Here is a 44,929-nt window from a genome sequence, read left to right as displayed (position 1 = left end):
CCGAAGCTCTTTTAGCTTTGTATAGAGTCCAAAACAGCGGCCCATGGCGGCGTTGCGTCGCCATGCAAGTTCTGTACTATGCGTACTGTCTTCGGACGGCGCGCCTTGCCTTGGGTCGTAGTCCGAAACTCTCACATCTGAATAAATAATCCCATGGAAAACCTGATCAAGGGGCAGCGCCTGGCGCTGTCCGGCCTCGTCACGGGCAACGTCGTGCAACTGGGTCTCGCCAGCGCCGGCGTGCCGCTCGATTTCGCGTGTTTCGGCCTCGATGCCGCCGGTAAATTGTCCGACGACCGCTACATGACCTTTTTTAATCAGCCGCGCACGCCGTGCGGCGGCGTGGAAGCGGCGGCGCCGTCCGGCGATGCGGCCGGCTTCAGCTATCAGCTGGACCGTTTGCCTGCCGACATACAACGCCTCGTCGTCACGGCCGCCATCGATGGGGCAGCGACCATGGCGCAGCTGGGCAGCGGCTACCTGCGGCTGCTCGACCGAGGGAAAGAACTGGCCCGTTTTGCGTATGCCGGATCGGATTTTGCGCAAGAAAAAGCCGTGATGCTGGGCGAGTTCTACCGCAAGGATGGCAGCTGGCGCTTCATGGCCGTGGGCCAGGGCTTCAATGGCGGCCTCGATGCGCTGGTCGCCCACTTCGGCGGCGAAGTGGCGCAGCCGGCCGCCGAGCCGGCGCCGGCACCCAGGATTTCCCTGTCGAAGATCTCGCTGACCAAGGCGGGCCAGACGCACAGGGTGTCGCTGGACAAGGGCGCGGGCGCGCCGAAAAAACTCACCGTCAAGGCCACCTGGGTCGATAACGGCGATGGCGACGACGATAACGACGACCTCGATTTGCGGGTCGGCATCCTCTTGCCGAATGGCCAGATGCGCTTCATCCAGGCGCCCGATACGCCCGGCAACTTCGACAGCATCCCCTTCGTGCGCCACCTGGGCGATGTGGCGGGCGCGTCCGGCAAGGAGCCGGCCACGGAAACGGTGGAAGTCAATCCGGCGCTGGCGCAACATTACGGCGGCACGGTGGGCCTGGTCTTCAGCGTGTATTCGGCGGTGGCCAACGGCGCCGTGTCGGTGGCGTCCATGCGGCCGGCCATGGTCATGCAGTATGGCGAACAGATCGTCGAGTGCGCGTTCGATTTCCGCCTGTCCAAGGCGGCCGGGGACGATACCGTCTACACCTATGTGATCGGCATGGCGCGCATCACGCCGGACAGCATTATTCTGGAACCGTCCGGCAAGACCTCCGACCCGGGCAGCGAGGCGACGCCCTGGCTCAGCTGGCAGGGCGAGGGCTTGCAGCTGGCCTTCAACGGTCCCGTCGTCTTCAAGGGCGAGGACAAGGAAGATGAAGATGATTGCAATGCGGACAACCCGCGCCGTTACATTGTCTAGGAGATATTGATGGAAACCTTGACCAAGGGACAGCGCCTGCCGCTGGCCAATCTCGTTCCCGATGGCGTGCTGGACATCGGCGTGGGCGCGCAGGGGCTGGCGCTCGACGTGGCCTGTTTCGGCCTCGATGCCGGCGGCAAGCTGTCCGACGAACGCTACATGACTTTCTTCAACCAGCCGCGCACGCCGTGCGGCGGCGTGGAGGCGCGCAGCGGCAACGGCGGCGACGTCGCCGCCTTTGCCCTGCAGCTGGCGCGGCTGCCGGCCACGGTGGACCGGCTCGTCGTGACGGCCTCCATCGATGGCGGCGGCGTGATGTCGCAGCTGCAGGCGGGTCACGTGCGCCTGCAGGCGGGCGGCCGCGAACTGGCGCGCTTTGCCTTTGCGGGGGCGGACTTCGCGCAAGAAAAGGCCGTCATGCTGCTTGAGCTCTACCGCAAGGACGGCGGCTGGCGCTGCATGGCCGTGGGCCAGGGTTTCAATGGCGGCCTCGACGCGCTGGTGCGGCACTTCGGCGGCGAAGTCGACCAGGCCACTCCGGTCACTCCGGCCACCGCCGCCCCGGCAACGTCTGCCGTCGTGCAAGCCAAGCTGAACCTGGAAAAACGGGTCGAGCGCGAGGCGCCGCAACTGGTCAGCCTGGTCAAGCAGGCGGGCGTGTCCCTGCAAAAAGTGGGCTTGCTTGAGCACCGCGCCAAGGTTTGTTTGTGCCTCGACATTTCCGGCTCCATGGGCAGGCTGTACAAGGAAGGGCTGGTGCAGCGCTTTGCCGAGCGCATCCTGGCGCTGGGCTGCAAGTTCGATGACGATGGCGAGATCGATGTCTTCCTGTTCGGCAAGAACGTCCACCATCCGGCGCCCATGGCCTTGAGCAACTGCAATACCTATGTGGCCCAGGCCATCGCGCGCCATCCGCTGGAAGGCGACACGCGCTATGGCGCCGCCATGCAGGCGATCCGCGCGTTTTACTTCCCCGATGCCCGCGGCGGCGAGCGCACGCGGCCCATCGCGGCCGAGCTGCCGGTCTACGTGATGTTCGTCACGGATGGCGGCACCAGCGACCAGGCGACAACGGAGAAACAGTTGCGCTGGGCCAGCCATGAACCGATCTTCTGGCAATTCATGGGCATCGGCAAGGGGCGCAAATCGAAAAGCAAGTTCCTCGCCGCCTTCGCCGATTCCGACTTCCCCTTCCTGGAAAAACTCGATGAACTGGGCGGGCGGCTGGTCGACAATGCGAATTACTTTTCCGTCAGCTCGCCCGACGAGCACAGCGACGCGGAACTGTATGATTTGTTGATGACGGAATATCCGGGCTGGCTGAAGCTGGCGCGCGGCAATGGCTTGCTGAAGTAGCCTTGTCTGCAATCTTTCTCCAGCCTCAAGCACATCGGATGAGGCTGGAATGCGACAAGCGCAAGAGATTTGTAAATTGAAGTAAATAACAATGGTTCGCATTTGCTTGCACCCTTGTACTCGTGGCATGCTTTCAATGTGCCCTCACGCCGCGGCGTAGCGCCTCATCCGTAGCGTCTCGATTATTTTCTTAGCCCAATGCATAAAATCCTTTTCCATTGTCTGGCGGGCGGTAGCCTGCTGGTGAGCAGCGCCGCCGTCCAGGCGCAAACTGTCAGCGGCGACAGTGTCGCCAAGCCGGCACCGGCACCGGCACCGGCCAAGGCGCCCGCCGTCGATGCGCCCGCGACCGTCAGCATCACGGCCGAGCGGCCCACGGGCCGCATCGACCGGCAAGTCTATGACGTCAAGTCCGACGTCGGCAGCACCAACGGCACGGCGGCCGATGCGCTGAACAATGTTCCCTCGGTGGCCGTCGATCCCGATGGCAGCGTATCCTTGCGCGGCAGCAGCAATGTGCAGATATTGATCGACGGAAAGCCCTCGGCCATGCTGCAGGGCGATTCGCGCGGCGCCACCCTGAACGCCATGGCCGCCGACGATATCGAATCGGTGGAAGTGATCAACAACCCCGGCGCCCAGTTCGGCAACGAGGCCGGTGGCGGACCGATCCTGAACCTGGTCATGAAGCGCAACCGCAAGCCAGGCGGCTTCGGCAGCGTGAATGCGAACGCGGGCATTGCCGGGCGCTACAACACGTCCGCGTCCGGTTCGTACAACGAAGGCCCATGGGGCTACCAGGGCGGCATCAATTTCCGCCACGACGGGCGCAACTCCGTGGGCGAAGTGCGCCGCGAGCGCCTGGAGCGGGACACGGGCGCCTTCGCCCCCAGCAGCCAGAGCTCCGTCAGCAACGGCTTGAACGATACGCTGGGCTTGAACGGCACCGTCAATTACAACCTGAACGCCAACGACACCCTGGCCGCCAGCGTGTCGTATAACGGCCGCAGCAATGACCAGCGCTCGCAGGACCGCTATATCAATGGCGACAGCCTGGGCAACACGATCGGCGACTATACGCGCCGCACCGTGCGCAATGGCGACAGCCGCAACTACAGCTGGGGCGGCCGTTACGACCACAAGGGGGAAGCGCCGGGCGAAAGCCTGAAGATCGACCTGCGCGTGTCCTCGTCGACCAACGAGAGCGACAGCGACTACGCCAACGCCTACGCGGTCGCGCCCGTCAACGCCTTCGACAGCCGCGCGCGCCAGCATAGCGAAACGGGCAACCGCATCGTCGACTTCAGCGGCGACTACGAGCGTCCGCTGGCGGGCGGCACGGCCAAGCTGGGCTACAAGGTGGCCGACAACAAGAGCAGCTTCGACACTTTATATACGGACATCAACCCGGCCAGCCTGGCGGAGACCGTCAACCCGATGCGCAGCAACCGCTTCGAGATGGACGAGCGCACCATCGCCCTGTACGGTTCCTACCAGATGCGCCTGAGCGAGCGCTGGGGCGCGCTGGCCGGCTTGCGCGCCGAATACACGGACTTGAACGTGCGCCAGATCACGAGCAGCGTCGAGGCCAGCAATAATTACCTCAATTACATTCCCAGCCTGTTCGCCACGTATAAGGTCAGCGACGAGAGCAACCTGCGCTTCAGCTATGCGCACCGCATCCGCCGCCCGAACGCGGGCGACCTGAACCCGTACGTGGTGTACCGCGACGAATTCAATGTGTCGGCCGGCAATCCCAAGCTGAAACCCACGCAGACGGATTCGTTCGAGATCGGCTATGAAACGAAGATCGCGGGCCTGGAAAGCAGCTTGCGCGCCTACCACCGGCGCGATACGGATGCCATCGTCGACTACCGCTACTTTATTGGCGAGAATGTCCTGCTGACCACGCGCCAGAACGGCGAAGGCAGCCATTCGAGCGGCCTGGAATTCAGTGTCAGCGGCAAGCTGACGCCCTCGCTGACCCTGAACACGAGCGGCAACCTGGCGCGCAGCCAGCAGACCAGCTCGGATGACCTGGGCAATCTCAGCACGCGCACGGCGAATGCCCTGAGTGGCCGCGCACGCCTGAACTACCAGCTCAATCCGGCCAACCAGGTGCAACTGGCCCTGCAAATGCAAGGCAAGATGCTGTCGGGCCAAGGCTACCGTTCGCCCAACAACACCTTGAACCTGAGCTGGCGCCACACGGTGACGCCGCAGCTGAGCCTGGTCATGAACGTGACCGATGTATTCAGCAGCAACAAGATGGAAACCGTCATCAACAGCGCCTCGCTGCGCGAGACGAGCACGCGCCGCTTCGATGGCCGCATGCTGTATGTGGGGCTGTCGTACCGTCTGGGTGGCGCCACGTCGGCGGCGAAAGAGGGCGAGCGCGAGCCGCGCTTCGGCCCGCCGGGCGGACGCGGGCCTGGCGGCCCGGGCGGACCCGGCCCCGGCGGCGAGGGACCAGGCTAAGGCCGGCGAGGCAGCCTAGGCAGCGGCGGCGATTTCCTGCAGGAAGTCGACGAAGCTGTCCGCGTGGCGTTCGAATTGCCAGGCGCCGGCGCCATGCGCTGCCGTATAGACGGGCGCGTCGCCATCGGTGACGGCATCGAGGTCAAGGCAATACGGATCGGCGCCCGCATCGGCGATCACCAGATAGTGTCGCGGCCAGCCGCTGATGCTTTCCTGCGTGACAGGGTTCCAGGCATAGCCATGCTGCGCCTTGAGCAGCTCGGCCGCACCGTACAGGTTCAAGCCCTGGAAATAGTCCGCATGCTCGATGCTCACGCGCAGCGGCGAGTAGCAGGCGAGAAAGCGCTGATAGTGCTCCGGCAAGCGCCAGCGGGCATTGATCTGCCGCAGGTCGTCGGGCTGGGCGATGGCCAGCCAGTTCGACGGCTGCGCCAGGTCCTGCTCGCGCCGGCGCCTGGCCGCCAGTTTCTTTTCCAGCCGCGCGGCCGCCTTTTCCAGCGGCGATTGCGGTGCCGCCAGCGAGGCATGCGTGGCCGGGGCCGCAAAGCCGTGGCCATCCGGGTAGCCGTCCGCTTGCCAGGCCAGCACCTCGGCCACGCGCAGCTGCTCCGCCTTCCAATGGCCGGGATCGAGCATCAGGCCCCGGTCGAACGGCTGGCTGCTGAAGACGGCCAGGCTCTTGATGGCCTTGGCGCGCGCGCCCGGCCTGGCGTGGTCCGCGGCGGCGAGCGCCACCAGCGGGCCATACGCGGCCTTGCCCATGCTCTTGAGCATGCCATCGACGGCCCAGTAGCTGAGGTCGGGCACGTCCAGGCAGTCCGTAAAGAAGTCGCCGCACTCGCCTGGCTCGGCCAGCGCGATGATGTCCGTCATGACGAAGTTGCGCCAGTGCAGCAGCTGGCCGTCCCTGGCGTAGCCGACAAGGATGTCGAGCACGGCGCGCCGCTCGTCCACCCCATGCTTTGTCAGCAGGCGGTCTTTCAGGCGGGCGAACTTGTTGCCGTCGGTTTCGTCAAACAGCTTGCGGTGCAGGGCGGCAAGGGGAGTTGCCGCCATCAGACCGCCATCGCCGCCTTGATCGGCGCATGGTGTTCATAGCCTTCCAGCGAGAAATCGGACGGTTCGATCTTTTCCAGCCACTCGGGCTCGTACTTGCCCGTCTTGGCATACTCGGGCACGCGGTCGGAAATGACGAACCGGGGGGCGGGGAAGGGCGTGCGCTTCAATTGCTCCTGCACCATGTCCAGGTGGTTTTCATAGATGTGGGCGTCGCCGATGAAGTAGGTGAACCAGCGCGGCGTGTAGCCCGTCAGGCGCGCCACCAGGTGCAGCAGGGCCGCGCCTTCGGCGATGTTGAACGGCGTGCCCAGGCCGATATCGTTGCTGCGTACATACAAGCACAGCGAGATTTCACGCGTGCTGGCGTTCGGGATGAATTGGTACAGCAAGTGGCAGGCGGGCAGGGCGACGGCGTCCAGCACGGCCGGGTTCCAGCCGTGGAACAGGATGCGCCGGCTGCCCGGGTTCGTCATGATGGTGTCCAGGCACTCGCGCAGCTGGTCGACGGCCTTGTACAGCAGGACTTTCTGCACGCCGTCTTCGACGACGGGGGCGATCAAGGTAAAGCCGTTCGCTTGCGCGTCGGCGATTTGTGCGGGCTGGTCGGCGTCGAGCAGTTTATACGCGGGCCATTGGCGCCATTGCACGCCGTACACGGGACCGAGGTCATCCTCGCCCTCGCGGTAGGGGTTGGCCAGCCATTGCGCGTTTTCATTGGCGTTCTGGTCCCACACCTTGCAGCCCAGCGCGCGGAATTCGGCCGCGTTGCGCGAGGCGCGCAGGAAGGCGCACAATTCGCCGATCACGGATTTGAACGCCAGCTTCTTGGTGGTCACGGCAGGGAAATTGCCATTGGCCAAGTCGAAACGCATCATGGCGCCCGGCACGCTCAGGGTGCGGATGCCCGTGCGGTTGTCTTGCCAGCTGCCAGTGTCGAGGACGGTCTTGATCAAATCTTGATATTGCTGCATGGGTAACACTCTCCAACGGTAGGGACGCTGATTGTAACGCAGGCGCGACAGGCGGTCAGCGCGGCGCATACATAATTACGCCGCTGGCTCACATGCAATCATGACTCTGTGGTAATTTGTGTGTCCCTAAAGAAATACAGAAATGGCAGATACGGGCACCATGTTCTTGCGACAATTTGTAAATAATAATAACGCCGCCGTGGTGGAGATGAGCAGGGCCGATTTTCTCAGGGCGAACCTGCGCCTGATCCTCGCCTGGCCTCTGCTGTGCCTGGCCCTGTGCGGCGTGTTGTGGACGGCCACCCTGCTGCAGCTGGAGGCGGAAAAGAAGGTCGCCCGGCAGCAGGCGCTCGACAGCGTGGCGTCGCAGTCGAAGGCCTATGGCCAGTACCTGCTGCGCACGCTGGAGCAGATGGACCAGCTGACCCTGCAGCTCAAGTACGAATGGGAAAATTCGCGCGGCCACCTGCGCCTCGACCAATTGAAGACGCAGGGCATGTATGCCTTGCCGCAATTTGCCATCGTCGCCATCCTCGACCGCAAGGGCCATGCCGTGACGGCGACGGCGCCGCTGACGCGCTTGCGCACCAACGAGCGCAGCGATTTCCTGCTGCGTCACTGGCGCAGCAATTCCAGCGCCCTGCGCATCGCGCTGGGACGGGCGAATGGAGACGCGGCGGCCACGGCGCCCGGTGCCGGCGGCAGCCTCGTGCATTTCACGCGCCGGCTGGAAGACGAGGACGGCAATTTCGATGGCGTGCTGCTCATCTCCATCCACTCCAGCTATTTTTCCGAGTTTTACGACAGCGTCAACTTTGGCAAGCTGGGCATGTCGGCCATGGTGGGCGAGGAGGGCGAATTGTTCAGCACGCGCCTCGGTGCGCGCGTGCTGCCCGCCGATGGCGAGCATGGCAACAGCGCCACGCCGTTCCTCGACACGAGTTTCCTGGAGACGGACAGCGGCGCCATGGAGTCGGGCGGCCGGGTGGCGTTTTCCGACAAGCAGAACCGTTACGTGGGCTGGCAGGCGCTGAAAGCCTATCCGTTCACGGCCGTGGTGGGCCTGGCCGACAGCGAAATGCTGCACCCCTACGAGGAAACGCGCACCATCTACATCGGCATCGCCCTGGGCGTGACCTTGCTGCTGCTGGCGTTTACGGTGATTGCCACCGTGCTGTCGCTGCGCCTGGCCTGGCGCCACCACCAGTCCGAAGGCGTGCGCAACGCCTACCGCATGGCCACCGAAGGCACGAGCGACGGCTTTTACATCATTTCCGCCCTGCGCGGGGAGGACGGCGCCATCGTCGATTTCGAGATCGTCGACTGCAACGAGCCGGGTGCCGGCTATTTCGGCGTGCGGCGCGAACAGCTGCTGGGCATGCGCCTGCAGTCGCGCGCGCACGAAGCGTATTTCCGCGACCTCATCCACAATTACCGCGCCGCCATGCAGTCCGGTTTTTCCGAGGAAGAGATCGAGCTGCCGGACGGCAATCCGTTCAAGCTGCGCTGGATACGCCGGCGCCTGGTGCGCAGCGGCGACCGCCTGGCCGTGACATTGCAAGACATCAGCACGGCCAAGGAGCACGAGCGCGACCTGCGCCGCCTGGCCAATGAAGATGGCTTGACGGGCTTGCCCAACCGCTACTGGCTGCAGCAATTCCTGCCCGGGGCGCTGGCGCGCGCGGCCATCGCGCAGCACATGCTGGCGCTGCTGTTCATCGACCTCGACGGCTTCAAGGATATCAACGACACGCAGGGCCACGCGGAAGGCGACAAGGTGCTGCGCGCCGCCTCGCTGCGCCTGAAAGCCGTGCTGCGGCCGGGCGACCATGTGGTGCGCCTGGGCGGCGATGAATTCGTCGTCGTGCTCGACCCGGTGGAAGACGACAGCCGCGCCGAGCAGGTGGCGCAGCGCATCGCCATCGCCTTCGACGAGCCGTTTTATCTGGGCAGCGAACGCCACAAGATGGGCGCCTCGATCGGCATCAGCCTGTATCCGCGCGACGGCGCCGAAACGGACGTGCTGCTGAAAAATGCCGATATCGCCATGTATGCCGTGAAGGTGGCGGGCAAGGGCCACCACCGTTTCTTCCAGCCTGAATTGTTCGAAACCATCCGCAACCGCCGCGAACTGGAGCAAAGCCTGGTGGCCGCGCTGGAGCAGGACCAGTTCCTCGTCGTCTACCAGCCGCGCGTCGATGCCCTGAGCGGCCAGCTGTGCAGCATGGAAGCGCTGGTGCGCTGGCGCCATCCGCAGCACGGCATGGTGCCGCCGCTGGAATTCATCCCCGTGGCCGAGAGCAGCGGCCTGATTTCGCAGCTGGGCGAAGTCGTCATCGAAAAAGTGTGTTTGCAGATGGCGCACTGGCAGGCGGCGGGCCAGGAGCTGGTGCCAGTCTCCATCAACGTGTCGGCGCGCCAGTTCGGCCGTGGCGACGTGCACCAGGTGCTGGCGTCCGCGCTGGCGCGCCACCGCATCGACGCGCGCATGATCGAGGTCGAAATCACGGAATCGGCCATGATGGATGAGCAGAACCGCGCCGTGGAGCAGCTGTCGGCCATCCGCGCGCTGGGCGTGCGCCTGCTGGTCGACGATTTCGGCACCGGCTACTCCTCGCTGTCGCAGCTGCAGAAGTTCGCCATGGATGGCTTGAAGATCGACCGCGCCTTCACCATGGAGCTGGGCCGCTCGGAGCAGGGCGAAGTGTTCGTGCGCGCCATCCTGTCGATGGCGCATGCGCTGGGCATGAGCGTGGTAGCCGAAGGGGTGGAGACGCGCGAGCAGCTCGACATCCTGCGCGCCTTGCAATGCAACGAAGTGCAGGGCTATTTTATCTCGCGCCCCGTGCCCGCCGAACACATGCTGGCGCTGATGCGCAAGCGTTTTCTCATCCCACTTCCCGCCCCCGTGCTGCCGCCCTACAGCCCCGTGCATGGCGCGGAAAACAACGCCGTTTCATAAAAAGAGCGATCGTTCGCTTTTTTTTCAAAAATATTATATGCTTCGCTCATGCCGTCGGTGAATTGGAGTTCACGGCGGCAAGAAATGTGCAGGACGGGCCAGGTTGAAACGCCCGAGACAATATGCCGAAGTACAAACCATATAATATAAAGTGAGACGAACTTGAAACCGAACTTGAAACGTAGCTATCTGCCCCTCCTGATCATCGCCGCATTCGCCGGCATTTCTTCCACCGCACACGCCTCGGGCTACCGTTTTGGCTCGCAATCCGTTTCCGGCCAGGGTTCGGCCGACGCCAACGCCGCCGAAGCGGCCGATGCATCGACCATTTTCTACAACCCGGCCGGCATGTCGCGCCTGGAAGGCACGCAGTTCGTCGGTGGCGGCACCATCGTGGTACCGCATTCGACCTACGAAGACACGGGTTCGAAGACGTTCACGGGCCGCAATCCGGGCGGCACGACCAAGGACTATGCGCCAGACGCCGTCTTCGCGCCAGCCCTGTACGCGAGCAAGAAGATCAATGACCAGTGGACCGTCGGCGCAGGCCTGTTCGTGCCATACGGCGCCAAGCTCGATTACGGCAATGCGTGGAGCGGCCGCTATGCGATCACCAACATCAAGCTCGAAGCCATCGCCCTGAATCCTTCCGTTTCGTTCAAGCTGGACCAGCACCACTCGTTCGGTTTCGGCATCACCGCCGAATACATGAAGGCGGAACTGGGCCAGGCCGTCGACGTGCCGGGCACCGTTGCCTTCCTGGGCCAGCATGCGCCAGCCGCGTCGCAAGCCTTCCTGGCGAATATCGCCAAGACGCAGGGCCTGGCTGCGGCGCAAGCCGCCGGCGCCGCGCTGCAGGGCGCCAAGGATGGCCATGCCTCGATGGATGGCGATGACTGGGGCTTCGGCTTCAACCTGGGCTATCTGTACCAGCTCAATGAAGGCACGCGTATCGGTATCGCCTACCGTTCGTCGATTTCGCACAAGCTGAAAGGCGACACGATCTGGGACTTCTCGCAAGTGTCGAACAACGCCGCCGTGAATGGCTTCATTTCCGCCGCTTCGGGCAAGGTCAACTCGAAGGCGCTGGTGGAAGTGCGCACGCCGGAAACCCTGTCGATCAACGCTTTCCATCAGATGGATGACCGCTGGGCCTTGATGGGCGACGTCACCTGGACCCGCACCTCGCGCCTGGAAAACCTGGACATCCAGTTCCCGCCGACGGCCGAAGGCGCCGAGCGCATCCGCCAGAACTGGAAGGATACCTACCGCGTCTCGCTGGGCACCAACTACAAGTACAGCGAAAACCTGCTGCTGCGCGCCGGTATCGCCCACGACCAGGCGCCAGTGCGCGGCGCGGAACTGCGCCACCCGGCCTTGCCGGACAGCGACCGCATGCAGTATTCGATCGGCGCCAACTGGAAGCTGAACGCCAACTCCTCGATCGACCTGGCGTACAGCTATATCGACTTCAAGGATGCTGACGTCAACTACACGAATAACTGCTCGCCAGTGACCCCGGGCTGCACCGGCAACGGCGAAACCACCAAGGGCCTGTTCAAGACCCGCATGCAGTTGATCGGTCTCGCTTACAACTACAAGTTCTAAGCAGGTAGTGGCGGCCGACCCGGCCGCCATGAAATGAAAAAAGCGCCTTCGGGCGCTTTTTTTGGGGGGAGCACGACGCTGGTGGCGGCGGCTTACGCGCCGTGCGCTACCCCGGCCTACGCCGACCTGCGCCGAGCCGCGTTGCTCATGGCCGGGCGCGCATGGCCTGGTCCAGCAGGGTCAATGCCAGCCGCACGGCGTCGTCCGGCAGTTCCAGCAAGTTGTCTCCCACATACCATTCCACCACGCTGTGGCCGGGCAGGGCGGCGTGGCTGGCGCGGCCGAACAGCCAGATGCCGTGGTCCCCTGCCACCTGGTCGCGGATGGCGATGGCCCGCTCGCGCGAGACGGGCAGGTGCAGATGCAGCATGTTGGCCTGCGGCTGGGCGGGATTGACGGCAATGGCCGGAAAATCACGCAACTGCGCGTACAGCCACTGCGTGCGGGCGAAATAGCGTGGCATGGCCGCCAGGCGCGCGTCGAATTGCATGGCGGCGGCCACCACGTAGGGCGTGCGGTGGATGATATTGCCGCCCTGGCGGCGGAACCATTCGCGCGCACGCTCGACAAACGGGCGGCTGCCGGCCAGCATGGCGCCACCGAGGCCGCCGATGCCCTTGTACAGCGAGACGTACACGGAGTCAAAGCCGTCGCAGATGGCGGGCAGGGGCCGATTGAAACCCGCTTGCGCCTCCCACAGGCGTGCGCCATCCATGTGCAGGTGGATGTTGCGTTCGCGGCAGTGCCGCTTGATGTCGTTCAATGCGTCCCACGATGGGCACTGGCCGCCGATCTCGCGCATCGGCAGCTCGACCTGCGCGGCGCCCAGCGCATCAGGCACGGCGCGCAAGTCGTCCACCGTCCACGGGCGGTGCTGGTCGCCGATCATCAAGCCCTTGAAGTGATCGAGCAGCTCATGGTTGCCCCGCTCGTGGCGCAGGATGTGCGAAGTGGGGTGCAGCGCCACCAGGCGCGAACCGCGGTCCTGGCAGGCCAGGCGCAGGGCGGTGACTTGCGTCATGGTGCCCGTGATGCAGAACACGGCCGCCTCGAAGCCGAGCAGGCTGGCCACCTTGTTCTCGAACTGTTCGATCAGCGCGCCGTCGCCATAGGTATCGTGCGCAATGTCGTTGGCCTCGCACCAGGCGGCCATGGCGGCGAAGGTGGCCGCCGGCGTGGGCTGGCGGTGGCCGGGAAGGATGGTGTGGCAGCGCTGGCGCAGTTCGAGGTCAGTCAAGGTGGCTTTTCCTTATAGTGTGGCGGTGGCCAGTTTGGCGCCGAAGGCGATGAACATGGCGCCCACGCCGCCGCCCATGCCGGCCGACAGGCGGCGACGGCGGCGGAAGGTTTCGGCCAGGCGGGCGCCCACGAAAATGATGGCCGTCAGATAACTGAAGCTGATCACCTGGCAGATCAGGCCCAGGCCGATGAAGGACAGCACGGGGTTCGGGAACGCCGGGTCGACGAACTGGATGAAAAACGAGATGAAGAACAAAATGGCTTTCGGGTTCATCAGGCTGATGATCAGCGCCTTGCGGAACGGATCGCTTTCCTTGACGGCGGTCGGCACGGCCGCCGTTTCACCTTCGGCGTGGCCAGGCGCGCGCAGCTTGCGCCAGCAGCCTATCAGCATCTGCAGGCCGATCCAGCCCAGGTAGGCCGCGCCGATGTACTTCACCACATAAAACAGGGCGGGGCTGGCTTTCAGCAGCGAGGCCACGCCGCAGGCCGACAGCACCATCAGAATCAGGTCGCCGGCGAAGATGCCGAAGGCGCCCTGGTAGGCAATGCGCACGCCGCGCTGGGCCGCCACCGACAGCACGTACATGGAATTGGGGCCGGGCAGGATGACGATGAAGATCGTCCCCAGCAAAAAAGTCCAGAAATCGGTGATGCCCAGGTTGGCGTGGAAAAGTGCGTTCATGATGGTCCTGCTTAATTGAGTTGTACGTGATGGAATTGCAGCGCCGCCAAATTGGCGTAAATGCCTTTCATCGCCACCAGGGACGCGTGCGTGCCCGTCTCGACGATCTTGCCGTCTTCCATGACGATGATGCGGTCGGCCCGCTGCACGGTCGCCAGGCGGTGCGCGATGATGACGGTGGTGCGGCCCAGCATGGCCGCTTCCAGTGCCTTTTGCACCAGGCGTTCCGATTCCGCGTCCAGCGCGCTGGTCGCTTCATCGAGCAGCAGCAGCGGCGGGTTTTTCAGCAGGGCGCGGGCGATGGCGATGCGCTGGCGCTGGCCGCCGGACAGGCGCACGCCCCGTTCGCCGAGGAAGGATTTGTAGCCGTTCGGCAGGCGCTCGATGAATTCGTGGGCGGCCGCCATCTTGGCTGCCGCGATGACTTCCTCGTCGCTGGCGCCGGCGCGGCCATAGCGGATGTTTTCCATGGCGTCGGCCGAGAAGATCACCGTATCCTGCGGCACGATGCCGATGGCGTCGCGCAGCGTGTGCAGGTCGAGCTGCTTGATGTCGACGCCGTCGAGGCGGATGCTGCCGCTTTGCGGGTCATAGAAGCGCAGGAACAGCTGGAACAGCGTGGTCTTGCCGGCGCCGGAAGGCCCGACGACGGCCACCGTTTCGCCGGCGCGGATGTCCAGGCTGACGTGGTCCAGCGCGTAGGTGTCCGGCCGCGACGGGTATGAAAACACCACGTCGTTCAAGGACAGCGCGGCGCCATTCGCGGCGCGTGCCGGCAGCGCCAGCGGCGTGGCAGGCGATGTGATTTCCGACTTGACGGCCATCAGTTCCAGCAGGCGCTCGGTGGCGCCGGCGGCGCGCTGCGCCTCGCCCATGACTTCGGACAGGGCGCCGATGGCGCCGGCCACGATGGAGGCGTACAGGATGAACTGGCCCAGATCTCCGCCCGTCATCGCGCCTTCCAGCACGGCGCGCGCGCCCAGCCACAGCACGAAGACGATGGTGCCGAACACCAGCAAAATCGCGATCATGGTCAGCAGGGCGCGGGCGCGGATGCGGCGCATGGCCGTCATGAAGGCGCCTTCGACGGAGTCGCCGAAGCGCTTCGACTCGATCTTCTCGTGCGTGAACGCCTGCACGGTGGGCATGGCGTTGAGGATTTCGCCGGCCATGGCCGAGGCGTCGGCGATGCGGTCCTGCGAATCGCGCGACAGCTTGCGCACACGCCGGCCAAAGACGATGATGGGCACGACGACCAAGATCAGCAAGCCGATGATGATGCCGGCCAGCTTGGCGCTGGTGACGAACAGCATCACCAGGCCGCCCAGGAACAGCAGCACGTTGCGCAGCGCCATCGAGATGCTGGTGCCGACCACGGCCTGGATCAAGGTCGTGTCGGTGGTGATGCGCGACAGGACTTCGCCCGTCTGCGTGGTTTCAAAGAATTCCGGGCTTTGCGTGACGACGTGGCGGTACACGGCGCTGCGGATATCGGCCGTGACGCGCTCGCCCAGCCACGACACCGTGTAGAAGCGCGCGGCCGTCGCCAGCGCCAGGATGGACGCCACGCCGAACAGGGCGAGGAACACCAGGTCGACGTGCTGGATGCTCTTCGAGCCGGCCGCGCCGCCGAAACCGAGGTCGATCATCTGCTTGAAGGCGGCGGGAATGGCCAGGGTCGAGGCGGCGGCCACCACCAGCGCGATACCGGCCAGGAAGAACTGCTTGCGGTACGGCGTCAGGAAAGGCAGCAAGCCCTTGAAGGCGGCCAGGCTGCCTTTTTTCAGTTCGCGGCTGCTGCCGGTGTCGGGCGCTGGTGCGGTGCTTGCGGCGGTTGCGGTGCTGGTGTTGCCTGTTTCTGTGCTGGTTGTCATTGTTTTTCGCTTAGGATTTACTTTTTTGCTTGTCCGGGGGCGGACCCGATGGGTCTGACTCCGGCATTGTATGCATTGCTTATAACTTCATCGGCTGCACGTAGCCCGTCATTTCCAGGTAGGCGCGGCCCACGGGCTGGCCGCCGCGCTCCACCGTCACGGCGCCTTCCCAGTATACGGCGCCGGTGGACCTGCGCGAATCGAGTTCCTGGTCCGGCTGCAGCGGCTTGATCTGCCAGCGTATGGCGCCCGTGCGGATCTCGGTGGCGACCGGGTATTCGGCCTGCGTGCGGGGCGAGCGCCACAGCTGCGTGGGCGTGAAATCGACGTCGCCGGGCGCGAACTGCGTCATCTTGCCGGACGCGTCGCGCCAGGTCGCGTGCGCCCATAGTTTAGCACCTGTCTTGCTGCGGATCTGGAAGGCCATCAGGGCGCCGCCGTCGTCGAGGTTGGCGCCGATCCAGTTCCAGCCGCTGGCATCCGCATCGAGCACCTGGCTGGACCACTCGTGATCGAGCCAGGTGGTGCCCGTCACGGCTTCCGGCTGGCCGCCCGCGCGGGTGATCGTGCCACGGGTGGCAAGCTGCGGCTCGCTGTAGTAGTAGCTCGCTTGCGCGGGTTGCGCGCCCTTGCGCGAGTAGCCGCCCACGCCTTGCAGCAGCACGGGCTGGGTGGGCGCGAGGGTCAGCTGCAAATTGAAGTCGCGCGCGGCCAGGCTCACCTGGTAAGTGCCATCGGCCTGGCGCCGCAGGCGCCAGTCGTCCAGCTTCACATCCGTGTCGCCCACCTTGGCATGGGCCAGTCCGAAGCCCTCGCGCGCGCTTTTCTCGTCGTGCAGCAGCTTGCCCAGCTTCGGGTCGGACAGGGCCGCGTGGCCGATGATCAGCTGCTTCGGCGCAAACGCGCTGGGATTGTCCGCGTCCGTGGCCGTCGCGCTGCGAAAAAAGGTCACCTGGTAGCCCAGCTGCTCGCCGGCGGCGGTCTTGACCCAGCCGGTCGCGTACCACCATTCCGTTTTATACGCGGGATGGGCGCCGAAGTCGTGCGGCAGGCGCAGGGTCTGGCCGGCCGCCAGCGGCGTGACGGGGGCGAAGGCGGGCGGCGCGGCGATGGCGGCGGCGCTGCAGAATAAGAATAAACAAGTCAAACGGCGCATTACCAGTCCTCCCTGACGGCGCGGATGGGGCCAGCGGACAGCGCCTGGCGGCCCGCGACGAGGGCCGTGAGGGCTGCAGCCGTCAGCAGGGCGCCCGCCACCGTGGCGATCAGGGGCCAGGGCAGGTGCAGCTGCATGGTCCAGTGGAACGATTGCGGATTGACGATGAAGACCAGCACAAAGCTGATCAACAGGCCCAACACAAAACCGGTGGCGATGCCCAGCGCCGTCAGCGCGCCGCCTTCCAGTGCCAGGATGGACAGGATCTGTCCCTTGGTCACGCCCACGTGGCGCAGCATGCCGAATTCGCGCGCGCGCGCCAGGGTCTGCGCCGAGAACGTGGCGGCCACGCCGAACAGGCCGATGACGATGGCGATGGCTTCCAATAAATACGTGACGGCGAAGCTGCGGTCGAAGATCTGCAGGCTCAGGGCGCGGATGGCGGAAGGATTCGACACTTCCAGGCTGGCGCCGAAGGGCAGGGCTTTCAGGCGCTGCTGCAGCGCGTCGCCCGTCGCATCCTTGGCCAGCCACAGGGCCGCGTCGCTGACATCGAGGTCGCCCGTCAGGGCGCGGTAGTCGGCCAGCGGCATCTGGATGGCGCCGGAAGAACGCGCATAGTCGCGCCAGATGCCGGCGACGAAGAATGGGTGCAGCGCGCCCGCCAGCGGCAGGGTGATCTGCTGGCCAGGCTTGACGTTGTACAGGTCGGCCGCCGCCTCGGACAGCCACACGGGTTTGGCGCCGGCTGGCACGGCCAGCGAGTCGCCCACCAGCACCATGCTCTTGCCCGCGTCCTGCAAGTTGATGGGGCGCGCCAGCAGCATGACATTCGGGCGGTCCGGCGCCAGCGACAGCGAGCGCACGCGCTGGAAATCCACCCTGGCCGCGCCGGGCAGGGCAAGGATGGCTTCCTGTTCGCGCGGGTTCAGGCCCCCGGTTCCCGCGCCGGACACCGTGCGCGCATACAGGTCGGCCGGCAAAATCTGCAGCAGCCAGTCGTCGACGGAGACGCGGAAACTCGACACCATGATGGCCATCGCCACCATCAGGCTAAAGCTCGACAGCACGCCGCCGAGGGCGATGCCGGCCTGGCCCGAGGCGTTCGCCAGGCGCGCCAGGGTCAGGCTGCGCACGGGCGCATGCAGGCTGGTGTCCGTGCGCAGCCAGGCGCGCTGGAGAAAACGGAAGACGACGGCGGCCAGCTGCGGCATCAGGGCGATGGCGCCGATCAGCAGCAGGGCAATGGACAGGTAGCCGAACAGGGGCAGTTCGAAGACGGGCGGCAGCAGGGTCAATGCGCCGGCCAGCAGCAGACAGGCCAGCGCCGGCCAGGTCTTGGCCAGGCGCGTCGTCACGACTTCCTCGCTGCCCGATTTCAGAGCGATGGCGGGCGCCGCGCGCGCCGCTTCCAGCGCGGGCGCGGCGCAACCCAGCAAGGCCACGCCCAGGCCCAGGGCAAAGTAGACGAAGGCGGCGACGGGCGTGAATTGCACCTGCGGCTGCACGCCCGCGAAATAGCCGGCGCCCAGGTCGCCGCCGAAAAAGCGCAGGGCGACGGCCGCCATGGCATAGCCGCCGGCGATGCCCAGGCCAGCGCCGACGACGCCCAGGCTGGCGCCTTCCAGCAGCACCTGGCGCAGCAGCGCGCCCCGCTCCATGCCCAGCACGCGCAGCAGCGCGAACTGGCCGCGGCGGCGGATGACGGACAGCGCCTGCGTGGAAAACACCAGGAACGCTCCCGTGAACAGGGCGACGAGTGCCAGCACGGTCAGGTTGACCCGGTAGGCGCGGCTCAGGTTATTGTTGCGGCTGTTCTGATTGTCGTCGTTGGGCTGGCCCACGTTGAAGCGCCCCGGATACTGCGCTTCCAGCGCCCGCGCCAGGTCTGCCTGGAAGGCGTCTCGGTTGACGCCCTGGCGCAGTTTCAGGTCGATGCGCGACAGTTTGCCCAGCTTGTTGAAGCGCCATTGCGCCGCGCCGATATCCATCACGGCGATGCGCTGGCCCGCGCGTGCCCGCTGCAGCGACCCTGCCACGCGCAGCTTGACCGTGCCGGTGCCCGATTGCAGGGCGATGCTGTCGCCTTGCGCCACCTTGAGCCAGCGCAGGGCGGCGGGCGACAGAAAGATGGCGTCGTCGGCCAGGGTGTCGAAAGGCTGGCCTTCGGCGGGCGCGCCGATCAGGTCGGGAGAAATGAAGCCGGCGCGGAAGACGTCGAGCGCCAGGATGTGCAGCGGTGCGCCATCCTTGCCGCCGGCGCCGGCCACGCCGGCCTGCAGGTCCAGCACGGGCGAGGCGACGGCCACGCCATCGCGCTGCGCCAGCCACGGATAGATGCTTTCGTCGAACAGCGCTTCGCGCCCGGCCACCTGCACGTCGGCCTGGCCGGACAGGCTTTTCACGGCCGTGGAAAATTCATTGAAGGCGGCCGCGTTGATCAGGTGGATGGCAAAGCCCAGCGACACGCCGATGGCGATGGCCAGGACGGCGACGAGCGCGCGCACGGGATGCGCGCGCCATTCGCCCAGCAGCAGCCAGCGCGACAGCAATCGCGTGCCCGCCAGGCTGGCTGCCGGCGCGCTCAATGCAGGCATTCGACGGCCAGGCGTTCGCCGGCGCGCCGTACCTTGAGCTGGGCCGCATCGCGGGTTTTATCGCCGGCGCCGACGGCGTCCTGCGCCGCCCATTTCTGGTCGAGTCGCAGCTGGGCGCAATGCTTCTCGTGCGCCTCGCGCTGCCTAGCGCCCCGTTCGCGCGCCTGGTCTTCCAGTTGTTCCTGCTTCTTGCGCGCCGCTTCCAGCTGGCTGGCCACGCGCTCCTGGCGCGTGGCCGCGCCCTTGTCGATGGCGGGCGGCGCCGCCGGCACCTCGAGAATCTGCAGCTGGCCGCCCGCGCATGGCGTGGCGCTATAGCTGGTCTGGCCATCCTTCACGCACTTGTAGATATCCTGCGCGCCGGCATGGCCGGCCAGGCCCGCGCAGATGGCGAACAGGAAGCAAGGTGTTCTCACAGGATCTTCCCCGGATTCATGATGTTTTGCGGGTCCAGCGCCTGTTTCACGGCGCGCATCAGCTGCAATTCCAGCGGCGACTTGTAGTGGGCGAGATCCGCTTTTTTCAAGGCGCCGATGCCGTGTTCGGCCGAGATCGAGCCGCCAAAGGCGTGGACCTGGTCGTGCACGATGCGGTTGATGGCGTCCTGGTTGCCCAGGAAGTCGCTGTCCGTCATGCCGGGCGGCGGCGCCACGTTGTAGTGCAGGTTGCCGTCGCCCAGATGGCCGAAGCACACCAACTGGCAGGCGGGGAAGGCGCTTTCCAGCGCGGCATCCGTGACGGCGATGAAGTCGGCGATACGGGAAATCGGCAGCGAGATATCGTGCTTGATGTTCTTGCCCGCCTGCGCCTGCGCCAGCGGGATATGCTCGCGCAACTGCCACAGGCCTTCCGACTGCGCCACGGAACTGGCGACGACGGCGTCTTCGATCAACGCGTCTTCCAGGGCCGCGCCGATGCTCGCTTCCAGCAATTCCACGGCATGCGCCTCGGACTGGCTGCTGGACAGCTCCAGCAACACGTACTGCCCGTGCGCGTCGGCGAACGGGCGCGGCAGTTGCGGGAACTGCTCGGCCACCAGTTGCAGACAATACTGCGACATCAGCTCAAAACCCGTCAGGCTGGCACCGCAATGGTCCTGCATCAGCGAGAGCAGGCGCAGGGCGTGGGCAGGCGAGGGCATGGCGGCCAGCGCCGTGATGCAGGCTTTCGGCTGCGGATACAGTTTCATGACGGCGCCCGTGATGACGCCCAGTGTGCCTTCGGCGCCGATGTACAGGTCGCGCAAATCATAGCCCGTATTATCCTTGCGCAGGCCGCGCAAGCCGCTCCAGATCTCGCCCTGCGGCGTGACCACTTCCAGGCCCAGGCACAGCTCGCGGGTATTGCCGTAGCGCAGCACCGCCGTGCCGCCCGCGTTGGTGGCCAGATTCCCGCCGATGGTGCAACTGCCCTCGGCCGCCAGCGACAGGGGGAACAGGCAACCGGCGGCGGCCGCCGCTTCCTGGATGGTTTGCAGGATGCAGCCCGCGTCCACCGTGATGGTGCGGTTGACGGGATCGAGCGCGCGGATGCTGTTCAGGCGCGCCAGCGACAGCACGACGGCGTTGCCGGCGGCGTCGGGGATGCTGCCCAGGACCAGGCCCGTATTGCCGCCCTGCGGCACGACGGGAACCTGCCACTGCGCGCAGGCGCGCAGGATGGCGGCCACCTGTTCCACCGTGGCGGGACGCAGCACGGCCAGCGCCTTGCCGGTAAACCTGTCGCGCCAGTCGGTGAGGAAGGGCGCCATGTCGGCGTCCAGCGTCAGCACGTAGGTATCGCCCAGCAGGTTGCGGCAGGCGGCGAGGAAATCGGCTTGGTCGGTCACAGGCTTGTGGTTCATTTCTTGATGCTCACTTTATTCACTTTGTCCAGCAGCTCTTTGGCCATGCGCCTGGCGGCCTTTTTATATGGGCGCAGATACAGCACGGCGCAGATGAAATACAGGCAGACGAGGGCCGCTTCGCCCCAGGCCATCAGGGCCGAGACGCGATTCGTGTCGCTGTAGCCGCGCACCACGCCTTCCGTGAAGTACAGCAGGATCACCATCGACGACCATTGCAGGGTGTAGACGTCGCGCTTGACGACGCCGTACAGGGGAATGAGCAAGGGCACGGCCTTCAGGGCGAGCCAGGAGCCGCCCGGGTGCAGCGGGGCGACGATGGTTTCCCACGCCAGGCACCAGGCGATCAGCGCGGCCAGGCTGGCGATGGCGCCCCAGTGCAGGTATTTGTGCAAGGTACCGTGCATCATGCGCCTGCCAGTTTCAGGGCGTTTTCCGCCAGGCGCCGGCCCAGGGCGATGGCCAGGCGTTTTTCATCTTCGCTGATGGCCTTGTCGCCGGCGATGCCCGACCAGTGCGTGGCGCCATACGGCGAGCCGCCCGTGGACGTCGTCATCAGTTCCGCATGCGTGTAGGGCAGGCCCATGACCAGCATGCCGTGATGGAAGAGCGGGATCATCATCGACAGCAGGGTCGACTCCTGGCCGCCGTGCAGGCTGCCCGTGGAGGTAAACACGCAGGCGGGCTTGCCGGACAGGCTGCCGGCCAGCCACTCGCTGGCCGTGCCATCCCAGAAGTATTTCATGGCGGCGGCCATGTTGCCGAAGCGCGTGGGCGAGCCCAGGGCCAGGCCCGCGCATTCCTGCAAGTCGTCCAGTTCCACGTAGGGCGCGCCGTCGAGCGGCACTTCGGGCGCCGTCGCTTCGGCCACCGTGGAGACGGCGGGCACGGTGCGCAGGCGCGCATCGCAGCCAGGCACGCTTTCCACTCCCTGGGCTATCAGTTCGGCCAGCTGGCGCGTGGCGCCATGGCGTGAATAAAACAATACGAGAATAATCAGATTGGTTGGCTTCATCATTGGTATTATAGGGCGCTTTACAGCCTGATACGACTGCTGTCATGGCGCCGTCCTGATTTCGAACATGTTTTCAAAATATATACTGCCGTTCCTGCTCTACCTGTGGCGCATCCTGGGCATGGCCCTCGACGCCGTGCGCGGCCTGACCTGGTCGGAAACGCGCGACCTGCTGCAATTTGCGCGCCGCCGCGTGCGCGAGGAAAGCCTGCCGCAAGTGGCGGGCAGCCTGACGTTCGCCACCGTGTTCGCGCTGGTGCCGCTGCTTACCCTGGCCCTGGCGATCTTCACCACCTTCCCCCTGTTCAATACCTTCCGCCACGCGCTGGAAGACTATTTCGTGCAAAGCGTGATGCCCAAGGGGATCTCGAACACCATCCTCGATTATCTGACGACGTTTGCCTCGAAAGCCACGCGCCTGTCGGCCATCGGCGCGGGCGCCCTGATCGTCACGTCGGTAGGCATGATGGGCCTGATCGAGCGCGTCTTCAACCGCATCTGGCGCGTGCGCCAGGAGCGCCGCTGGACCAAGCGCCTGCTGGTTTACTGGGCCATCGTCACCCTGGGGCCGCTGCTGGTGGGCGTGTCGCTGACGGTGACGTCGCGCGTCTTCATCGCCACCAGCGGCGTGGTGGGCGCCGTGCCCTTCCTCGGCACCGTGTTCTATACCTTGGTGTCGGTCGGCCTGACCATGCTGGCGTTTACGCTGTTGTACATCACGGTGCCGAACCGCGACGTGGACTGGCGCGACGCTGCCTGGGGTGGCCTGCTGGCGGCCTTGGCCTTCGAAGTGGCCAAGCGCGGCTTCGGCGAATTCATCCAGGAATTCCCCACGTATTCGCGCATCTACGGCGCGCTGGCCGCGCTGCCGCTGTTTCTCGTCTGGATTTACCTGAGCTGGATGATCACCCTGGTGGGGGCCTTGCTGGTGGCCGCCTTGCCCGTCGTGAAATACGAACGCTGGTGGTACGAGGCGGCGCCGGGCAGCGAATTCGTCGACGCCGTCGCCATCCTGAAAGTGCTGCACCACGCCTGCCACTGCGCCGATTCGGCCCTGGTGGGCGCGGCCGAGATCCGCCGCAGCACGCGCCTCGGTTTCGAAGAGATGGAAAACCTGCTCGACAAGATGGTGCAGCAGGGCTGGGTGGGCAGAGTCAACGTGGAAGGCGCCGTGCGGGTGCAGTGGGGCAAGCGCGTGGCCGACAGTTCCGACCACTGGGTCTTGCTGGGCAACGTCAACCGCATCACCCTGGCCGACGTCTACCGCCTGTTCGTCTTCGGCGGCATGCGCGTCAATTCCGGCTACCCGGCCGGCTCCACCAACGAGCGCGACATCAAGGCGGCGGAGGAAGCGGCGGCGCTGGCGGCGCAGGTGGAAAATGCCGTGGAAGAGGGCCTGGGCATGAGCCTGGCCCAGCATTTCGGCGAAGTGCGCTGCGGCTGACGGCAATCAGGGCTTGAGCCGTTCGTACAGCAGGCTGTCGAGCGCGCCCGTCAGCGTTTTGCCATCCTCGTCGAGCAGCGTGTATTCCTGCTGGCTGTCGCCGAGCGCTGCGCTGCCCTCGATGCCGCACACCAGCTGGTAGGTGGCGTCGTCGATCGCCAGCGCGATCAAGGCCAGGACTTGTTCGCGCTGGTCCTCCGCCAGTGCCAGTCCGTTGAGCAGGGCGCCGAGCCGCGTCTGTCCCTGCCGTCCCTGCGCATACAGCGCCAAGAGCGAGGCATTGGCGGCGACGACATCATCGATGAATTTTTTCGCGTGCATGGCTTCCTTGTCTCCAAAAATCACAGCAGCACGGGCCGCAAGGCCGCCTGCAGCGCCACCGCGCTGAACGCGGCCGCATCCTGTTCCCGCACCACGCCCAGGTAATACGTATCCTCGCCGCCATGCATGTTCACCAGGCGCAGCCGATGCGGCGCCAAATGGGCGGCGATGGCGGCCAGGCCGTCGGCCATGGCGTCGCCGTCCTGCCGGTCCGCCCAGGCAAAGTCCTGCAGCGCGGGCAGGTGGATATGCTGGGCGATGCGCGGCACTTCATCGACCGACTTCCAGTCCAGCGTGGTGCCATGGCCCAGCGCATCGGCGGCCGTCGACCAGAGCAGGAAGAAACAGGCCGCCTCGGGCGTGTCGCCGTCGTATTCCTCTTGCGGGTCGTCCTCTGCCAGTGCCGCCAGCGTGATGTCCACGCAGCGCTGCGCCAGTGCCGCGTCGCCCCGCAAGAGCAGGGCGGCCATGGCTTGCAATTGGCCCCGGTCGGCCTGCGCCAGCATTTGCGCGGGCGTAAAGCTGCGCCGCGGCGGCGCTGTCTTCTTCGTCAGGCCGAGCGATGCGCTCAGCTGGGCCGTGATGGCCGCCTTGAAGTTGTCCACGCTGTCGACTTGTTCCAGCAGCCGGCCCGTGAAATCCATGCTCCAGGCCATGCCATCCTTGACCACATATAAAAAGTCGCTTTGCACGGCCACGCCGCGCAAATGGTGGGCGGGCGGATACAAGGGCGTGAAGGCCTGTTTGCCATCGAGGGTCAGCATGCAGGCAAGTCCTTGCGCATCGATGGCGAAGATCAGGTTCTTGCGCAGTTTCGGCGGCGACGAGATGGTGGCGCAATCGATGGCCTCGTACTGGCACGGCGCCAGCAGCTCGCCCCGGTTGTTCGCCAGGCCAAACAGGAAGCGGCCGCCGATGCGCTGGCTGACGATGGCGATCTTCTTTTTCGTGCCGAAATCCTGTACGCCGCTGTAGGCCAGCGGCACCACCACCTTGCCCGTGGCATCGAGCACGCCGCAGACATTGCGCTCGTCCGCGTTCGTCTGGCGTTCGACGTCGATATAACCGTCGTCGCGCTGGCAGAGGTTGTCCACGCCTTCCAGGACCAGCGCGCCATCGGGCAGGCGCAGCACGCGGCTGGCGCCGTCCGGCGCAACCTGCTGCGCCAGCTGGGGGCTGATCACGTACAGGGCGCCGGGGACGGGCGCCAGCACCACCGTGCCATTCAGGTCCATGACGCCGTGCGCATCGGCTTGAGCGGCCGCGGCAAACGTGATCCAGCCATCGCGCGCGTCGCTGGCATCCAGTTCAAGCAGGCCCAGCGACAGCGGCGCGATCCAGCGGCCGTACGGCGTGACGAGGCCCAGGGTGGCGGGCTGTCCGGGTCTGCTCACTTCGTAGCACAGGGCGTCTTCCACCCACTCGCGCACTTCCAGGCCGTGCAGGAAAGGCAGTTCCTCCGCATCGAGCTCCTCGACGTCGGCCAGCTGCGCGCTGGCGGACGCCGACCAGTAGCCGGTCGCCGGCGATGCTACGCCGGCGGCCAGCAGGGGCGCCAGCGCTTCGCGCTCGCCGCGCAGCAGGGCGGCGTGCAAGCCGGCGGCCTCCTCGCGCAGCGCCTGCAGCGCGGCCGCATAGTCCGGCGTGTCGATATCGTGCGGGATCAGCTGCACGCAGTCGAGCACCAGCCATGGCTGGCCGCCGGCCAGCAGGGTGCTGATGGCGCCGCGCGCGACGATGGCGGCCGCGTCGCGCGGCCTGTCCATCAGCGCGCATAACGCTTGCCAGCTGGCCTGCGCCTGCGCCATCGGCGCGGCCAGCACGCAGGGCCCGTCTTCGCCATCGCCGTAGACGGGCCAGGCGACGGCTTGCGTGCCGGCGCCGATGAGCAGTTTGAACAGCGCAGGGACGTCCAGGCGCCATTCGGCCAGACCGGTGATGGTCTCGGTGTCGAAGCCGGCCTGGCCGGGTAAGAATGCGGTGCTGACCAGGGCTGCGGTATTGATCATGTCTTCGTCGTTAAAATTTTGGGGCGCTCACGGGGATGGCGGCATGAGCCAGTGCGCCAGTGCGCCGCGATCGAGTCCCAGGCGTCTTGCCACGGCGGCCGCCTCGAAGGCCCACAGGCCGTAGTAGCCGCCCAGGCCCTGTGCGCGCAAATGGCCGTTGAACCAGTCTTCCTGCACCAGCGCCGCGTGCCAGCTGGCCAGGTAGTGGCGCAAGTGCGCCAGCTGCTGCGTGGCGTCGTCCGCGTGCAGGCAGTCGTACAGGGCCGTGTAGGGCGCGGCGAAGTACCACTCGTCGACGGCGGGACGCTGCGGATCGATGGCCGACAGCAGCGCTTCAACCACGCCGTCTTCGCCATCGAAGGCCGTTTGCAGGGCGGCCAGGCGGGCGGCCAGGTCGTGGCGGCCGAACAGCAGGCTAGCCCCCAGCAGTTGCAGGGTGCGCGCGTAATCGGTCAATTGTTCGAAATCGAAGGCGGGCAATTGCTCGTCATCGTAGGCGGCGGCCAGGGCCGCGCGCGCCGTCTCGCAGGCGGCGACGGCCGCTTCCAGCGCCGTTTCCACATCCAGCAAGGGCAGGCCGGCCGTGTAGCGCAGCGAAAATGCCTGGTAGGCCACGCTGGCGGCCGCGCAGGCCCAGTAGGCGGCGTCGTCGCCGTCGTCTTGCGCCTGCATCTGCGCGCGTCCGTAGGCGGCCAGCAGGGCGTCAAGATAGGCCAGGTTGCGCGCAAAATCAAACGGGGCGCCGAACGGTGCGGGCGGCTGCTGGCGCGGCGTGCAGGGCCACGGCGCCGGCGAAGACGGGCAAGCGTCGGCACAGCTGCGCTGGATGGCCCAGTCGGCGAAGATTTGCTGCAAATATGCCGCCGTCTCGTCGTCGTGGGCGATGGCGCCGGCGCCCACCAGGGTCGTGCCCAGCAGGGTGTAGCCGGGAAAGCGGCTGCTTTCGTAGGCGATGGTGGTAACGCTCTGGATGGCCTTGCCGTCGCTGAGGTCGCGCACGCGGAAATACACGTCGTCCCAGCCCGCCAGCGGCGGCGCTGGCGAACCAGCCGGCAAGGTGCTCCAGCTGCCGTCGTCCTGTTCTTCATACGCGGCCAGCAGCGCGTCGAGGCCACCGGGGCGGTCGATGCGGTTGTTGGCATCGTATTGCAGGCCCAGTTCGGCCGCGAACGCCGGCGCATGGCGGCCGGCAAACACCAGGTACTGGGCGTTCAGGGTGCCGACCAGCAGGTCCGTCCGCTGGCCCGCCACCGTCAGCGCCTGCGGCAGCCGGTACCAGTGGTGGCCGGGGATGCCCGCCATGGGGCCGTTTTCGTCCGCGAGGGGATTGGCGCAGCGCAGCTGCTCCAGCCATTCGTAGCGTGCGTGCCGCGCCGCTTCCGTGCCGCTGCCGCGGCCAGTCAATTCATCAAACAGGGTATTCAACAACATGGTGCATCTATCCTAAAAAAGCGCGCGTGATGTCACGCCGCTGTCTGCGCAAACGCAAACAGCGCGTCGAGCACGGCGTCCGGCTGCTCGGCCATCAATTCGTGCCCGCTGTCGACCTGCACCACGGTGCCATGCGCGATGCTTGACGTCAGCAGCCGGGTCGACTTGGGCGGCGTCATCATGTCGCGCGCGCCGAAAATGAATAAAGTGGGGCAGTGTACCGAAGCGGCGGCGATGTCGCCGTTCGCATAGGCGTTGCAGGCGAAAAAATCCGTGTGGAACACGTGAGCGGGATTGCGGGCGGCGATGCGCTGTTTCAGGCGCCGCGCGCCGCCCATGGCATAGAAGCCGGGGCCGGGGAACGACGGCTTTTGCGCGATCGACGAGTGCGACCAGATATTGACCATGTCGATGGCCGCCTGTTCATCGTTCAATGACGTTTCCAGCAGGGCGGGCGAGACTTTCATCGGGTAGGTGGACCCCAGCATGGCCAGGTGGCTGACCCGTTCGGGCGCCAGGAATGCTGCTTCCAGCGCGATCAGGGAGCCCATGCTGTGGCCGATCAACATGGCCTTGGCCGCGCCGGCAGAGTCCAGCACGGCGAGTATCCAGCGCGCCAGGTCCTCGACGCTGGTTTTCGCCGCGCCGCCGCTGCGGCCGTGGCCCGGCAAGTCGACGGCCAGCACGTTCCAGCCGTGGTGCGCGAAGTAGCGCGTCTGCAGCGCCCACACGCTGTGGTCGTTCTGCGCGCCGTGGATGAAGACGGCCGTCGGCTGCTGTGGGTTGAAAGCCTTGCCGCCCGTGTAGCAGTAAGCCGTGGTGTTGTCGATGGTGAGCAGCATCTCAGGCGCCTTTCTGCGACAGTTTCAGGCCACGGGCCAGGTCTTCGATCAAATCGTCCGCGTCTTCCAGGCCCACCGACAGGCGCATGGTGCCTTGCGTGATGCCTGCCTGTACCAGCTGATCGTCGGGCACGCGGAAATGCGTGGTGGAGGCGGGGTGGATGACGAGCGACTTGGCGTCGCCCACGTTGGCCAGGTGCGAGAAGACCTTCAGGCTGTCGACAAAGCGCCGGCCGGCCGCGCGGTCGCCGCGCAGGCGGAAAGTGAACACGCCGCCCGCGCCTTTTGGCAGCAGGGTTTTCGCCAGCGCGTAATCGGGATGCGACGGCAGTTCGGGATACGACACGGATTCGACGGCGGGATTGGCCAGCAGGAAGTCGATGATCTTGCGCGTGTTGGCCACGTGGCGGTCCATGCGCAAGCCCAGCGTTTCGATGCCTTGCAGGACGGCGAAGGCATTGTGCGGGCTCATGACGGCGCCGAAATCGCGCAAGCCTTCACGCCGCGCGCGCAGGGCGAACGGCGCCACCGTCGATTCCTCGGCGAAGACCATGCCGTGAAAGCCCTCGTACGGTTCGCACAGTTCGGCAAAACGGCCCGTCTTGTCGTAGGCCGCCTGCCAGTCGAACGTGCCGCCGTCGACGAGCAAGCCGCCGATGGCCGTGCCATGGCCGCACAGGAACTTGGTGGCCGAGTGGAATACCAGGTCGGCGCCATGCTCGAAGGGACGCAGCAGATAGGGCGTGGTGAAGGTCGAGTCGAGCATCAGCGGCAGCTGGTGCTCGTGCGCCAGGGCGGCAATCCGGGGGATGTCCAGCACGTCGAGGCCCGGATTGCCCAGGGTTTCGCCGAACAGCACTTTCGTATTCGGGCGTATCGCGCCGCGCCACGCGTCCACATCGCGCGGGTCGACAAAGGTCGTCTCGATGCCGAAGCGTTTCAAGGTGTACGCCAGCAGGTTGTGCGAGCCGCCGTACAGGGCGCGCGAGGCGACGATGTGCGAACCGGCGCCGGCGATGGTGGACAGTCCCAGGTGCATGGCCGCCTGGCCACTGGCCGTGGCGATGCCGGCCACGCCCCCTTCGAGCGCGGCGATGCGCTCTTCCAGCACGGCGTTGGTGGGATTCGAGATGCGCGAATACACGTGGCCGGCCCGTTCCATGTTGAACAGCGAGGCCGCGTGGTCCGAACTCTTGAAGGCAAACGAGGACGTGAAGTGGATGGGCGTGGCGCGCGCGCCCGTCACCGGGTCGGGCGTGGCGCCCGCATGCAGGGATAAGGTGTCAAAACCGGGGTATTTCGGGCCGCTCATGGTGTCTCCGCCAAGTTTTTATAGTGGCAAGATCGTAACCTGATTTGCAGCTGAGCAAAAGGGCCGGCGTGCAGGGCGCATGGCGCCGTGGCGGCGGGCATGGCGTGTAACCTGAAGTGTAAAAAAAGTGACCGGCGCGCAGCGGCGGTGGTAGGATATCGGGTCAGCGATATTCGGGCTGTTTTACCTGTGCGCGTGCGCCGCGCCGCAGGGCGTTCAGCTACGTGCCAGCGAATTCCTGGACTTCAGGCGAACTCTCATCGCAAGTCCACCAGGAAAGATTTTATGCCCGCAATATCGTTCGACGGCGCCCTCGCCGTATCCGGACCTCGTATCGTCGACGGCCTCTGCCACGCAGGCTGGGTCATGCAAGAGCATTTCATTTCCCCTGAACTGAGCCGCCAGCTGGCCGCCGAATGCGTGCAATCCATGCTCAGCGGCAACATGAAGGGCGCCGGCGTAGGCAGCGGCCATGCGCCGCTGCTGCAGCCGGCAATCCGCGGCGACCATATCGAATGGCTGGAAGCGGGCCGATCAGCCGCCTGCGACAGCTACCTGGCGCACATGGAGGAGCTGCGGCGGACCCTGAACCGCGAACTGTTCCTGGGGCTGGACGAGTACGAAAGCCATTTCGCCGTGTATGCGCCGGGCGCCTTTTACCGGGCCCATCTGGACCGCTTCCGCGACGACGACAAGCGCACCGTCTCCGTCGTGCTGTACCTGAACGAGGACTGGCTGCCCGGGCATGGCGGCGCCTTGCGCCTGCACCCGCAGGGCGCGCCCGTGGTGGATGTCGCGCCGGTGGCGGGGCGCATGGCCATGTTTTTGTCGGGCGAGATGCTGCACGAAGTGCTGCCGACGGCGCGCGAACGCCTGTCGATAGCCGGCTGGTTCCGCCGCCGGGCGTGAAAAACTACTGCGCGTCGCGGGGCACGGCCGGCGATGCTCGCTGTACTGGTGTACAGCTGCGCTTCTCGGCCGCGCAGCGCATCCGTTCGCTACGTTTTTCTTGCCCGGCAATCCCCCTTGATTTGATTGCGCGCAAGGCTGGATTTTTCCGCAGGCATAGGCTACAGTCGCTGTAAGGGCTAGAATAACTAAAAAACCAATCACGCGGACAGGACGGCCAATATGAAAGTATCTGAAATTCTCCAAGTCAAGGGCAACATCCTCTACACGGTCACGCCAGACCAGCCCCTGCTTGACGCGGCCAATACCATGGCTGAAAAAGACATCGGTTCGCTGGTGGTCATGGAATTTGGCGACCTGGTCGGCATGCTGACCTTCCGCGAAGTGCTGAACGCCTTGCATGAAAACGCGGGCCAGATCGGCGGCGGCACCGTGCGCAAGCACATGGATGACCACCCGATCACCGTCACCCCCGATACGGAAGTCAATGAGGTGCGCCGCATCATGCTGGAAAAGCACGCGCGCTACCTGCCCGTCATGAACGCCAAGACCTTGCTGGGCGTCATCTCCTTCTATGACGTGGCGCGCGCCGTGCTGGAAGCGCAAAGCTTCGAGAACCAGATGCTGAAGGCGTACATCCGCGACTGGCCGGCCGAAACCACCGATTAAGCTTCACTCATGCAGTAAAAACAACGCCGGCAATCGCCGGCGTTTTGCATTCCAGGCAATCCACTGGACGGCCTAGGCGGCGCCCTGCAGCGCCTCGTTGTTCAGCCAGCTTCCCAGCGCGCTGGCCGTCATGGGGCGGGCGAACAAAAAGCCCTGCGCCATGGGGCAGCCCAGCGCCTGCAAAATCTGCGCTTGCCGCTCGTCTTCCACGCCTTCGGCGATGACGGCCAGGCCCAGGTTGCGGCCCAGCTGGATGACCATTTCCGCGATGCTGCTGCCGCGCGCCGAGCCCGTGATTTCCGTCACAAACGCGCGGTCGATCTTCAGGCGGTCGACCTGCAGGCGCTGCAGGTAGGACAGCGAGGAGAAGCCCGTGCCGAAGTCGTCGATGGCGATGCTGACACCCGTCTGCTTGATCTGCCACAGCATCTTGATCAGCATGTCCGGCTCTTCCATGGCCATCGATTCCGTGATTTCCAGTTCGATGAATTCGGGCGGCGCCTGGGTGTCCTCCAGCGCCGCGCGCAGCATTTCCAGGAATAGCGGGTGGCGGAACTGCACTTGCGAGACGTTGACGGACATGACGAAGTTGCGGTGGCCCTGTTCGCGCAGCTGCACCAGTTCGCGGCACGCCGTGCGCAGCACCCATTCACCGAGGTCGATGATGATGCCCGAATACTCGGCGATGGGGATGAAGCGGTCGGGCGAGATGAACTTGCCGTCCGGCGTCTGCCAGCGCAGCAGCGCTTCGGCGCCGACGGGGCGGCGCGTGGTCAGGTCGATCTGCGGCTGGTACACGACGAACAGCTGGCCCTGGCTAAAAGCCGTGCGCAGCGCGTGCATCATGCGCACGCGTTCGCGGATTTCGATGCCCATGCTGCGCGAAAAATAGAAGTGGCCGGCGCGCTGCTGGCTTTTCGCCCGCTTCAGGGCGATGTCGGCATCCTTGAGCGCATCGGCGCCCGTGCCCGCGTGTTCGCCCAGGCGCACCAGGCCCAGGGTGGCGGACAGTTGCACGTCCTGCCCGTCGATGCTGAACGGCGCCTGGAACAGGGCCAGGATGTTGGCCGGATTGACTTGCGAGGAATCGCCCAGCACGCAGAAGATGTCGCCGCCCAGGCGCGCCACGGTCAGTTGCGATCCCAGCTGGGTTTGCAGCCGGCCCGCCACGGCGACCAGCAGCAGGTCGCCGAACTGGTGGCCCAGGGCGTCGTTGGTCTCGGCAAAATGGTCCAGGTCCACCAGCGACAGGGTGGCGTCGTCGCGCGCGGGGCCGGCCAGCGTGGCGTCGAGGATTTCCACCAGGCGCGTGCGGTTGGGCAGTTTCGACAGGTTGTCATAGAAGGCGGCGTTATGCAGGTGCGACACCAGCTCGACGTTGTCCAGGCCCACGGCGACGTTGCTGCAGAACACTTCCAGCAGGCTTTCATCGATGGCGGTGAGGGGCCGTGGCAGCAGCAAATAGGCGGCCGCGTCGCGGCTGGCCTTGCCGGCGAAGTACAGGGTGGCGTAATCGTGCGCATACACATTGCGCCGCTGCGCCAGCGTGTGTTCGATGGCGGCCATCACGCGCGGGTTTTGCAGGCCGCACAGGGCGCTGTGCGGCAAGCCGGAAAAGCTGCCCGTGCAAGCGGAGACAAGCAGCTCCTTGCCGCCATTGTCCAGCATCTCCTGCACGCACAGCACGCCGTCGGCGCGGATGCCCAGCAGGTCGGCGATCTGCGCCAGCACGCCGGCCGAGAAATTCTGTACGCCATGCAGCGCCATCAGCTGCGTGCTGGCGTGGACGATCTGGTCCAGGCCGCGCCGGCTGCTGCTGATCGAGCGGATCTGTTCGTACGAGCGGATGGCCGCCGTGACGGTGGTAAACAGCTTGATGCGCGTCAGTTCCGACTTGGTCTTGTAATCGTTGATGTCGAAATCGCGGATGGCGTCGATTTCCGGCGCATAGCCGGGCTGGCCCGTGCGCAGGATGATGCGCACGTCCGTCATCTTCAGCGTTTCGCGGATGTAGCGCACCAGGTGCAGGCCCGCGTCGTCCTGTTCCATCACCACGTCGAGCAGGATGACGGCGATGTCGCTTTCATGCTTGAGCAGCTCGCGCGCCTGGCCCGCCGAATAGGCGTGCACGAATTCCAGCGGACGGTGCTGCATTTCCAGGTTGCCCAGCGCGAAAGTGGTGGTGGAGTGGACGTCTTCATCGTCGTCGATGATCATCACCCGCCACACGCTGCGCGGCGCGACCGTCAGCGGCGCAGCCGGTTGCTCATCGAGGAATACCAGGTCGTCGTGATCGTCCTTGTTGGCATCAAGGGGGATGATCGGTGCGGGCATGTATAGCTTCTCCAGGATGACTCAATACGGAACGTGAGCACATCAGAAATGTCCATGGCGTTGTTGTACTGCCTCGCCGTACTCGCGTACTGTCTTCGGCAGTACGCCTAGCCCTGGGCATTTCTGATGCACTCTGGAACAACGAAAAACAGCACTCAACTATCGTTGCGTTGCCTCGCCGTACTTGCGTACTGTCTGCGGCAACGACGCCTGGCCCTGGGCATGTCGTGACGTGCTCTCGGCGCAGCCTCAATCCGGGTTGGCGTTCAGTATTGTGTGCCGCGCTCTGATCCAAGTATATAGCTATTTAATAAGCAAAATGTTTTTTTAAGTCTATTCTGTAGGGCAATATTTCTTGCATTGCATGATTGCGACGCTTATTTGGTATTTTTTATACGAAAAAATAACGCGGGATTTTAAAATGGCGGTTTGGGGCGCGGCGAAAGGCGCGGCGGCAGGGCCGGTGGCGGGTAAATATCGGGCGGTGGCCTGGCATTAGCGGCATGGCCTGCCCCGCAGGCTGGTAGAATGGGGTTTTCCAGTCCTTCACACTTCCTACTATGTCCGGCAATTCTTTTGGCAAGCTGTTTACTGTTACCACTTTCGGCGAATCGCATGGCCCGGCCATCGGCTGCGTGATCGACGGCTGTCCTCCGGGACTGGTCCTGTCGGAGGCCGATATCCAGCCCGAGCTGGACCGCCGCAAGCCTGGCACTTCGCGCCACGTGACGCAGCGCCAGGAGTCGGATACGGTCGAGATCCTGTCGGGCGTGTACCAGGGCGTGACGACGGGCACGCCCATCGCGCTGCTGATCCGCAATGAAGACCAGCGCAGCAAGGATTACGGCAATATCGCGGAAAGCTTCCGCCCCGGCCACGCCGACTACACCTACTGGCATAAATACGGCGTGCGCGATCCGCGCGGCGGCGGCCGCTCGTCGGCGCGCCTGACGGCGCCCGTGGTGGGCGCGGCGGCGATCGCCAAGAAATGGCTGCTGCAGCAGTACGGCACCACGTTCAAGGGCTGCATGAGCCAGCTGGGCGACATCCCCGTGCCGTTCCAGTCCTGGGACCACGTGCATGCGAACCCGTTCTTTGCCGCCAGCGGCGACGCGGACCTGATCGCGCGCATGGAAGCGGCCATGGACCAATTGCGCCGCGACGGCGATTCCATCGGCGCGCGCATCGACGTGATCGCGCAGAACGTGCCCGTCGGCCTGGGCCAGCCCATCTACGACAAGCTGGACGCCGACATCGCCTACGCCATGATGGGCATCAATGCCGTCAAGGGCGTGGAAATCGGCGCCGGCTTCGATTCGGTGGCGCAAAAGGGTTCCGAGCACGGCGACGAACTGACGCCCGAAGGTTTTATTGGCAATCACGCCGGCGGCGTACTGGGCGGCATTTCGACGGGGCAGGATATCAGCGTCTCGATCGCCATCAAGCCGACCTCGTCGATCCGCACGCCGCGCCGCTCGATCGATAAAGAGGGCAATCCCGTGATGGTCGAAACGTTCGGCCGCCACGATCCGTGCGTGGGCATCCGCGCCACGCCGATCGCCGAAGCCATGCTGGCGCTGGTGCTGATCGACCACGCCCTGATGCACCGCGCGCAGTGCGGCGATGTGTCGGTGAATACGCCGAAGCTGAAGTAATTGACCCGAGAGGCAAGATCTGGGGTCGGACCTTCAAGGTCCGACCCCGGCAGTTCTGCCGTTGGGGGCGGGTTTTATGCTACTTTATTCGCCACCAGCTCAAGCTGGTGGCGCATCTCCACCGACTGCACCAATAACGCCCGGATATCGTTGATCAGGTTGAATTCCGTCTGATTCAATTGGATCGGCGGGAAGCTGTCGTCCCAGTCGCCGTATAAAAATCCCGTGGGGTGGCCGTTGGCCGACAGCGGCAGCACGACGAAGCTGCGCGCTTCCGACAGGGTGGCTTTCCACCATTGCGGCAGCTTGGCGGCGAATTTCGGGTCGCGCGCATTGTCGATGAAGATCACGCGGTCGCTATTGAGGGCCGCGTGGAAGACGTTCGGTTCATATGCGTCGCCAAACACCATCAGGTCCTGCAGGTCGGCCATGCCGTCGCCCAGGCTGATGCGCGCCGAATACAGATGGTCCTTGTGGTTGCGCACGAAGGCCACCGAGCGCGAAAAATCAAAACCCTGGTGCAGCGTTTCCAATGCCATCGAGACCATCTGGCCGGGACTGGCGCTGCCGATGGCGCCGCGCAGGTCGGCCAGGCCGCTGATCAGCACGCGGTTGCCTTCGGCGCGCATGCGCGTCGACGCCAGCTGGCGCGCGCGCCGTTCGGCCGGCTTCGACAGGGGCGCGATCGACAGGTCGGCCGCCGCCATGGCCTTGGCCTTGTCCACGGCCACCACCAGGTCGGTGGCGGTGATGCCCAGGGTGCCCGCATAGTCGTCGATCAGCGCGTGCACCTGCGCCGCGCCGGCCGCGTCGTCATGCCACAGCGAGTCGGCGCAGCGCGCCGCCATGGTCGACAGGCCCGCCATCCAGTCGGCGCCGGTGACGGGCGCGTTGTCGGGCGACGGGTCCATCGGACGCATGCCATTGATCAGGTGCTGCGGCAGGCCCCAGTGGGCGGCCGTGGCATAGCCCACTTCCGGCAGCGACAGGCCGAGGATTTCGCGCGCGGCGGCCGCCTCGTTGCCGGGGCCAGCGTGCGCCTGCATGCGGGCCCAGAAATCCGTCATGTAGAACGTCACCATCATGCGGCCCAGCGTGTGCAGCATGGAGCAGACCACGGCCTGTTCCGCCTGCAGGCTGCCGGCGCTGGTGGCCACCTGCTGTGCCACCATCCCGGCCAGCACGGCTTTTTCCATTTCCACGTGGGCGCTGACGGAATCGGGAGACGCCTGCGACAGTTCCTCGATCAGCTTCAGGCCCAGCGCCAGGTGGCCGATGGCGTCGATGCCCAGCACCAGCACCGCCTTCGACACCGTGTTGACCCGCTGGCCAAACGCGGAATACATGCCGCTGTTGGCCAGCCTGAGGACCTTGTGCGTGAGGACGGGATCCGACAGCACCGTTTGCGTGATGTCGAATTCGTGGTCATCCTCGCCGCGCATGGCGCCCAGGATGGCGCTGATGGCCTTGGCGAAGCCGGGCATGTCGCCCTGCTGGCGCGTGCGCGCCCACAGCAGGTCCAGGGTGTTTTTGCCGAGCTGTGTCGGCGCCGTGAAATGACCTGGATTCATTGCACACCTCCGCGCAGCTCATGGGCAGACGGCGTGGGCACCAGCGCCGCATAGGTTTTTTCACTCAAGGCCGATAGCGCGGCGTGCGCCGGCATCGGTTTTCCCGTCAGATAGCCTTGTACGTAATGACAGCCGCGCGACTCCATGAAATGCATCTGCTCTTCCGTTTCCACGCCTTCGGCCACCACCGACAGATTCAAGTGCTTGGCCAGGTCGAGAATGGTATTGCAGATGGCCGCATCCTTGCTCGATGCAGGCAAGTCCTTGATGAAGGTGCGGTCGATCTTCAGCACGGAAATAGGGAAGCGCTTCAGGTACGCCAGCGAGGAATAGCCGGTGCCGAAATCGTCGATGGCGATGCGCGCGCGGCGTTCCGTCATCTTGCCGAGGATGGTCTCCGCATGCACGGGATCGATCATCAGGGTGCCTTCCGTGATTTCCAGCACCAGGTGGTCGCCGGAGAGTCCCGAAAAGGCGATGGCGTCATCGAGCACGTCGAGGAATTTATCGTTGCGGAACTGGCGCGGGCTGATGTTGACGGAGATGTACAGGGGGCGTTTGGCCACGTCCTGAAACTGCTTGAGCTGCACGCAGGCCGCCTTCAGCGCCCAGGCGCCCAGCAGGTTGATCAGGCCATTCGCTTCGGCGATGGGGATGAAGCGCACGGGCGGCACCAGGCCCAGTGTCGGATGCTTCCAGCGCATCAGGGTTTCAAAACCCTGGATCTGCCGCGTATGCGCATCGACGATGGGCTGGTAAAAGAGCAGGAATTCGCCTTCGCGCACGGCATGGAACATGGCCGCTTCCAGCGAGATATCGTGTTCCGACGGGCCGTTCAGGCGCGGGCTGTAGACCAGGCAGCGGGCCTTGCCCGTTTCCTTGGCGCGCGACATGGCCGCATCGGCCAGCGCCACCAGGCGCACTTCGTCTTCCGCGTGCAGCGGATAAATGGACACGCCCACGGAGGCGCCCACGTAGATCGTGTGGCCGTCGACTTCGAACGGCGCCTGCAGGGTGGCCAGCAGGCGGCCCGTCACCAGCTTGATTTGCGCATCGGTGGCGCTGCCCGGCAGCACGGCGACGAATTCATCGCCGCCCACGCGCGCCAGCGTATCGCTGTCGCGCAGGGTCTTGCGCAGGCGCGCCGCGGCCAGGCGCAGCACGGCGTCGCCGACGGGATGGCCGAGACCATCGTTGACCTTTTTAAAGCCGTCGAGGCCGATGGTGGCGACGGAAAATCCCTGGCCCGAGCGCGCCGCCTGGGCGATCACCATGCGGATGCGGTCCGACAGCAGCAGCCGGTTCGGCAAGCCGGTCAGCGCATCGTGCGTGGCCATGTGGCGCAAGCGTTCTTCCGTGTTGTGCTGGGCCGACGTATCGCGCCCGACCACCAGCAGTTCGGCGATGCCGGCCGCGCTCATATAAGAGGACAGGCGCAGCTCGAACCAGATTTCCTGGTCCGGCGTTTGCAGGCGCACTTCCAGGCGGCCCGGTTCTTCCAGCGCGTCTTCGAGCGCCGCCTGCAGCGCGGCGCGCGACGCCTCGGCCGCCAGCGGCAGCAGCAGATGGCCGGACAGGCCGTTGGGCGCGCCGAACAGCGTGGCCGCGCGCTTGCTGGCAAACAGGATCAGGCCGTCCGCATCGAGGCGGAACACGACGTCGCCAGCCTCTTCCATGAGGTTGTCCAGCTCTTGGCGAGCTTCGCGGTGGGCGGCGGATGGGGTACTGGAAAACATCGTGCTGGCTTTTACCTTTTTTTATCAGTGTTGGCACCCGCTGCAGGGCAGGGCGCCAACGAAAAATGCATGGTGCTGTTTGCCCCTTGCCGGGCAACGAGTCGCTATCGGAACGCGATCCACACGAAATGTATCATTGAAAAGCATCGGAATACATGAAATAGAGCAACATTGCTTCAGGTTTTGTAAATATTCCTGCCTTGTATGAAAAAAATCAGCCCGCTTTTGTGCTGGCCGATTTTTATCCCGCATGGCGCCACTGCGGCGCGCTTGCCCCGCCAGCGTGTTTGCGCTAGTCTGGCTCACGGACGATGCGGACGATGCGCCAATTGCGGCAAGGGCGCCATGATAACAAATCGCGGGAGATGCCCATGAATGCCTTTGATACGCACGAAGTTTTCAACCAGGCCACGCCGTTTGAAAACGTCAATCTGTTCGCCTGCGACCCGGCCCTGATCGAAGCCTTGCTGCGCGAAGGGGGAGGCGCGGCGCTGCAGGAACTCGATGCGCTGGGTGACAAGCTGGGCCGTGCCGCCACCTATGCGCTGGCGCGCGAGGCGAACCGGCACGGGCCGGAACTGCAGCAGTTCGACCGCGCCGGCCGGCGCATCGATGAAGTGATTTTTCATCCCGCCTGGCATGAGCTGATGGCCATCCTCGTCGGCGCGGGCGCGCACGCTGCGCCATGGGCCGCGCCGGGGCCCGGCGCCCAGGTGGCGCGCGCGGCCGCCTATCTATTAGTGGGGCAGGTGGAAAACGGCGCGCAATGCCCTGTCACCATGACATACGCCTCGGTGCCGGCGCTGCGCCAGGCGGGCAACCTGCCGCAGATCGCCGCGCGCTGGTTGCCGAAAATCCTCTCGCGCGAATACGATCCCCGTTCCTTGCCGGTGGAACAAAAGCGCGGCGCCCTGGTCGGCATGGGAATGACGGAAAAGCAGGGCGGCTCCGACGTGCGCAGCAATACCACGCGCGCCACGCCCGTGCCGCCGGCCGAGGCGCGCAGCTTGTTCGGCGAGCAGGCGGACGGCGCCTGGCGCATCGTCGGCCACAAATGGTTTTTTTCGGCGCCGCAAAGCGATGCCCATCTGATCCTGGCGCAGGCCGACGATGCCGGATTGTCGTGTTTCTTCGTGCCCCGTTTCCTGCCCGACGGCAGCCGCAACGCCGTGCGCCTGCAACGCTTGAAGGATAAGCTGGGCAACCGTTCGAACGCCTCGGCGGAAGTGGAGTTCGTCAACGCCTACGGCTGGCTGGTGGGCCAGCCGGGGCGGGGCATTCCCACCATCCTGGAAATGGCCAGCCACACGCGCCTCGATTGCGTGCTGGGCAGCGCCGGCATCATGCGCGCCGCCCTGACCCAGGCGCTGCACCATGCGCGCCAGCGGGCCGTGTTCGGCAAGCCGTTGGTGGAGCAGCCCCTGATGCAGAACGTGCTGGCCGACCTGGCGCTGGAATCCGAGGCGGCCACGGCGTTTGCGCTGCGCCTGGCCCGCTGCTTCGATGAAAAGGCGGATCCGCGGCAAGCCATGCTGGCGCGCGTGCTCACGCCGGCCGGCAAATACTGGATCTGCAAGCGCGGTCCCGGTTTCGGCTTTGAAGCGATGGAGGTGCTGGGCGGCACCGGCTACGTGGAAGAGGCCCCGCTGGCGCGCCTGTACCGTGAACTGCCCGTCAACTCGATCTGGGAAGGCTCGGGCAATGTGATGTGCCTCGACGTCTTGCGCGCCTTCGGCAAGACGCCCGTCGCGCGCGACGCGCTGGCGGCCGAGCTGGCGCTGGCTGGCGATGAGCACGCCGCTTTTGCCGATTATCGGGCGCGCCTGCTGGCCGACCTGGACGGGCCGCAGACGGATGAATTCGGCGCGCGGCAATTGGCCGAGCGCATCGTGCTGGCCGTGCAAGCCGGCTTGCTGCTGCGTCATGCGCCGCCATGCGTCGCGCAAGCGTTCCTGCAATCGCGGCTGGTGCAGGCGCCGGGCGGGGCATATGGGCGTCTGCCGGCCGGCACCGATTGCGCGGCCATCCTGGCGCGTGCGCTGCGCGAATATTGACCTTGCATCGGCGCCGGCCGGCAATTATTTCGCAAATTCCGGCCACAGGCGGGCTGCGGACTGGGATAATGCTGCAATCCATCATTTTATCGATACATAGCGCGCTTGCGGTGCAGGCATGCCGCCGCCTAGATAGCAGAGAAAGAAAAACAACATGAAACAAGATCCACGCTTCCCGAATTTGTTCATTACCGATCATCCTTTGATCCAGCACAAACTGAGCCACATGCGCGAGCACGACACGTCGACGCGCACGTTCCGTGAGTTGCTCAAGGAAATCACCTTGCTGATGGGTTACGAGATCACGCGCGACTTGCCGCTGACCACCCGCGAAATCAAGACGCCGCTCGTCACCATCGACGCCCCTGTCATCGCCGGCAAGAAACTGGCCATCGTGCCCATCTTGCGCGCGGGCATCGGCATGAGCGATGGCCTGCTGAACCTGGTGCCATCGGCGCGCGTGGGCCATATCGGCGTGTACCGCGACCCGGCCACGCACATGCCGGTGGAATACCTGGTGCGCCTGCCGGACCTGAACGAGCGCACCTTCATCCTGTGCGACCCGATGGTGGCGACCGGCAATTCGGCCGTGTACGCCGTCGATGTGCTGAAAAAGCGCGGCGTGACGGACGAGCAAATCATCTTCCTGGCCCTCGTGGCCGCACCGGAAGGCGTGACCGTGTTCCAGAACGCGCACCCGAACGTCAAGATGTTCTGCGCCTCGCTCGATTCGCACCTCGACGACCACGCCTACATCGTGCCGGGCCTCGGTGATGCGGGCGACCGTATCTTCGGCACCAAGTAAGCGGCTTCAGGCGAGTATTGCGATGGCAACCTTGATCGATCCGGATTTTCGCGCCCGACTGCGCGCCTTGAACGACAAATATGCGGCTGGCGTACCGGCCCTGATGCAAGCCATCGCGCAGGCGCAGGCCCGCTGCGACGGCGAAGGGCCGCGCCTGGAACCGCTGACGGACCTGCACCGGGCCCTGCACGCGGTGGCCGGCTCGGCCGCCACCTTCGGCTTCGCCGCGCTGGGCCAGGAATGCCGGCGCATCGAGCAGCTGGTGCGCACCCTGCTCAACGAGCCGGGGCAGGTGCTGGCCGAATGGCCTGGCGTGAGCGCGCAGGTGGGGACGTTGTTGCGCTGGGCCGAATGCAATGCGGCCGCGCCCCATTTCACGGCTTGAACGACAGTATTGCGGTGGTGTGGTTGCAATGATTCATTTGATGCAACGCAAAGCCGTGTGTTCCCAGATTAGGATATAGTGTCTCCATGCCGCTGGTACAGGGCGCCGCAAGACCGGGATTTGGCTATTAAAGTGGTGTTCGCAAGTTTATTTTGCGAAAGAATGGTTTTTCTCAGTTTTGTTGGTATAATTGGGCATCGTTGGATTCGAGGTAGTTGTGCAGTTTGTCTGTCATTTCTTTCTTGCTTCAAACGATATAACGGGCGCAAGCCCAACTTAACTGAAATAGGAAATTGTAATGGCAACTGGCATCGTAAAATGGTTCAATGATTCGAAGGGTTTCGGCTTTATTACCCCTGACGAAGGCGGCGAAGATCTGTTCGCTCACTTCTCGGCTATCCAGTCGAACGGCTTCAAGTCCCTGCAAGAGAACCAACGCGTTTCTTTTGAAGTGACCGCTGGCCCTAAAGGCAAGCAAGCTTCGAACATTCAGCCAATCTAATACGCTGGATCAAACGAAATAAAGAAATCCTCGGTCTCCGAGGATTTTTTTTCGCCTGAATTTCCGTGATGCATGGGATTTGCGTGGGCTGCGCGCTCCTTTCGGCGTGCTTGCGTCGCCGTGTAGGTCGGCGTGGCGCTTGCGCGTAAGCCGACATGTGTAGGCGCGCACTTTCTGTCGCTGCTGTGCTGGAGGTTGTCGGCTGACGCTGCGCCAAGCCGGCCTGCGCCGACCTGCGCCAACCTGCGCCGCTTCCCCGCCAGCGTCACGACGCGGGACCCAACCGCCTCTGCCGACGCACAGCAGGTGGGGTCAGGCGTCCTCAGATCGCGCGTTCACGCCAGTAATCCGCTTGCGAATAGCTGTGCCGCAAAAAATCCACGAACGCCCGTATGCGCAGCGGCAAGTGCCGGCGCTGGGCGAACACGGCATAAATATCGTTGCCCGGCGCCGCGAACTGCTCCAGCACCGTCACCAGTTGCCCCGATTCGATTTCCGCGCCCACTTCCCACATCGAACGCCAGGCAAGTCCTTTGCCGGCCAGTGCCCAGTCGTGCAGCACTTCGCCATCGTTGCAGACCATATTGCCCGCCACCTTTAAAACCACATTCTTGCCGTTTTCGCGGAAAGTCCAGCCCCGCTGGCTGCCTTCGCCACTGATCGCCAAGCAATTATGTTTCGCCAGGTCGGCCGGGATGCGTGGCGTGCCGGCCCGTTTCAAATAGGCGGGCGAGCCGACCAGCACGCGCTGGTTGTCGGCCAGTTTCGTGCTCACCAGCGAGGAATCGGACAGGCTGGCGATGCGGATGGCCACGTCGATGCCTTCGCCGATCAGGTCGACCAGGCGGTCATTCAGGTTCAGCGACACCGTCACGTCGCGGTGCTCGGCGACAAACGAGGGGATCAGCGGCGCCACGTGCTGGCGCCCGAAGCCGGCCGGCGCGGAAATCAGCAAATGGCCGCTGGCCTTCACGCTGCGTTCTGCGACGGCCGATTCCGCTTCTTCCAGCTCGCCCAGGATGCGCTGGCAATCTTCCAGGAAGGCGGCGCCTTCATTCGTCAGCGCCAGCTTGCGCGTCGTGCGCTGCAATAGTTTCACGCCCAGGCGCTGTTCCAGCGCGTCGAGGCGGCGCCCGATCATGGCTGGCGCGATGCCTTCCGCGCGCGCGGCCGCCGACAGGCTGCCTTTCGCCACCACTTCCACGAAGGTCGATATTTGTCTGAACTGGCCCATTCCATGCTCCCGCGATGCCGTCACTTGTGATAAAAACGCATAGATGAAGTGATTTTTAATCTCGTTTCCATGCTTTATAGTGCATATACTATAGATCATTAGCCGCCGGGCAGGGTGTTTTTGCCCTTGTCGTGACAGGCGGGTGCAGTTGCGCAGCTTATACTTGGATCACCAGATTACTTTTGCTTATATTGACTAAAAACGGAGAACTTCATGACGCAGAATACGATCGCACTTCCAGAAGGCATGCAAATCACGGGCGAGATCCAGCCTGGTTACGAACAGATCCTGACGCCCGCAGCGCTGGCGCTGGTGGCCAAGCTGACGCGTGCATTCGAGCCGCGCCGCCAGGAGTTGCTGGCCGTGCGCGTCGAACGCGCCAAGCGCCTCGATGCGGGCGAGCGTCCTGATTTCCTGCCAGAAACCGCACACATCCGCGACGGCGACTGGAAGATCGCGCCGATCCCGAAGGCGCTGGAATGCCGCCGCGTGGAAATCACGGGCCCCGTCGAGCGCAAGATGGTCATCAACGCCTTCAATTCCGGCGCGGATAGCTACATGACGGACTTCGAAGACTCGAACACGCCGAACTGGGACAACCAGCTGACGGGCCAGATCAATATGTTCGACGCCGTGCGCAAGACGATTTCGCTGGAGCAAAATGGCAAGTCGTACAAGCTGAACGACAAGATCGCCACCCTGGTCGTGCGTCCGCGCGGCTGGCACCTGGATGAAAAGCATGTGCTGGTCGACGGCAAGCGCATTTCCGGCGGCATCTTTGATTTCGCCCTGTTCATGTTCCATAACGCCAAGGAACAACTGGCGCGTGGCGCCGGCCCGTATTTCTACCTGCCGAAGATGGAATCGCATCTGGAAGCGCGTTTGTGGAACGATATCTTCGTCATGACGCAAAACGAGCTGGGCTTGCCGCAGGGGACGATCAAGGCGACCGTCCTGATCGAAACCATCCTGGCCGCCTTTGAAATGGATGAAATCCTGTACGAACTGAAAGAGCACAGCTCGGGCCTGAACGCGGGCCGCTGGGATTACATCTTCTCGTGCATCAAGAAATTCAAACTGGACAAGGATTTCTGCCTGGCCGACCGCGCCAAGGTCACGATGACGGCGCCCTTCATGCGCGCGTATGCCTTGCTGCTGCTGAAAACGTGCCACAAGCGCGGCGCACCGGCCATCGGCGGCATGGCGGCCTTGATCCCGATCAAGAACGATCCGGAAAAGAACGACATCGCCATGGGCGGCGTGCGCAACGACAAGGCGCGCGATGCCACCGACGGCTACGACGGCGGCTGGGTGGCCCATCCTGGCCTGGTGGAACTGGCCATGGGCGAGTTCACGAAAGTGCTGGGCGACAAGCCGAACCAGATCGAGAAACAGCGTCCCGACATCGACGTGAAAGCGTCGGACCTGCTGAACTTCCAGCCGGAAGCGCCGATCACGGAAGCGGG

At 64.9% G+C, this 44,929-nt stretch carries 34 protein-coding genes (1 of these 34 running past the window's edge); 14 read left to right on the top strand and 20 right to left on the bottom strand.

The window, feature by feature from the left end:
• Positions 1-153 precede the first annotated feature (153 nt).
• From BM193_RS20785 to BM193_RS20775, 3 genes are all read left to right on the top strand, one after another.
• Positions 154-1,407: a TerD family protein gene (locus tag BM193_RS20785; RefSeq protein WP_092800264.1), complete on the top strand. Its 1,254-nt coding sequence runs from the start codon at positions 154-156 to the stop codon at positions 1,405-1,407.
• A 9-nt stretch (positions 1,408-1,416) separates the two neighbouring features.
• Positions 1,417-2,763 carry a VWA domain-containing protein gene (locus BM193_RS20780; RefSeq protein ID WP_092800267.1) on the top strand — a complete coding sequence of 449 codons (1,347 nt, stop codon included), beginning with the start codon at positions 1,417-1,419 and terminating at the stop codon, positions 2,761-2,763.
• A gap of 198 nt (positions 2,764-2,961) precedes the next feature.
• Positions 2,962-5,241, top strand: coding sequence for an outer membrane beta-barrel family protein (locus BM193_RS20775; RefSeq protein ID WP_092800270.1), 2,280 nt, complete (start codon positions 2,962-2,964; stop codon positions 5,239-5,241).
• A gap of 15 nt (positions 5,242-5,256) precedes the next feature.
• On the opposite strand, the gene BM193_RS20770 is transcribed toward BM193_RS20775, so the two are convergent.
• The gene (locus BM193_RS20770) at positions 5,257-6,297 is read right to left on the bottom strand and encodes an SMI1/KNR4 family protein (RefSeq protein WP_092800273.1); all 1,041 of its coding nucleotides are present in this window, start codon (positions 6,295-6,297) and stop codon (positions 5,257-5,259) included.
• Complete coding sequence (locus tag BM193_RS20765) at positions 6,297-7,271, bottom strand: thymidylate synthase (RefSeq protein ID WP_092800276.1); 975 nt, start codon at positions 7,269-7,271, stop codon at positions 6,297-6,299. The genes BM193_RS20770 and BM193_RS20765 overlap by 1 nt, the downstream gene beginning before the upstream one ends.
• A gap of 142 nt (positions 7,272-7,413) precedes the next feature.
• Between BM193_RS20765 and BM193_RS20760 the strand changes: the two genes are divergently transcribed.
• Together BM193_RS20760 and BM193_RS20755 are read left to right on the top strand one after the other, a co-directional pair.
• Positions 7,414-10,233: a bifunctional diguanylate cyclase/phosphodiesterase gene (locus BM193_RS20760; protein WP_254786342.1), complete on the top strand. Its 2,820-nt coding sequence runs from the start codon at positions 7,414-7,416 to the stop codon at positions 10,231-10,233.
• Positions 10,234-10,407: 174 nt separating this feature from the next.
• On the top strand, positions 10,408-11,841 hold the full coding sequence (locus BM193_RS20755; protein ID WP_092800279.1) for an OmpP1/FadL family transporter: 1,434 nt from the start codon (positions 10,408-10,410) through the stop codon (positions 11,839-11,841).
• A gap of 145 nt (positions 11,842-11,986) precedes the next feature.
• Here BM193_RS20755 and BM193_RS20750 read toward each other — a convergent pair whose 3' ends face one another.
• The 9 genes from BM193_RS20750 to wrbA form a co-directional block, all read right to left on the bottom strand.
• Positions 11,987-13,078 (bottom strand): threonine aldolase family protein, encoded by a 1,092-nt coding sequence (locus BM193_RS20750; RefSeq protein WP_092800282.1) that lies wholly within the window; start codon positions 13,076-13,078, stop codon positions 11,987-11,989.
• 12 nt (positions 13,079-13,090) lie between these two features.
• Entirely contained in the window at positions 13,091-13,765 is a 675-nt protein-coding gene (leuE, locus tag BM193_RS20745; protein WP_092800285.1) for a leucine efflux protein LeuE, read from the bottom strand.
• Positions 13,766-13,776: 11 nt separating this feature from the next.
• A complete protein-coding gene (locus tag BM193_RS20740) occupies positions 13,777-15,639 on the bottom strand; it encodes an ABC transporter transmembrane domain-containing protein (protein ID WP_092800288.1) in 1,863 nt (620 codons plus the stop codon).
• Positions 15,640-15,718: 79 nt separating this feature from the next.
• Positions 15,719-16,795 (bottom strand): lipocalin-like domain-containing protein, encoded by a 1,077-nt coding sequence (locus BM193_RS20735; protein WP_092800291.1) that lies wholly within the window; start codon positions 16,793-16,795, stop codon positions 15,719-15,721.
• The gene (locus BM193_RS20730; RefSeq protein WP_092800294.1) at positions 16,795-19,392 is read right to left on the bottom strand and encodes an FtsX-like permease family protein; all 2,598 of its coding nucleotides are present in this window, start codon (positions 19,390-19,392) and stop codon (positions 16,795-16,797) included. The genes BM193_RS20735 and BM193_RS20730 overlap by 1 nt, the downstream gene beginning before the upstream one ends.
• Entirely contained in the window at positions 19,380-19,808 is a 429-nt protein-coding gene (locus BM193_RS28835; protein WP_175533369.1) for a DUF4124 domain-containing protein, read from the bottom strand. Before BM193_RS28835 ends, BM193_RS20730 begins: the two co-directional genes overlap by 13 nt.
• Positions 19,805-21,235 carry an FAD-binding oxidoreductase gene (locus BM193_RS20720; protein ID WP_092800300.1) on the bottom strand — a complete coding sequence of 477 codons (1,431 nt, stop codon included), beginning with the start codon at positions 21,233-21,235 and terminating at the stop codon, positions 19,805-19,807. The genes BM193_RS28835 and BM193_RS20720 overlap by 4 nt, the downstream gene beginning before the upstream one ends.
• Positions 21,232-21,642 (bottom strand): DUF2069 domain-containing protein, encoded by a 411-nt coding sequence (locus BM193_RS20715; protein WP_092800537.1) that lies wholly within the window; start codon positions 21,640-21,642, stop codon positions 21,232-21,234. The genes BM193_RS20720 and BM193_RS20715 overlap by 4 nt, the downstream gene beginning before the upstream one ends.
• Complete coding sequence (gene wrbA / locus BM193_RS20710) at positions 21,642-22,250, bottom strand: NAD(P)H:quinone oxidoreductase (protein ID WP_092800540.1); 609 nt, start codon at positions 22,248-22,250, stop codon at positions 21,642-21,644. The genes BM193_RS20715 and wrbA overlap by 1 nt, the downstream gene beginning before the upstream one ends.
• Positions 22,251-22,317: 67 nt before the next feature.
• On the opposite strand from wrbA, the gene BM193_RS20705 reads away from it, so the two are divergent.
• A complete protein-coding gene (locus tag BM193_RS20705) occupies positions 22,318-23,694 on the top strand; it encodes a YihY family inner membrane protein (protein ID WP_254786341.1) in 1,377 nt (458 codons plus the stop codon).
• A 6-nt stretch (positions 23,695-23,700) separates the two neighbouring features.
• Here BM193_RS20705 and BM193_RS20700 read toward each other — a convergent pair whose 3' ends face one another.
• The 5 genes from BM193_RS20700 to BM193_RS20680 are packed head-to-tail and all read right to left on the bottom strand — an operon-like array spanning position 23,701 to position 29,609.
• Positions 23,701-24,015, bottom strand: a complete 315-nt coding sequence (locus BM193_RS20700; RefSeq protein ID WP_092800303.1) for a hypothetical protein — start codon at positions 24,013-24,015, stop codon at positions 23,701-23,703.
• Positions 24,016-24,035: 20 nt separating this feature from the next.
• Entirely contained in the window at positions 24,036-26,024 is a 1,989-nt protein-coding gene (locus BM193_RS20695; RefSeq protein WP_092800305.1) for a DUF6630 family protein, read from the bottom strand.
• Positions 26,025-26,051: 27 nt separating this feature from the next.
• Positions 26,052-27,455, bottom strand: coding sequence for a PoNe immunity protein domain-containing protein (locus tag BM193_RS20690; protein WP_092800308.1), 1,404 nt, complete (start codon positions 27,453-27,455; stop codon positions 26,052-26,054).
• 32 nt (positions 27,456-27,487) lie between these two features.
• Complete coding sequence (locus BM193_RS20685) at positions 27,488-28,297, bottom strand: alpha/beta fold hydrolase (RefSeq protein WP_092800310.1); 810 nt, start codon at positions 28,295-28,297, stop codon at positions 27,488-27,490.
• Position 28,298: 1 nt separating this feature from the next.
• On the bottom strand, positions 28,299-29,609 hold the full coding sequence (locus BM193_RS20680) for an O-acetylhomoserine aminocarboxypropyltransferase (RefSeq protein WP_092800313.1): 1,311 nt from the start codon (positions 29,607-29,609) through the stop codon (positions 28,299-28,301).
• Between the two features lie 285 nt (positions 29,610-29,894).
• On the opposite strand from BM193_RS20680, the gene BM193_RS20675 reads away from it, so the two are divergent.
• Together BM193_RS20675 and BM193_RS20670 are read left to right on the top strand one after the other, a co-directional pair.
• Positions 29,895-30,518 carry a 2OG-Fe(II) oxygenase gene (locus BM193_RS20675; RefSeq protein WP_092800316.1) on the top strand — a complete coding sequence of 208 codons (624 nt, stop codon included), beginning with the start codon at positions 29,895-29,897 and terminating at the stop codon, positions 30,516-30,518.
• 222 nt (positions 30,519-30,740) lie between these two features.
• Positions 30,741-31,187: a CBS domain-containing protein gene (locus BM193_RS20670; protein WP_010398828.1), complete on the top strand. Its 447-nt coding sequence runs from the start codon at positions 30,741-30,743 to the stop codon at positions 31,185-31,187.
• 72 nt (positions 31,188-31,259) lie between these two features.
• On the opposite strand, the gene BM193_RS20665 is transcribed toward BM193_RS20670, so the two are convergent.
• On the bottom strand, positions 31,260-33,521 hold the full coding sequence (locus BM193_RS20665; protein WP_092800319.1) for a putative bifunctional diguanylate cyclase/phosphodiesterase: 2,262 nt from the start codon (positions 33,519-33,521) through the stop codon (positions 31,260-31,262).
• Positions 33,522-34,081: 560 nt separating this feature from the next.
• On the opposite strand from BM193_RS20665, the gene aroC reads away from it, so the two are divergent.
• Complete coding sequence (gene aroC / locus BM193_RS20660) at positions 34,082-35,176, top strand: chorismate synthase (protein WP_092800322.1); 1,095 nt, start codon at positions 34,082-34,084, stop codon at positions 35,174-35,176.
• Positions 35,177-35,250: 74 nt separating this feature from the next.
• Here the strand turns inward: aroC and BM193_RS20655 are convergent, their stop codons facing one another.
• A complete protein-coding gene (locus BM193_RS20655; protein ID WP_092800325.1) occupies positions 35,251-36,747 on the bottom strand; it encodes an HDOD domain-containing protein in 1,497 nt (498 codons plus the stop codon).
• Positions 36,744-38,483 carry a putative bifunctional diguanylate cyclase/phosphodiesterase gene (locus BM193_RS20650; RefSeq protein ID WP_092800328.1) on the bottom strand — a complete coding sequence of 580 codons (1,740 nt, stop codon included), beginning with the start codon at positions 38,481-38,483 and terminating at the stop codon, positions 36,744-36,746. The genes BM193_RS20655 and BM193_RS20650 overlap by 4 nt, the downstream gene beginning before the upstream one ends.
• Positions 38,484-38,854: 371 nt before the next feature.
• On the opposite strand from BM193_RS20650, the gene BM193_RS20645 reads away from it, so the two are divergent.
• From BM193_RS20645 to BM193_RS20630, 4 genes are all read left to right on the top strand, one after another.
• Positions 38,855-40,537 (top strand): isovaleryl-CoA dehydrogenase, encoded by a 1,683-nt coding sequence (locus BM193_RS20645; protein WP_175533368.1) that lies wholly within the window; start codon positions 38,855-38,857, stop codon positions 40,535-40,537.
• Positions 40,538-40,691: 154 nt separating this feature from the next.
• Positions 40,692-41,342: a uracil phosphoribosyltransferase gene (upp, locus tag BM193_RS20640; RefSeq protein WP_010398816.1), complete on the top strand. Its 651-nt coding sequence runs from the start codon at positions 40,692-40,694 to the stop codon at positions 41,340-41,342.
• A gap of 22 nt (positions 41,343-41,364) precedes the next feature.
• Positions 41,365-41,727, top strand: a complete 363-nt coding sequence (locus tag BM193_RS20635) for an Hpt domain-containing protein (protein WP_092800334.1) — start codon at positions 41,365-41,367, stop codon at positions 41,725-41,727.
• Positions 41,728-42,025: 298 nt separating this feature from the next.
• Positions 42,026-42,229 (top strand): cold-shock protein, encoded by a 204-nt coding sequence (locus BM193_RS20630; RefSeq protein ID WP_010398811.1) that lies wholly within the window; start codon positions 42,026-42,028, stop codon positions 42,227-42,229.
• A 322-nt stretch (positions 42,230-42,551) separates the two neighbouring features.
• Here BM193_RS20630 and BM193_RS20625 read toward each other — a convergent pair whose 3' ends face one another.
• On the bottom strand, positions 42,552-43,463 hold the full coding sequence (locus BM193_RS20625) for a LysR family transcriptional regulator (RefSeq protein ID WP_092800337.1): 912 nt from the start codon (positions 43,461-43,463) through the stop codon (positions 42,552-42,554).
• 213 nt (positions 43,464-43,676) lie between these two features.
• On the opposite strand from BM193_RS20625, the gene aceB reads away from it, so the two are divergent.
• On the top strand, positions 43,677-44,929 hold the 5' portion of the coding sequence (gene aceB / locus BM193_RS20620; RefSeq protein ID WP_092800340.1) for a malate synthase A. Its footprint extends 346 nt past the window's final position; 1,253 of the gene's 1,599 nt are visible here — the first part of the coding sequence; it begins with the start codon at positions 43,677-43,679; the stop codon falls past the right edge of the window.

The organism is Janthinobacterium sp. 344 (genome assembly GCF_900112025.1).
In the GTDB taxonomy this organism is placed as follows: domain Bacteria; phylum Pseudomonadota; class Gammaproteobacteria; order Burkholderiales; family Burkholderiaceae_D; genus Janthinobacterium.
Note: the sequence above shows the minus strand (reverse complement) of the source record. Positions and strands in the feature narration are given on the sequence as shown.

Coding starts and splice junctions, on each gene's coding strand:
- aroC (WP_092800322.1), top strand. CDS start 34,082: ATGTCCGGCAATTCTTTTGGCAAGCTGTTTACTGTTACCACTTTCGGC.
- BM193_RS20645 (WP_175533368.1), top strand. CDS start 38,855: ATGAATGCCTTTGATACGCACGAAGTTTTCAACCAGGCCACGCCGTTT.
- BM193_RS20720 (WP_092800300.1), bottom strand. CDS start 21,235: ATGAACCACAAGCCTGTGACCGACCAAGCCGATTTCCTCGCCGCCTGC.
- BM193_RS20780 (WP_092800267.1), top strand. CDS start 1,417: ATGGAAACCTTGACCAAGGGACAGCGCCTGCCGCTGGCCAATCTCGTT.
- BM193_RS20770 (WP_092800273.1), bottom strand. CDS start 6,297: ATGGCGGCAACTCCCCTTGCCGCCCTGCACCGCAAGCTGTTTGACGAA.
- BM193_RS20625 (WP_092800337.1), bottom strand. CDS start 43,463: ATGGGCCAGTTCAGACAAATATCGACCTTCGTGGAAGTGGTGGCGAAA.
- BM193_RS20695 (WP_092800305.1), bottom strand. CDS start 26,024: ATGATCAATACCGCAGCCCTGGTCAGCACCGCATTCTTACCCGGCCAG.
- BM193_RS20635 (WP_092800334.1), top strand. CDS start 41,365: ATGGCAACCTTGATCGATCCGGATTTTCGCGCCCGACTGCGCGCCTTG.
- BM193_RS20775 (WP_092800270.1), top strand. CDS start 2,962: ATGCATAAAATCCTTTTCCATTGTCTGGCGGGCGGTAGCCTGCTGGTG.
- BM193_RS20665 (WP_092800319.1), bottom strand. CDS start 33,521: ATGCCCGCACCGATCATCCCCCTTGATGCCAACAAGGACGATCACGAC.
- BM193_RS20715 (WP_092800537.1), bottom strand. CDS start 21,642: ATGCACGGTACCTTGCACAAATACCTGCACTGGGGCGCCATCGCCAGC.
- BM193_RS20650 (WP_092800328.1), bottom strand. CDS start 38,483: ATGTTTTCCAGTACCCCATCCGCCGCCCACCGCGAAGCTCGCCAAGAG.
- BM193_RS20700 (WP_092800303.1), bottom strand. CDS start 24,015: ATGCACGCGAAAAAATTCATCGATGATGTCGTCGCCGCCAATGCCTCG.
- leuE (WP_092800285.1), bottom strand. CDS start 13,765: ATGAACGCACTTTTCCACGCCAACCTGGGCATCACCGATTTCTGGACT.
- BM193_RS20630 (WP_010398811.1), top strand. CDS start 42,026: ATGGCAACTGGCATCGTAAAATGGTTCAATGATTCGAAGGGTTTCGGC.
- BM193_RS20690 (WP_092800308.1), bottom strand. CDS start 27,455: ATGTTGTTGAATACCCTGTTTGATGAATTGACTGGCCGCGGCAGCGGC.
- BM193_RS20670 (WP_010398828.1), top strand. CDS start 30,741: ATGAAAGTATCTGAAATTCTCCAAGTCAAGGGCAACATCCTCTACACG.
- BM193_RS20765 (WP_092800276.1), bottom strand. CDS start 7,271: ATGCAGCAATATCAAGATTTGATCAAGACCGTCCTCGACACTGGCAGC.
- BM193_RS20680 (WP_092800313.1), bottom strand. CDS start 29,609: ATGAGCGGCCCGAAATACCCCGGTTTTGACACCTTATCCCTGCATGCG.
- BM193_RS20785 (WP_092800264.1), top strand. CDS start 154: ATGGAAAACCTGATCAAGGGGCAGCGCCTGGCGCTGTCCGGCCTCGTC.
- wrbA (WP_092800540.1), bottom strand. CDS start 22,250: ATGAAGCCAACCAATCTGATTATTCTCGTATTGTTTTATTCACGCCAT.
- upp (WP_010398816.1), top strand. CDS start 40,692: ATGAAACAAGATCCACGCTTCCCGAATTTGTTCATTACCGATCATCCT.
- BM193_RS20735 (WP_092800291.1), bottom strand. CDS start 16,795: ATGCGCCGTTTGACTTGTTTATTCTTATTCTGCAGCGCCGCCGCCATC.
- BM193_RS20705 (WP_254786341.1), top strand. CDS start 22,318: ATGTTTTCAAAATATATACTGCCGTTCCTGCTCTACCTGTGGCGCATC.
- BM193_RS20760 (WP_254786342.1), top strand. CDS start 7,414: ATGGCAGATACGGGCACCATGTTCTTGCGACAATTTGTAAATAATAAT.
- BM193_RS20685 (WP_092800310.1), bottom strand. CDS start 28,297: ATGCTGCTCACCATCGACAACACCACGGCTTACTGCTACACGGGCGGC.
- BM193_RS20730 (WP_092800294.1), bottom strand. CDS start 19,392: ATGCCTGCATTGAGCGCGCCGGCAGCCAGCCTGGCGGGCACGCGATTG.
- BM193_RS20740 (WP_092800288.1), bottom strand. CDS start 15,639: ATGACAACCAGCACAGAAACAGGCAACACCAGCACCGCAACCGCCGCA.
- BM193_RS20675 (WP_092800316.1), top strand. CDS start 29,895: ATGCCCGCAATATCGTTCGACGGCGCCCTCGCCGTATCCGGACCTCGT.
- BM193_RS20655 (WP_092800325.1), bottom strand. CDS start 36,747: ATGAATCCAGGTCATTTCACGGCGCCGACACAGCTCGGCAAAAACACC.